General features: G+C 59.6%; 39 protein-coding genes, 1 tRNA gene and 12 pseudogenes (1 of these 52 running past the window's edge). 26 read left to right on the top strand and 26 right to left on the bottom strand.

The features are described 5' to 3' along the window. The coding region annotated (locus B4968_RS04965; RefSeq protein ID WP_083097122.1) for an aldehyde dehydrogenase family protein crosses the window boundary (this coding region is incomplete at its 5' end): on the top strand, window positions 1-634 show 634 of its 1,198 nt. Its footprint begins 564 nt before the window's first position. Window positions 635-813: 179 nt separating this feature from the next. On the opposite strand, the gene pncB is transcribed toward B4968_RS04965, so the two are convergent. The 3 genes from pncB to pncA all read right to left on the bottom strand — a co-directional run bounded on the left by pncB (window position 814) and on the right by pncA (window position 5,128). Next, on the bottom strand, window positions 814-2,103 hold the full coding sequence (pncB, locus tag B4968_RS04960) for a nicotinate phosphoribosyltransferase (protein WP_083097120.1): 1,290 nt from the start codon (window positions 2,101-2,103) through the stop codon (window positions 814-816). A 64-nt stretch (window positions 2,104-2,167) separates the two neighbouring features. Further along, entirely contained in the window at window positions 2,168-4,429 is a 2,262-nt protein-coding gene (locus B4968_RS04955; protein WP_083097118.1) for a hybrid sensor histidine kinase/response regulator, read from the bottom strand. Window positions 4,430-4,522: 93 nt separating this feature from the next. After that, window positions 4,523-5,128 (bottom strand): bifunctional nicotinamidase/pyrazinamidase, encoded by a 606-nt coding sequence (pncA, locus tag B4968_RS04950; RefSeq protein ID WP_083097116.1) that lies wholly within the window; start codon window positions 5,126-5,128, stop codon window positions 4,523-4,525. A gap of 186 nt (window positions 5,129-5,314) precedes the next feature. Here pncA and trhO point away from each other — a divergent pair, with 186 nt between their 5' ends. Together trhO and B4968_RS04940 are read left to right on the top strand one after the other, a co-directional pair. Then, on the top strand, window positions 5,315-6,232 hold the full coding sequence (trhO, locus tag B4968_RS04945; RefSeq protein ID WP_083097114.1) for an oxygen-dependent tRNA uridine(34) hydroxylase TrhO: 918 nt from the start codon (window positions 5,315-5,317) through the stop codon (window positions 6,230-6,232). 285 nt (window positions 6,233-6,517) lie between these two features. After that, window positions 6,518-7,435: a PAS domain S-box protein gene (locus B4968_RS04940; RefSeq protein WP_241525571.1), complete on the top strand. Its 918-nt coding sequence runs from the start codon at window positions 6,518-6,520 to the stop codon at window positions 7,433-7,435. A 151-nt stretch (window positions 7,436-7,586) separates the two neighbouring features. Here the strand turns inward: B4968_RS04940 and B4968_RS04935 are convergent, their stop codons facing one another. From B4968_RS04935 to gcvT, 6 genes and pseudogenes are all read right to left on the bottom strand, one after another. Then, window positions 7,587-8,015: a MerR family transcriptional regulator gene (locus B4968_RS04935; protein ID WP_083097112.1), complete on the bottom strand. Its 429-nt coding sequence runs from the start codon at window positions 8,013-8,015 to the stop codon at window positions 7,587-7,589. Window position 8,016: 1 nt separating this feature from the next. Then, window positions 8,017-9,465, bottom strand: a complete 1,449-nt coding sequence (locus B4968_RS26365; RefSeq protein ID WP_479559040.1) for a heavy metal translocating P-type ATPase — start codon at window positions 9,463-9,465, stop codon at window positions 8,017-8,019. Between the two features lie 6 nt (window positions 9,466-9,471). Next, on the bottom strand, window positions 9,472-10,323 hold the full coding sequence (locus B4968_RS26360) for a hypothetical protein (RefSeq protein ID WP_479559039.1): 852 nt from the start codon (window positions 10,321-10,323) through the stop codon (window positions 9,472-9,474). 193 nt (window positions 10,324-10,516) lie between these two features. Continuing rightward, window positions 10,517-13,378 carry an aminomethyl-transferring glycine dehydrogenase gene (gene gcvP / locus B4968_RS04925; protein ID WP_083097110.1) on the bottom strand — a complete coding sequence of 954 codons (2,862 nt, stop codon included), beginning with the start codon at window positions 13,376-13,378 and terminating at the stop codon, window positions 10,517-10,519. 77 nt (window positions 13,379-13,455) lie between these two features. Continuing rightward, a complete protein-coding gene (gcvH, locus tag B4968_RS04920) occupies window positions 13,456-13,821 on the bottom strand; it encodes a glycine cleavage system protein GcvH (RefSeq protein ID WP_083097108.1) in 366 nt (121 codons plus the stop codon). Window positions 13,822-13,893: 72 nt separating this feature from the next. Continuing rightward, window positions 13,894-14,987: pseudogene (gene gcvT / locus B4968_RS26035) on the bottom strand (glycine cleavage system aminomethyltransferase GcvT). A 282-nt stretch (window positions 14,988-15,269) separates the two neighbouring features. Here gcvT and B4968_RS04910 point away from each other — a divergent pair. Continuing rightward, the gene (locus B4968_RS04910) at window positions 15,270-15,884 is read left to right on the top strand and encodes a helix-turn-helix domain-containing protein (RefSeq protein WP_083097126.1); all 615 of its coding nucleotides are present in this window, start codon (window positions 15,270-15,272) and stop codon (window positions 15,882-15,884) included. 38 nt (window positions 15,885-15,922) lie between these two features. Here the strand turns inward: B4968_RS04910 and B4968_RS04905 are convergent, their stop codons facing one another. After that, the gene (locus tag B4968_RS04905; RefSeq protein WP_083097106.1) at window positions 15,923-16,633 is read right to left on the bottom strand and encodes a GntR family transcriptional regulator; all 711 of its coding nucleotides are present in this window, start codon (window positions 16,631-16,633) and stop codon (window positions 15,923-15,925) included. Between the two features lie 108 nt (window positions 16,634-16,741). Between B4968_RS04905 and B4968_RS04900 the strand changes: the two genes are divergently transcribed. From B4968_RS04900 to B4968_RS04860, 10 genes and pseudogenes are all read left to right on the top strand, one after another. Further along, the gene (locus tag B4968_RS04900) at window positions 16,742-17,344 is read left to right on the top strand and encodes an amino acid synthesis family protein (RefSeq protein WP_083097105.1); all 603 of its coding nucleotides are present in this window, start codon (window positions 16,742-16,744) and stop codon (window positions 17,342-17,344) included. Then, window positions 17,316-18,578 (top strand): alpha/beta fold hydrolase, encoded by a 1,263-nt coding sequence (locus B4968_RS25570; RefSeq protein ID WP_338153207.1) that lies wholly within the window; start codon window positions 17,316-17,318, stop codon window positions 18,576-18,578. The genes B4968_RS04900 and B4968_RS25570 overlap by 29 nt, the downstream gene beginning before the upstream one ends. Then, window positions 18,527-19,120: a flavin reductase family protein gene (locus B4968_RS24065; RefSeq protein WP_241525570.1), complete on the top strand. Its 594-nt coding sequence runs from the start codon at window positions 18,527-18,529 to the stop codon at window positions 19,118-19,120. Before B4968_RS25570 ends, B4968_RS24065 begins: the two co-directional genes overlap by 52 nt. 5 nt (window positions 19,121-19,125) lie before the next feature. Next, window positions 19,126-20,164: pseudogene (locus B4968_RS04890) on the top strand (LLM class flavin-dependent oxidoreductase). A 9-nt stretch (window positions 20,165-20,173) separates the two neighbouring features. Continuing rightward, window positions 20,174-21,640, top strand: a complete 1,467-nt coding sequence (locus tag B4968_RS04885) for an aldehyde dehydrogenase (RefSeq protein WP_083097102.1) — start codon at window positions 20,174-20,176, stop codon at window positions 21,638-21,640. Between the two features lie 167 nt (window positions 21,641-21,807). Further along, entirely contained in the window at window positions 21,808-22,506 is a 699-nt protein-coding gene (locus B4968_RS04880) for a fumarylacetoacetate hydrolase family protein (protein ID WP_083097100.1), read from the top strand. Between the two features lie 529 nt (window positions 22,507-23,035). Continuing rightward, window positions 23,036-24,082, top strand: coding sequence for a TRAP transporter substrate-binding protein (locus B4968_RS04875; RefSeq protein ID WP_083097097.1), 1,047 nt, complete (start codon window positions 23,036-23,038; stop codon window positions 24,080-24,082). 74 nt (window positions 24,083-24,156) lie between these two features. Beyond that, window positions 24,157-24,738, top strand: coding sequence for a TRAP transporter small permease (locus tag B4968_RS04870; RefSeq protein WP_083097095.1), 582 nt, complete (start codon window positions 24,157-24,159; stop codon window positions 24,736-24,738). Continuing rightward, window positions 24,735-26,240: pseudogene (locus B4968_RS04865) on the top strand (TRAP transporter large permease). The gene B4968_RS04870 and the pseudogene B4968_RS04865 overlap by 4 nt, the downstream one beginning before the upstream one ends. 134 nt (window positions 26,241-26,374) lie before the next feature. Next, a pseudogene (locus B4968_RS04860) lies at window positions 26,375-26,825 on the top strand (acyl-CoA thioesterase). A 42-nt stretch (window positions 26,826-26,867) separates the two neighbouring features. Here the strand turns inward: B4968_RS04860 and B4968_RS04855 are convergent. Together B4968_RS04855 and B4968_RS04850 are read right to left on the bottom strand one after the other, a co-directional pair. Beyond that, window positions 26,868-28,082 (bottom strand): winged helix-turn-helix domain-containing protein, encoded by a 1,215-nt coding sequence (locus B4968_RS04855; RefSeq protein ID WP_083097093.1) that lies wholly within the window; start codon window positions 28,080-28,082, stop codon window positions 26,868-26,870. Next, window positions 28,082-29,107 (bottom strand): LacI family DNA-binding transcriptional regulator, encoded by a 1,026-nt coding sequence (locus tag B4968_RS04850; RefSeq protein WP_083097091.1) that lies wholly within the window; start codon window positions 29,105-29,107, stop codon window positions 28,082-28,084. The genes B4968_RS04855 and B4968_RS04850 overlap by 1 nt, the downstream gene beginning before the upstream one ends. A 168-nt stretch (window positions 29,108-29,275) precedes the next feature. On the opposite strand from B4968_RS04850, the gene B4968_RS04845 reads away from it, so the two are divergent. Continuing rightward, window positions 29,276-29,352 (top strand) — tRNA-Arg (locus B4968_RS04845). 385 nt (window positions 29,353-29,737) lie between these two features. Here B4968_RS04845 and B4968_RS26030 read toward each other — a convergent pair. The 9 genes and pseudogenes from B4968_RS26030 to mutM form a co-directional block, all read right to left on the bottom strand. Next, the gene (locus B4968_RS26030) at window positions 29,738-30,478 is read right to left on the bottom strand and encodes a DNA gyrase subunit B family protein (protein WP_420916460.1); all 741 of its coding nucleotides are present in this window, start codon (window positions 30,476-30,478) and stop codon (window positions 29,738-29,740) included. Window positions 30,479-30,493: 15 nt separating this feature from the next. Continuing rightward, a pseudogene (locus B4968_RS26025) lies at window positions 30,494-32,021 on the bottom strand (DNA gyrase subunit B); the annotation flags it as partial. 276 nt (window positions 32,022-32,297) lie between these two features. Next, window positions 32,298-32,917, bottom strand: a pseudogene (locus B4968_RS04835) (LysE family translocator). Then, window positions 32,914-34,012 (bottom strand): annotated as a pseudogene (gene recF, locus B4968_RS04830) (DNA replication/repair protein RecF). Before recF ends, B4968_RS04835 begins: the two co-directional pseudogenes overlap by 4 nt. 91 nt (window positions 34,013-34,103) lie before the next feature. Then, on the bottom strand, window positions 34,104-35,225 hold the full coding sequence (gene dnaN / locus B4968_RS04825) for a DNA polymerase III subunit beta (protein WP_083097089.1): 1,122 nt from the start codon (window positions 35,223-35,225) through the stop codon (window positions 34,104-34,106). 365 nt (window positions 35,226-35,590) lie between these two features. Next, window positions 35,591-37,045 carry a chromosomal replication initiator protein DnaA gene (gene dnaA, locus B4968_RS04820; protein WP_083097124.1) on the bottom strand — a complete coding sequence of 485 codons (1,455 nt, stop codon included), beginning with the start codon at window positions 37,043-37,045 and terminating at the stop codon, window positions 35,591-35,593. Between the two features lie 563 nt (window positions 37,046-37,608). Then, a complete protein-coding gene (rpsT, locus tag B4968_RS04815) occupies window positions 37,609-37,872 on the bottom strand; it encodes a 30S ribosomal protein S20 (RefSeq protein ID WP_083097088.1) in 264 nt (87 codons plus the stop codon). 294 nt (window positions 37,873-38,166) lie between these two features. Continuing rightward, complete coding sequence (gene acuK, locus B4968_RS04810; protein ID WP_083097086.1) at window positions 38,167-38,943, bottom strand: acryloyl-CoA hydratase; 777 nt, start codon at window positions 38,941-38,943, stop codon at window positions 38,167-38,169. 65 nt (window positions 38,944-39,008) lie between these two features. Next, window positions 39,009-39,860 (bottom strand): bifunctional DNA-formamidopyrimidine glycosylase/DNA-(apurinic or apyrimidinic site) lyase, encoded by an 852-nt coding sequence (mutM, locus tag B4968_RS04805; protein ID WP_083097084.1) that lies wholly within the window; start codon window positions 39,858-39,860, stop codon window positions 39,009-39,011. A 107-nt stretch (window positions 39,861-39,967) separates the two neighbouring features. On the opposite strand from mutM, the gene ubiE reads away from it, so the two are divergent. From ubiE to B4968_RS26425, 3 genes and pseudogenes are all read left to right on the top strand, one after another. Then, window positions 39,968-40,720: a bifunctional demethylmenaquinone methyltransferase/2-methoxy-6-polyprenyl-1,4-benzoquinol methylase UbiE gene (gene ubiE / locus B4968_RS04800; protein ID WP_083097082.1), complete on the top strand. Its 753-nt coding sequence runs from the start codon at window positions 39,968-39,970 to the stop codon at window positions 40,718-40,720. A gap of 3 nt (window positions 40,721-40,723) precedes the next feature. Beyond that, window positions 40,724-41,688: pseudogene (locus B4968_RS26430) on the top strand (ABC1 kinase family protein); the annotation flags it as partial. Between the two features lie 144 nt (window positions 41,689-41,832). Beyond that, window positions 41,833-42,246: a hypothetical protein gene (locus tag B4968_RS26425; protein WP_490362823.1), complete on the top strand. Its 414-nt coding sequence runs from the start codon at window positions 41,833-41,835 to the stop codon at window positions 42,244-42,246. A 195-nt stretch (window positions 42,247-42,441) separates the two neighbouring features. Here the strand turns inward: B4968_RS26425 and B4968_RS04790 are convergent, their stop codons facing one another. Then, a complete protein-coding gene (locus B4968_RS04790) occupies window positions 42,442-43,617 on the bottom strand; it encodes an acetyl-CoA C-acyltransferase family protein (protein WP_083097080.1) in 1,176 nt (391 codons plus the stop codon). A gap of 122 nt (window positions 43,618-43,739) precedes the next feature. Here B4968_RS04790 and B4968_RS04785 point away from each other — a divergent pair, with 122 nt between their 5' ends. The 3 genes and pseudogenes from B4968_RS04785 (at window position 43,740) to tdh (ending at window position 46,715) form a co-directional block, all read left to right on the top strand. Further along, window positions 43,740-44,306, top strand: coding sequence for a helix-turn-helix domain-containing protein (locus B4968_RS04785; RefSeq protein WP_083097078.1), 567 nt, complete (start codon window positions 43,740-43,742; stop codon window positions 44,304-44,306). Window positions 44,307-44,473: 167 nt separating this feature from the next. Beyond that, a complete protein-coding gene (locus B4968_RS04780; RefSeq protein WP_083097076.1) occupies window positions 44,474-45,676 on the top strand; it encodes a glycine C-acetyltransferase in 1,203 nt (400 codons plus the stop codon). Next, window positions 45,673-46,715, top strand: a pseudogene (gene tdh, locus B4968_RS04775) (L-threonine 3-dehydrogenase). The gene B4968_RS04780 and the pseudogene tdh overlap by 4 nt, the downstream one beginning before the upstream one ends. A gap of 232 nt (window positions 46,716-46,947) precedes the next feature. Here tdh and B4968_RS04770 read toward each other — a convergent pair. Continuing rightward, the gene (locus B4968_RS04770; protein WP_083097073.1) at window positions 46,948-47,679 is read right to left on the bottom strand and encodes a metallophosphoesterase family protein; all 732 of its coding nucleotides are present in this window, start codon (window positions 47,677-47,679) and stop codon (window positions 46,948-46,950) included. A 161-nt stretch (window positions 47,680-47,840) separates the two neighbouring features. On the opposite strand from B4968_RS04770, the gene B4968_RS04765 reads away from it, so the two are divergent. Next, window positions 47,841-49,589, top strand: coding sequence for a hypothetical protein (locus tag B4968_RS04765; protein WP_083097071.1), 1,749 nt, complete (start codon window positions 47,841-47,843; stop codon window positions 49,587-49,589). A gap of 196 nt (window positions 49,590-49,785) precedes the next feature. Here the strand turns inward: B4968_RS04765 and serA are convergent. Then, a pseudogene (gene serA, locus B4968_RS04760) lies at window positions 49,786-51,381 on the bottom strand (phosphoglycerate dehydrogenase). 100 nt (window positions 51,382-51,481) lie between these two features. Further along, the gene (locus B4968_RS04755; protein WP_083097069.1) at window positions 51,482-52,627 is read right to left on the bottom strand and encodes a phosphoserine transaminase; all 1,146 of its coding nucleotides are present in this window, start codon (window positions 52,625-52,627) and stop codon (window positions 51,482-51,484) included. Window positions 52,628-52,870: 243 nt separating this feature from the next. On the opposite strand from B4968_RS04755, the gene B4968_RS04750 reads away from it, so the two are divergent. The 3 genes and pseudogenes from B4968_RS04750 to B4968_RS04740 all read left to right on the top strand — a co-directional run bounded on the left by B4968_RS04750 (window position 52,871) and on the right by B4968_RS04740 (window position 55,649). Next, on the top strand, window positions 52,871-53,914 hold the full coding sequence (locus B4968_RS04750; protein ID WP_083097067.1) for an AI-2E family transporter: 1,044 nt from the start codon (window positions 52,871-52,873) through the stop codon (window positions 53,912-53,914). 94 nt (window positions 53,915-54,008) lie between these two features. Further along, entirely contained in the window at window positions 54,009-54,884 is an 876-nt protein-coding gene (serB, locus tag B4968_RS04745) for a phosphoserine phosphatase SerB (protein WP_083097065.1), read from the top strand. A 5-nt stretch (window positions 54,885-54,889) separates the two neighbouring features. Beyond that, a pseudogene (locus tag B4968_RS04740) lies at window positions 54,890-55,649 on the top strand (TSUP family transporter). Between the two features lie 196 nt (window positions 55,650-55,845). Here B4968_RS04740 and B4968_RS04735 read toward each other — a convergent pair. Beyond that, window positions 55,846-56,844 carry an asparaginase gene (locus tag B4968_RS04735; RefSeq protein ID WP_083097063.1) on the bottom strand — a complete coding sequence of 333 codons (999 nt, stop codon included), beginning with the start codon at window positions 56,842-56,844 and terminating at the stop codon, window positions 55,846-55,848. Between the two features lie 170 nt (window positions 56,845-57,014). Here B4968_RS04735 and B4968_RS04730 point away from each other — a divergent pair. Next, window positions 57,015-57,547, top strand: a pseudogene (locus tag B4968_RS04730) (invasion associated locus B family protein). Window positions 57,548-57,671 lie beyond the last annotated feature (124 nt).

Here is a 57,671-nt window from a genome sequence, read left to right as displayed (position 1 = left end):
GCCCTTTCTGGTCAACGCGGGCATTCAGAACGCTGGCCAGACCTGCTCGGCCTCCTCGCGCATTTTGGTACAGCGCGGTGTCTATGACGCGGTAAAGGCGCGGATGGCGGCCGCCTACGGCGACCTTAGCGTAGGTCCGGCTGCGGAGGACCTGCGCCTAGGGCCGCTGATTTCCAATCGGCAAAAAGACATTGTCGAAGGGTTCCTGACGAAGGGCGCAGATCTTGAGATTGCCGGACAGGGCCGCATTGTGGAAAGCGCTCCTGCAACCGGGGCCTATGTCTGCCCCACGCTGTTTGCCAATGTGCCAGCAGAGCATCCACTGGCACAGCAGGAGATCTTTGGTCCGGTGCAGGTCTTGATCCCTTTTGACAGCGAAGACGAGGCCCTGGCGATCGCAAATTCCACGGACTACGGGTTGGTCGCCAGTGTCTGGACCCGCGACGGCGCCCGCCAGATGCGACTGGCCAAAAAGCTGCGGGCAGGCCAGGTTTTCCTGAACAACTATGGGGCGGGCGGTGGCGTTGAGCTGCCTTTTGGCGGTGTTGGCAAATCCGGCCATGGTCGTGAAAAAGGCTTTGAAGCGCTCTATGGGTTTTCCCAGCTTAAAACCGTAGCGGCCCATCACGGATAGCTCTTGTCCAGGGCCTGCACCTTGCCTGAGCATAGAGGTTTTGCGTCGCGCGGGGGCTGGCCGCGCCTTACGGCGCGGCCAGCCCGGCCCAAGGGGCGCCCTTGCATTTTAATGCGAGGGCAACGCGCGGGAGCCCCCCCCTTTTTTGGGACAGAGAAATACCTCACCCAGAGGGGTATCTAGACAATCACATCCATGTGCTCTTGATCCCCGACATTGAAGACGCGCTTATAGCGTGCAATCTCAGCCGCTGGCCCCATGGCCTTGTTCGGGTTGTCTGACAGCTTAACTGTGGGTCGCCCATTCGCAGACACCGCCTTGCAGACCAGTGAGAAGGGTGCCAAGCCATCGTCCGGAACCAAGCCGCGAAAATCATTGGTGAGCAAAGTGCCCCAGCCAAAAGAGACCTTGGTCCGCCCGAAAAACTGCCGCTGCAACTCGGCGATCTTGTCGACATCCAGCCCATCCGAGAAAATCACCCGCTTTTCCCGCGGATCCTCTCCACGTTCCTGCCACCACTTGATCGCCACTTCAGCGCCTGCCGCCGGATCACCGCTGTCGATGCGAATTCCGGTCCAGCCGGCCAGCCAGTCGGGTGCATGTTCAAGAAAGCCCTTGGTGCCATAGGTGTCCGGCAGGATGATGCGCAGATTGCCCTCGTGTTCGTCATGCCAGTCCGACAACACGTCATATGGCGCGCGCGCCAGGGCTGCGTCATCCGCGGCCAGGGCCGAATAGATCATTGGCAGCTCATGGGCATTGGTGCCGATCGCCTCAACCTCTCGCCGCATCGCAATGAGACAGTTCGAGGTGCCGGTGAACTTGGACCCCAGACCCTCACGCATCGCCTGCACGCACCAGTCCTGCCACAAAAACCCATGGCGGCGGCGGGTGCCGAAATCGGCAATGCTCAGACCTTCAATGTCCCGCAGGCGCTCGATCTTTTCCCAGACCCGTGTCATGGCGCGGGCATAGAGGATCTGCAGCTCAAAACGGCCCATGTCCTTGAGCACGGCGCGGGATCTCAGCTCCATCAGGACCGCCAGCGCTGAGATTTCCCAGAGCATGACCTCATGCCATTTCCCTTCAAAGGTCAGCTCATACTGATCGCCTTTGCGTTCCAGATGATAGGCGGGCAGGCGCAGGCCTTCGAACCACTCCATAAAATCGGGGCGAAACATCTGGCGTTTGCCGTAAAAGGTATTGCCGCGCAGCCAGGTGCTTTCGCCGCGCGTCAGCGACAGTGAGCGGATATGATCCAGCTGTTCGCGCAGCTCGCCTTCGTCGACCAAATGCGCCAGCGGCACCGATGTGGACCGGTTGATCAGCGAAAACGTGACCTCGGTGTCCGCCTTGTTGCGAAACACTGATTGGCACATCAGCAATTTATAAAAGTCCGTATCAATCAACGAGCGGACGATCGGGTCGATCTTCCATTTGTGATTGTAGACGCGGGTTGCGATATCCACCGGCGGCCTCATGTAAGTTCGGTCAAGACTTGATAGGACAGACGATAAACGCGGGGCAAGGGCGTCACCCGGCCCGTTGCCTGCGCTGCAGATCGCCAAAGGCAGCCAGAACATCCAAAAGCTGGCTCCGGTTGATCGGCTTGGTCAGAAACTCGTCCATACCCGCCGCCAGACAGGCCTCACGATCGGTATCAAAGGCATTCGCCGTCAGCGCGATGATGATAGGCTGGGACTGCCCATTGGACCGGATGATGCGCGTGGCCTCGAGCCCGTCAATCACCGGCATACTGACATCCATCAGGATGATATCCGGCTTGAAGTGCTGCGCCAGTTCCACGGCCTCGGCGCCATCTTTGGCAAACTCCAGCTCCAGCGCGACCTCTTTCAGAAACTTCTGCACCAGCAGCCGGTTGACCCGGTTATCCTCGGCCACCAGCAGTCGCAGCCCCTGCAAGCCCTCACTGCGGATCCGATTATCTCTGGCCGTGTCCTCAGCGACATCAGAAGACCGGGCCACCTCAAAGGGCAATGCGATGGTAAAACAAGATCCGGTGCCAATCTCAGAGCTCACAGTGATCCGGCCGCCCATGGCTTTGGCAAGGCGGCGTGAGATCGCAAGACCCAGCCCAGATCCGCCAAACCGGCGACTGATTGCTGCATCCGCCTGGGAAAACCGCTCAAAAATACCGGTGAGCATGTCTTCTGGAATGCCGATACCAGTGTCGGCAATCGCACAGTGCAACATCACACTGCCATCGGCGCGTTGCTCGGCATCCACCGAGACCCCGACCCGGCCTTTTTCGGTGAACTTGATCGCATTGCCTATCAGATTGATCAGAATTTGGCGCAGCCGGTGATCATCTCCATGCAGATACCTGGGCAAATCCGCCTCACGCTCAAGGCTCAGCTCCAGGCCTTTTATTTCGGCCTGGGGCCGCAAAAGGCGCACCGTCTCGTCACAGCATCGGTGCAGGTCAAAATCGCAGGGGTTCAGCGTGATCTGCTCGGCTTCCAGCTTTGACAGGTCGAGAATATCATTGATCAGGGCCAGCAATGTACTGGCCGAGCTGAGAATCGTATCCGTGTAGAGCTGTTGATCCGAATCTAGCTCTGTGTCTTCCAACAGCTGCGCCATGCCAATGACCCCGTTCATCGGCGTGCGGATCTCATGACTCATTGTGGCAAGGAAATCGGATTTGGCGCGTGCTCCCTCTTCGGCGGCGCGGCGGGCCTCTTCCAGCTGTTGCGCATTTTGTTTGGCAGCCGTCATATCACGCTCTACCGCGATATAAGATATCGCGCGGCCATCGCTATCCAGGATCGGCACTTGGTTGGTCTCTATCCAGATATCATGGCCATCTTTGTGCCGGTTCAGGATTTCAACCCGGAAAGGCTTTGCTTCGCGGCGGCCCTCCTCAATCGCCTTGATCACCGACAGATCGGTTTTTGGGTGATTCAGAAAAGCCCCGGGATTCTGCCCCAGCACCTCGTCAAAGCTATACCCCGTGAGCCGGGTGAAGGCCTCATTCACCCATTGCACCCTGCCGTCTCCGTCGACGACAAGAACGCTGTCATTGGCGTGGCGGGCCACCAGTGCCAGTTTCTTGGCCTCGGTCTGCTGCTCCAGCAGGCTTTGATAGGCGCCTTCCAGCTCTTGCTGCTGCAGCGCCTGGGTCAACAGCAGGCTGCGGGTGCGGGAAAAGCTTCGCATGACAAAGGTCAAAAACCAAATCAGCGAACCGTAGAGGATCATCAAGCCAGTCAACTGCAGCTGGAAATTTGCGTACCCGCCTATGACCAGGCCCGCGGCCAGCAACGAAAGTGAAGCCAGGCCATAGACGCTGAGCCGGGCAACTGTCGCCGGCCAATGATAGGGAAGCAGCAACGCGGCATTTATTGCCGCCCCCACCAAAAGACCAAAGGTAAAGACAGTATCGATTGGTCCCAGCCCGGCAACATCCAACAGCGGTTCAGCCCAATAGGGCGCCATCGCACCAAACGACACGGCACAGGCATGCAACAAAGCCGAAAAGGTACTGATGCGCTGCAACCAAAGAGAAGAAGCCCCAGCCAAGAGATTTTTGCAGGCGAAGCGCAGGAAATACCCATGGATCAGCTCGGCAGTGCCCACCACCAGAAACGCAAGCGCTCCGACACTCGGCGCCACAACAACCGCAAGCAGTATGCCAACCACGGCATCAAAAATCAGGCGGGGCCAGAATAACCTGAGCTGCCCGCGGGCGTACCGCAAGAACAGCCCCTCGACGCTGAAATTGTCATAGTGCTGGGCCAATGGCCCCTTACCAGGCGTGCCGTGGTTGGTCATTCTTGCCTGCTGCCTCCGCGCGATCCCCTTAGGAATAGCCGATCCAGTCTTTCAAATTCCCTAAAACGCAGTGTCAGCAAACCAGCGGTTGTTTTATCCAGAGCCCGTTTTCAGCTGAACCCCAGCCGCCTGCATCTCTGACAGGGACCTGTCCAAAGACCCTTCCAGATCGATGGCCCGGCAGGCGTCCAGATCAACGCTAACGCGAAACCCCAGTCTGGCGGCATCAAGAGCCGTATAGGCGACGCAGAAATCCGTCGCCAGTCCGACCAGTGTCACATCACTGATCCCCCGGTTGCGCAGATAGCCCTCAAGGCCCGTCGGAGTGGTTTGGTCGTTTTCAAAAAAGCCCGAGTAGCTGTCGATCATCGGGCGAAAGCCCTTGCGCAGGATGAGATCGCCTTGGGTGTTCAAATCCGGGTGGAACTGCGCGCCCTCAGTGCCCTGCACGCAGTGGTCGGGCCACAAAACCTGAGGGCCATATGGCATCTCGATCATCTCAAAAGGCGCCTTTTGGCGATGCGATGTGGCAAAAGAAGAATGCCCCGCCGGGTGCCAGTCCTGGGTCAGGATCACCGTCTCAAACTGCCGCATCAGGGCGTTTATCGGCGCCACCACCTCGTCGCCACCGGGCACGGCAAGTGATCCGCCCGGGCAAAAGTCGTTCTGCACGTCGATTACAATCAGAGCCTGTGACATTTCCCACTCCTCGTTGCACTTTTGTTTTGTCTACCCAATCGCGCCCCTCAGGAAAACCAGTTCTTTGATTTGATTGCAGTATCTGTGCCCAAAGAGGCGCGGATCAAACGCGCAATTTGCCGCTTAAATCCACAACAGGTCGGGCTTGCTCTTGATAAACATCTGCCAGAGTTCTAAGGGCGCAGCATGTTTAGAATTGCAGCCCTCTATCACTTTACCCGCTTTGCCGATCCTGCCGCCCTGAAACCGGCGCTGCTGGAGCTGTGTTTGCAACATCAGGTGACTGGCTCTTTGCTGCTGGCGCATGAGGGGATCAATGGCACCATTGCCGGACCCCAGGCCGGTATCGAAGCGGTGCTTGCCCATATCAAATCCCTGCCCGGCTGTGCCGATCTGGACTGGAAAGACGCAACAAGCGATCATCCTCCCTTTGGCAAGATAAAGGTCCGCCTGAAAAAAGAGATCGTCACCATGGGTCAGCCCGATGTCGATCCCATTGCCAGCGTTGGTCACTATGTTGAACCCGAGGACTGGAACGCGCTGATCCGCGCCGAGGATGTCGCCGTCATCGACACCCGCAACGACTATGAGGTGCAGATCGGCACATTCGAGGGCGCGATTGACCCCGAAACCGCAACCTTTCGCGACTTCCCCGCCTGGTGGGAGGCCAACAAGGACCGGTTTCACAACAAGCGTGTCGCAATGTTTTGCACCGGTGGCATTCGCTGCGAGAAATCGACCAACTACCTGCTGAGCCAGGGGGTTGAGGATGTCTACCATCTGAAGGGTGGCATTCTGCGCTATCTGGAAGAGGTGCCGCCCGAGGACAGCAGCTGGCAGGGCGACTGTTTTGTCTTCGACAACCGGGTCTCTGTCGGTCACGGATTGGTCGAAGGCCCGCATGAGCTGTGCCACGGCTGCCGCCGTCCCATCGTGCCCGCAGACAAGGCACGCCCCAGTTTTGAGCTGGGCGTTTCCTGTTACCAATGCATTGATGAGACCTCCGAGGCAGACAAGGCGCGGTTTCGCGAGCGGCAAAAACAGATGTGTCTGGCCCGTGAGCGCGGCGAAGCGCATCATGGCGGCCGCAGCGTTCTGGACTGATGACAATCAGCCGCCTCCGGGTGGCGATCTCTTACTTTTCAACACCCTCTATGCCGCCCCGGCAGCAAAACCTGTGCCTGTTTCGCACGGCACCGTTTGGCCGGGTTCCCTCTCCCCCGGCCACCATCCACAATGAGAGAATTATTTTTAAAGGGGATTTTAGCTAAACAGATTTTTTCGCTATAGGTTTTTCGCCCTAAACGAGAGAGATTCAGGTGTGGAGTGTTTCAACTGAGCGAGCGCTTTGCAGAGGAGAACCAGTGAATACTTATTAGCGAGACCCGAATGAATATGACCCAACGCTTTCAGGAAGCGCCTGCCGTTTCCTCAAATATTTCCTTAGGAGATATCCGCGTTCCCGACCTGTTTCGCGACCTTCCAGATGCGGTGATCATTGCTGATCCAGACCGACGCATCACCTGGGTAAACCCCGCCTTTCAAACACTTTTTGGCTATAGCCAGGACGACTTTCCTGCCCTGACCACCAAGGCCCTCTATGCCGACCCGGATGACTATGAAAAGCAACGTCATCGCTACCAGAGCACGGCAGAGGTGGAAGGCGGGCACAGCTACGAGATGCACTACCGGCGCAAGAACGGCAGACGCTTTCTGTCCCAGACAACGGGTGGCACGATCCGCAACAAAGGCGGCACTGTGTTAGGTTTTTTTGCCATCATAAAAGACATTTCAAAACCCCGCGCATTAGAGGATCTGCTGCACAATCTGTTCCGCATTTCAGCCAGTCAGGAGATCGGGCACACCGCCAAGATACAGGCCATACTAAAGCTGGGCTGCGAACATTTTCAGACCGATTCAGCGTTGGTCAGCTGGGTGCGCAACGAGACCTATACCATCCTCTACAGCCATTCAGATCTGGTAGATGTTCCGCGTGGCACCTCTTTTCCTTTGGGCGACACCTATTGCTCCGAGATGTTGGCACAGAATGCCCCTCTGGCCTGTCACAGCGCCAGAAACTCACGGTTTGCGACCCACCCCTGCTATGATCTCTTTCTGTTGGAGACCTATATCGGTGTGCCCCTGATTGTTGATGGTGAAATTTTTGGCACCCTGAATTTCACCTCGCCCGAAGAGCGCCATCCCTTTGAGCCCGGTGATCTGGAGATGATCAAGATGTTTGCCGCCTGGATCGGGCAGCAATTGAGCTTTGAGAAGGCCGCCAATCAACTGCCAGTCCAGAGCTGATACCTGTCTGCGCCCCCCCCCCCTTCTGACAAACAAGCCCGGCTAAACTGGCCGGGTTAAACTAGCTGGGGCAAACTGGCTGGGGCAAACTGGCTGGGGCAAAAACAGATAACAGCAAAACAGACCGGGAAATGGCCGACCCGAATGCAGCTCAGGCACCGATATTGGCGTGATCCGTCAGGCACTCTGCATGATCCCGAAGCACCTCAAGCACCCGGCATTGTGCAACCGAGTGTTGACCGCAATCGTCGATCATCCGTTTCAACTCTACCTGCAGCGCCTGCAGCCGGGCGATGCGCTCCTCCACCTGCTTCAGCTGCTGGCGCGCAATGGAATCTGCATCGGCACAGGACTGCGCCGGGTTGTCCGCCAGATCCAGCAGGTCGCGGATCGCCTCAAGCGAAAACCCCAGCTGCCGCCCATGGCGCACAAAGGCGAGACGGTCCAGATCCGCCGGGCCATAGCGCCGCTGACCGCCTTCGGTGCGGTCTGGCTCGGGCAGCAGGCCGATGCTTTCATAATAACGCACGGTCTGCACCTTGGTGCCGGTGCGTTTTGCCAGTGTCCCGATGGTCAGCATATCAGTGCTCCTTTGCCTGCAGCAGGCGCAGTGCATTCGCCACCACCAGCAGCGCGACGCCAACATCCGCCGCAATCGCGCCCCACATCGAGGCCATGCCAAAGGCGGTTGCCAGCGCAAAACCCAGTTTGGTCATGAGCGACAGGGTGATGTTCTGGTGGATCACCGCCATGGTACGGCGCGAATGCGAGATCAGCCAGGGCAGTCGGCTGATATCGTCGCTCATCAGGGCAATATCTGCGGTCTCGATCGCGGCATCCGACCCCACGGCCCCCATCGCCACGGCAAAATGCGCCCGCGCCATGGCCGGGGCATCATTGACCCCGTCGCCCATCATCGCAACCATGCCGTAGCGCTGGGTAAGCTCCTCAATCACGGCAACCTTGTCAGCTGGCAGCAGCGCGGCATGGACCTCGTCGATCCCCGTCTGCTGCGCCACCGCCTGCGCTGTGGCAGCATTGTCCCCCGTGAGCATCACCACCTTTTTGACGCCAAGACCATGCAACGCGGCAATCATCTTGCGAGCCTCGGGCCTGACCCTGTCGCGCAGCGCAATCACCCCCATGATCCCGGCCGGGCTGCCCACGACGACCAGCGTCGCGCCAGAGGCCTCGATCTCTGCCATTTTGCTCTGGGGCAATGCGGCCTCAAACCCCTTCTCGATGGCAAAGCGCGGCGAGCCCAGCCAAAACAACTGGCCCTGCAGGCGCCCCTCGATGCCGCGCCCCGGCACAGCCCGGCTGTCACTGGCGGCAACAATCGTCAGGTTCTGAGTGTTGGCTTCCGACAAGAGCGCCAGCGCCAGCGGGTGCGAGGCGCGTGCCTCAAGCGCGGCGGCAGTGCGCAACAGATCTTGCGCGCTTGTTTCGCCCAGCGCAAAAATCTCTGACACCTCAGGCCTGCCCTCGGTCAGGGTGCCGGTTTTGTCCAGCGCGATGGCCTGCAGCTTCCCCGGTGCCTCGATATAGGCGCCGCCCTTGATCAGCACCCCGGCGCGGGCCGAGGCCGCAAGGGCCGCAACAATCGACACCGGCGTCGAGATCACCAGCGCGCAGGGGCAGGCAATCACCAGCAGCACCAGCGCATTATAGACCCAAAAGCCCCAGTCAGCGCCAGTGACCAATGGCGGCAGCAGGGCCAGCGCAATCGCCAGTGCCATCACCACCGGCGTGTAGATGCGGGCAAATTTTGTCACCCATTGTTCAACCGGCGCACGGCGGGCATGGGCGTCGCCCACCATGCGGGTGATCTTGGCCAGAACGGTATCTCCGGCCAGTTTGGTGGCCGCAACTGTCAGGCTGCCATCGCCATTGATTGTTCCGGCATAGACCTCATCGCCGACCCCTTTGGCCACAGGCGCGCTTTCGCCAGTGATCGGCGCCGGATTGACCTCGCCTGTGCCTGCCGTAACCCGGCCATCCAGCGGAATGCGGTCGCCGCCGCGCACCACAAAGAGCTAACCAATCTGTACCTGTTGAGCCGGTATATCTGCCTCGGTACCATCGCTGTGGAGCACCCGCGCGCTGGGCGGCGCCAGATTGAGCAGGGTTGCGACCGCAGTGCGGGCACGTCCAACGCTCCAGGATTCCAGCGTCAGCGACAGGGCAAAGAAAAAGGCAACTGTTGCCGCCTCAAAATACTCACCCAGCGTGATGGCACCAGCGACAGCCACCACCATCAAAAGGTTCATATCCGGCGCCAGATTGCGCAGCGCATACCAGGCCTTTGGCAGTACCAGCCAGACGCCCAGCATCACGGCACTCAGAAACAAGCCCAGCTCAGCCAACGGCACTGGCTGGCTGCCATGTCCGGCAAACAGCTGGCCAAGACCCGCAGCCCCTGAATGGCCGATATGCCAGGCAAGCCCCGCGCCCCAAAATGCGGCACTGGCAGCGGTAAAGCGTTTTTGGCGGCTGAGATGCGCCGCCTGGTCCGCTCCGGCGCTTTTGGCGTCCCATAGTTTGGCGCGCAGGCCGGTGCCCGCGAGGCGTGACAGAACCTCGGCATCGTCGATCTGGCGTGCGGTGGGCAACAGGATCATCCGGCCGTTGAGCACATCAAAACCCAGATGCTCAACCCCGCCAACTGCCTCGCCCAAGGCGCGGTTCAGGATTGCCACCTCTTCGGCACAGTCGAGGCCGTTGACCCGAAAACTGCGCCCAACGCGCAGCTGGTCTTTACTGGCCACGGGAACAGAGACAGCGCCACTGCAGCATCCCGCCCCAATTGCGGCGGGATGCTTAGGTCCATTCTCAGGAATATCAGCCTTGTCAGGATCAATCGGGATGGAACAGCTGTCATGGGGCATTGTCTGGCCTCGTTGTTTTCAAAGACCTCCACTAGATAAATCCTCCAGTGACTAGAGGGGTTCAAGAGGGTTTTTGAAAAACTTTTGGCCCGTTCCTGAGCGTGCCCGGTCTTGGGTGTGCCAAAACCTATCGCAAGGTTTTGCACAGAGTAGCACCGCCCCAAACAGAAGGGGCGGCGCCAAAAGTTTTAACTCAGCTGTCGCTGCTGTCGTCATAGTCCGACATGGGCGGGCAGGTGCAGACCAGATTGCGGTCGCCGTAGGCATTGTCGACCCGGTTCACGGGGGACCAGTATTTGTCGACCCCTAATGATCCGGGAGGGAAGCAGGCCTCTTCGCGGCTGTAGGGACGATCCCAGTCGCCCACCAGATCCCGCACCGTATGCGGCGCGTTCTTCAGCGGGTTGTTCTGCGCGTCGATCTTACCGTCGATAACATCCTGCGCCTCGGCCCGGATCGACAGCATCGCATCACAAAAGCGATCCAGCTCGTCCTTGGGCTCGGATTCCGTGGGCTCGACCATCAGCGTGCCAGCAACCGGCCAGGACATGGTCGGCGCGTGAAAGCCCGAATCGACCAGACGCTTGGCAACATCATCCACCGTGATGCCGCCTGCGTCATTCAGCGGCCGGGTATCGAGGATGCACTCATGCGCCACGCGCCCGGTGGCCGAGGTATAGAGCACACCGTAAGCGTCGTTCAGCCGCGCCGCGATATAGTTGGCGTTCAGGATCGCAACCTTGGTGGCCTGTGTCAGACCAGCACCACCCATCAGGAGGATATAGGCCCAGGACACCGGCAGGATCGAAGGGGAGCCAAAGGGCGCCGCCGAAACAGGCCCCACAGCCGAGCCGTACTCCGGATGACCCGGCAGGTGCTCGGTCAGATGCGCCTTGACGCCAATGGGGCCCATGCCGGGACCGCCGCCGCCATGGGGAATGCAAAAGGTCTTATGCAGGTTCAGGTGACTGACATCGCCGCCAATCTTGCCGGGCTGGGCGAGGCCCACCATGGCGTTCATGTTGGCACCATCAATATAGACCTGCCCGCCGTGATCATGGGTGATCTGGCAGACCTCCTGCACGGTTTCTTCAAACACACCGTGGGTCGAGGGATAGGTGATCATGCAGGCGGCCAGATTGTCTGAGTGCTTTTCTGCCTTGGCACGGAAATCCGCGATATCAATGTTGCCATGGTCATCTGCCACAACCGGAACCACCTTATAGCCCACCATCTGTGCCGAGGCCGGGTTGGTGCCATGCGCCGAGGTCGGGATCAGGCAGACATTGCGGTGCGCATCCCCGCGCGCCGCGTGGTAGCTGCGAATGGTCAAAAGACCAGCATATTCCCCCTTCGCGCCCGAGTTGGGCTGCTGGCTGATCGCATCATAGCCGGTGATCTGACACAGCTTGTCGTTCAGATCCTCGATCATCATGTGATAGCCCTGCGCCTGATCTTTGGGGCAAAAGGGGTGCAGGTTGCCAAACTCGGGCCAGGTGACCGGGATCATCTCAACCGTGGCGTTCAGCTTCATGGTGCAGGAGCCCAGTGGGATCATCGACCGGTCCAGCGCCAGATCGCGGTCGGCAAGGCGGCGCATATAACGCGTGATCTCGGCCTCGGCCCGGTTCTTGTGAAAGATCGGGTGGGTGAGATAGGCACTTTCGCGCAACGCATAATCCGGCAGACGATAGGCACGATTGGCCTGGCTGTCGTCAGTCTTGTTGATGCCAAAGGCGCCCCAGACGGCCTCGATGGTTTCCTTGCGGGTCTGTTCATCCAGGCTGATGCCAACCCTTGTTTCGCCAACCTTGCGCAGGTTGATGCCACGGGCAACGGCGGCCTCCATGACGGTACGCTGCAAGGGGCCAACCTCAACCGTGATGGTGTCAAAGAACACCTCGGGCTCCACCTTGAAACCGTGCTCTTCCAGCCCTGCCGCCAGACGCGAGGTCTTGCGGTGCACCGACTGGGCAATCGCCTTGATGCCATCGGGGCCGTGATAGACGGCATACATCGAGGCCATCACAGCCAGCAGCGCCTGCGCGGTACAGACGTTAGAGTTGGCCTTTTCGCGGCGGATGTGTTGTTCGCGGGTTTGCAGCGCCAGGCGGTAGGCCTTGTTGCCCCGGCTGTCGATCGACACACCAATGATGCGGCCCGGCATGGCGCGCTTTAGCTTATCCGTGGTGGCCATATAGGCCGCGTGCGGGCCACCATAGCCCATGGGCACACCAAACCGCTGGGTCGAGCCAATCGCAATATCAGCGCCCATCTCGCCGGGAGATTTCAGCAGCGCCAGCGACAGAATGTCGGCAGCAACCACGGCAATGCCTTTGTGCTCATGCAGCGCACTGATCTCATTGGTAAAGTCGCGCACATGGCCATGGGTGCCGGGATACTGGAAGATCGCCCCAAAAACCGCACCTGCCTCCAACTCATCCGGATCGGCAACCACGACATCGATGCCCAGTGGCTCGGCCCGGGTCTGGATCACGGCAATGGTCTGCGGATGGCAGTTCCTGTCGACAAAGAACGCCGCATTGTTGGCCTTGGAGCGCGCGCCGCGATGCGCCATCGCCATGGCTTCGGCGGCGGCGGTGGCCTCGTCCAACAAAGAGGCATTGGCGATATCCATACCGGTAAGGTCGCTGACCATGGTCTGAAAGTTCAAAAGCGCCTCAAGGCGTCCCTGCGAGATCTCGGGCTGATAGGGGGTATAGGCCGTGTACCAGGCGGGGTTTTCCAGGATGTTGCGCAGGATCGGCGCCGGGGTCGAGGTGCCATAATAGCCCTGACCGATCAGCGAGGTCAGCACCTTGTTCTTGCCCGCCACCTGCTTCATGTGGCACAGCGCATCGCGCTCGGTCATGGCCGGGCCCCAGTCCAGCGGCTCTTGCTGGCGAATGGCGGCTGGCACCGTGGCGTCGATCAGCTCATCAAGGGTGGTAAAGCCAATCACCTTCAGCATCTCGGCCATCTCTGTCGGTGAGGGGCCGATGTGGCGGCGGTTGGCAAAGTCGTAGGCTTCGTAGTCGGTCAGTTTAAAGGCCATGGTTTTGGTCCTTATGGCAGGGCAGTGGGAGCGCAGAAAAAGGAGATGCCGACCAGAGGCCGACGACAAGAGCGTTTTTATCCAACAAAGGCTTTGTAGCCGTCCAGATCCATCAGATCCTCCAGCTGAGTGGCATCGGAGAGTTTGATCTTGTAGATCCAGGCCTCGCCTTCGGGGCTTTCGTTCAGCGCACCGGGGTTATCTTCCAGAGCGGCATTTGCCTCAACAACTTCGCCGTTCAGCGGCGCATAGATTTCCGAGGCCGCCTTGACGGATTCGATCACGCCGATCTCATCGCCTTTTTCAAAATCGTCGCCGGCTTCTTTTTGCTCGACAAAAACGATCTCGCCCAGCTGATCAGCGGCGTGCTGGGTGATGCCGACAGTGGCCATGTCACCTTCAACGGTGACCCATTCGTGCTCTTCGGAATAATAGGTGGTCATGCGAGACTCTCCTTCGTGTCTTGTCGGGCTGTGTCTTGTCGGGACTGTGCCTTGTCGGCACTCTTAGCGTTTTTAGTTCTGGGTCACAAAGGGCAGCGCCACCACGTCGGCTGGCTGCGCCTTGCCCCGGATGATCAGGTTCACCTTTTCGCCCGGCGTGGCATGGCCTGCCGTGACATAGCCCATGGCGACGGGTGCGCCAACTGTTGGCCCAAAGCCACCCGAGGTGAATGCAGCCGATGGTCTCACCGGCCAGGTTTTGCACCTCAACCCCTTGCCGTGCTGGCGCGCGGCGCCTTCGGGTTTGATGCCAACCAGTTTGCCGCGCGGCACCCTCGCTCAATTCTTTCTGAATGCGTGCAGCGCCCGGAAAGCCACCCTCTTCGCGGCGGCGTTTCTGCATTGCCCAGCTCAGCGAGGCCTCAACGGGCGAGGTGTCATTGTCGATGTCATTGCCATAGAGGCACAGACCCGCCTCAAGGCGCAAGCTGTCGCGCGCACCAAGCCCTGCAGGTTCGCAATCCTCATGGGCCAGAAAGGCCCGGGTGATCTCGACGGCCTTGTCTTCGGGGATCGAGATCTCATAGCCATCCTCACCGGTGTAGCCCAGCCGCGACAGACGACAGGTCACACCCAGGATCTCGGCCTCGATGGTTTCCATGAATTTCATCTCACGCGCCGCCGGGCAACAGATCACCCACGACATTTTCCGCCGCCGGTCCCTGCACTGCCACCAGCGCGCGATCAAAGATCTCGGTGACTTCAACACCTGCCAGATGCTTGGCCATATGCGGGATATCCTGATGCCGCATCGAGGCATTGACCACGACAAAAAAGTGATCGCCCGCATTCGAGACGATCAGATCGTCCATGATGCCGCCAGTCTCATTGGTGAAAAACGTATAGCGCGCCTTGCCCTCTTTCAGGGTGGTAAAGGCCGAGGGCGCAATGGCTTCCAGCTTTTGCGCGACACCCTCACCCCTGAGGATCACCTGCCCCATATGAGAGACGTCAAACAGCCCGGCCTTTTCGCGGCATTGCTTGTGCTCCCCCATGATGCCCATGGGATATTGCACCGGCATTTCCCAGCCAGCAAAATCAACCATCTTGCCGCCCAGTTCCACGTGCAGATCATAAAGCGGGGTACGTTTGGGTGCGTCAGTCATCATAGGGGCCCTTTTGTCAAAGATCGGTTGCGATGAACCATAACCATGCCGTGTGCATCTTAGACGACCAGGACCAGACTGAAGGCCAACCCGCTGCAGGTTTCGACATCGTCCACCAGCCGCTGATCTTTGCACTCCAGCAGGCAAAAGCCCGCATGCACGCCGCAATGTTCCTTTAGGAAACTTTTACCCCTTAGGCAACAAAAAGAAGTTGTGTGGAAATTTTTGACGGATGCGGTCATCAAAGCTAAGGTTCATCTGCAACAGGAGAAATCACCCCATATGGAACCGGTTCAGCCAGAAGAAACAGGTCTCGCGGCAGAGGCGAGCGAGGCTCCGGATGGCGAAGTGCTGGGGAAAATGATTCGCGATGCCCGCAAAGTAAAGGGTCTGACACTGGAAGAAGCCGCCAGGGCCGCCGCCATTGGGCGCTCAACCCTGTCAAAGATTGAAAACAACCAGACCCGTCCCAGTTTTGAAATCATCCGCCGCCTGATGCAGACGCTTGAGCTGGAAACACCGCAGCTGTTTGTGCAATCCGCCCAGACCAGTATCTCGGGGCGGCGCGACTACACTCTGTCCGGGCAGGGCGAGCATCAGGAAACCACCACCTACGATCATGAGCTGCTGTGCACCGAGCTGACGAGCAAACGTATGCTGCCCTATATCAGCACCATCAAGGCCCGCGATGTCACTGAATATGACAGCTGGGTCCGCCATCGCGGCGAAGAGTTCATGTATGTGATCAGTGGCGATCTGGTGCTTTACACCGAGCATTATCGCCCGCTTGCCATGACGGCCGGTGACTCGGTCTATTACGACAGCGGCATGGGCCATGGCTGTGTGTCGACCAGCACGCAGGACGCAAAGGTGCTTTGGGTCTCACTGGAGATCTGAAACGCCGGCGGCGGCAATAGGTCTCTGCCGCCCCTCCCCTATTCTGGCACGTCCGCTGACAGCAGGCGCTTGGCCACCGCTGCGGCATCATCCAGATGCGCCGCAACAGCCCGGCGCGCCGCTTCGGGGTCGGCGGCGACGATGGCGTCACAGATAGTCTGCATATGGTGTAATCCGGGTTTTTCGCGCTCTGCTGCCGAAAGCGTCATGGCCCGCAACCGGCTGATCCGGCCATTCAGGCGGTTGACCACCTCCCAGGCAATATGATGCCCGGCGGCCTCAAACATCACCTGATAAAACCGGGTCGACGCCCTGAACAGCGCGCCGGGCACCTCGGGCACCACATCCGGCCCGGTTTGGCCAAAGGCCTGTTTCAGCGCCTCAAGGGCGGCCTGCAGGTCTGCATGCAACGCCTTTGAGCCCGCGCTGGCGCATTCCATGGCCGCGGCGGTTTCCAGCATCCGGCGGATCTCGTAGATCTGGCGCGCATCCTCCCAGCTCAGCGGCGCCACGATGGGCCCCCGGTTGGGCAGGATTTCCACCAGCCCCTCGGCTTCAAGATAGCGAATCGTCTCGCGAATGACCGTCCGGCTGACTCCCAGCTGGTCGCACAGGGGCCGCTCCACCAGCCGCTCTCCCGGAGAGAACAGCCCCGAAATGATGGCGTCGCGCATCTTCTCCTGCACGATTTCACGAAGCGTTGCAGGAGGTTGTTCGATTTTCAGCTGATCCAGCGCAGGGTTTTTCATGTCTTCTACCTAGCAGTGCACCCGCGGCAAGACAACCAAGCCTTGACTGATGGTCTTATGGTATACCACAAGATAGGGTATCGATTTCTTTCCAATTCAGGTGCCCCCATGCCCGCAGTTATTCGCAAAACCCTGCTTCACGTCGAAGAAACCCTGATCGAGGGCGGCAAAGAGGCCGCAACGCCGCTCAAGCTGATTGCCGCCATTGCCGTGATCAAAAACCCCTGGGCCGGGCGCGGCTTTGTCGAGGATCTGAAGCCCGAAATCTTTGACTGCGCGCCGGGCCTTGGCGAGATGCTGACCCGGATGGTGCTGGAGGCGGCCGGCGGCGGCGACAGGGTCGAGGGCTATGGAAAATCCGCAATTGTGGGTCTGGACGGCGAGGTTGAGCATGCCTCGGCGCTGATCCACACCCTGCGCTTTGGCAACCACTACCGCGAGGCGGTTGGCGCCAAAAGCTATCTGGCCTTTTGCAACACCCGTGGCCCCGGCAACGCGCCTTTGATGATCCCGCTGATGGACAAGAACGATGGCGGGCGGCGCTCGCACTACCTGACGATCCAGACCTCGGTGGCGGATGCGCCGACGGCGGATGAGATTGTCGTGGCGCTGGGCGCCTCAATCGGAGGCCGGCCACATCACCGCATTGGCGACGGTTATCAGGACCTGAAGGATCTGGGCCATGACCTCGACAATCCCGCCGCTGTCTAAGCTGCAGCTGCCTGCCCCCTACGGCCAGCTTAGCTATCGCGGGGCGGGCCATGGCGCGCCTTTGGTGCTGATCCACGGGGTTGGCATGCAAAGCGCCGCCTGGGCGCCACAGATCAAAGAGCTGTGCAAAACGCACCGGGTGCTGGCGCTGGATCTCCCCGGTCATGGGCACAGCGCTCCCCTGACTGAACGTTCAGACCTCACCGGTTATGTCGCCTGGCTCCATGCCGCCCTCAGCGCGCTTGAACCCGGTCCGGTTAATCGGGTCGGCCACTCCATGGGGGCGCTGATTGCCGCAGGCCTCGCCGCAGAACACCCGGAGATGCTGCGGCGGCTGGCGGTGCTGAATGGCGTCTATCGTCGCGCCCCGCAGGCCCGCGGGGCCGTTGAGGCCCGCGCCGCCGAAATCCGCCAGGGCCAGGTAGATCTGGACTCGCCGCTGGCCCGCTGGTTTGGCAACACGGCGATCGACCTGCAGGCCCGAGCTGATGTTGCCACCTGGCTGTCGCAGGTCGATATCGGCGGCTACGCAACAGCCTATGGCGCCTTTTCCAGCGGCGACAGCACCTATAGCGATGCCTGGCCGCAGATCTTCTGCCCGGTGCTGGCCCTGACCGGCGATGCCGATCTCAACTCCACCCCCGCCATGGCCCGCGCTATGGCAGAGGCTGCGCCAGATGGGACAGTGGAAATCATTCCCGGTCGCCATATGGTGAACCTGACGGCGCCTGAGGCCGTGACCAACAGCCTTGCACAGTTGCTGCAGCGCCCAGAGCACCCTGCTCGCAAATCCACCGATCATAAAGACCACAAAAAGGAGAGCTCAATGGCCCCCGCCGCCTCTGCCCCCCTTGATCCACGTGCGCTACGCGACGCCTTTCGCACCTTCATGACCGGCGTTACGGTGGTGACAAGCCATGACAGCGACGGGCAGCCCATTGGCTTTACCGCCAATTCCTTCTCCTCGGTCTCGTTGGAGCCACCTTTGGTGCTGGTCTGCATGGCCAACAGCTCAAGCAATTTCAAAGCCCTGACACAGGCCACGGGGTTCGCGGTGAATGTGCTTGCAGCGGACCAAAAGGAGGTCTCGAACACCTTTGCCCGGCCCGTGGAAGACCGCTTTGCTACGGTCGACTGGCATCCGGGGCCCAATGGGGCGCCCATCCTTGCGGGTGTCTCTGCGTGGTTTTTGACTGCGCCATATTCAAAACCGTCGAGGCCGGCGACCATGTGATCCTGATTGGTGAGGTCAAAGGCTTTGAGGCCGCAACCGCCCCCGGTCTGGGCTATGCCCGTGGCGCCTATTTCACCCCGGCAGTTGAGGCTGAGGCCCTGTCGCAGGGCGCCCATCTGGTGGTCTCGGCCCTGATTGAGCGCGCCGGTGAGGTGCTGCTGGTAGATGATGGCAATGGCGGGCTAACCCTGCCGCAACGCCCGGTGGGGCGCGAAGGGGCGTCACAGGCGCTTTTGCAACTGCTCGAAACCTCGGGGCTGAATGCCGATCCCGGCTTTATCTATTCGGTCTTTGAGGACAGCGGTCACCTCCATCAGCATATCTCGTTTCTGTGTCAGGCCGCCGATGGCGCGCCAAAACAGGGCTGTTTCACGCCCCTGACAGAATCAACCCTGATGGAGGTGACCGACCCGGCCCTGCGCATCATGCTTGAGCGCTTTGCCCGGGAAAGCCGCCTGGGCAACTACGGGGTGTTTTACGGCACCCAGGTCAGCGGTGATGTCCGCAAAATCGTGCCAGACAAAATCGTGTCAGAGAGGTGAGCCGCATGAAATTTTCCTTGTTTGCGCATATGGAGCGGATCTCGCCCGATCAGGATCAAAAACAGCTTTATGACGAATTCGTCGCGCTGTGCAAAATCGCCGATCGCGGTGGCATGCATGCGGTCTGGACTGGCGAGCACCACGGGATGAATTTCACCATCTCACCCAATCCGTTCCTGAACCTCGTCGATCTGGCGCGTCAGACCGAAAACCTGCGCCTGGGCACCGGCACTGTGATCGCACCGTTCTGGCACCCGATGCGCCTGGCTGGGGAGGCGGCAATGACCGATATCATCACCGATGGGCGGCTTGATCTTGGCATCGCGCGCGGGGCCTACTCCTATGAATATGAGCGCCTGATGCCGGGCATGGATGCCTGGGAAGCAGGTCAGCGCATGCGCGAGCTGATCCCGGCGCTGCAGGGCCTGTGGCAAGGCGACTATGCCCAGGAGGGAGAGTTTCATTCCTTCCCCAAGACCACCTCCTCTCCTAAACCGCTGCAGGAAAATGGCCCGCCCATCTGGGTCGCCGCCCGCGATCCCAACAGCTTTGAGTTTGCCGTCGCCCAGGGCTGCAATATTCAGGTGACGCCGCTGTGGCAGGGCGAGGCTGAGATCGAAAGCCTGATGTCGGCGCTTTAACGAGGCCTGCGGCAAGACCCCCGGGACGCCGCGCCCCAAAATCATGCTGTTACAACACAGCTATGTGGCCGACAGCCCGGAAGATGTGCAGCGCGCAGCCGAAGAGCTGAACCGGTTCTACTGCTACTTTGGCGCCTGGTTCAAAAACGAGCGCCCGGTTGATCAGGGCCTGATCGCACCGCTCACGGAGGATGAAATCAAGGCGCACCCGTTTTATTCGCCCGAGGCAATGCAGCGCGATCTGGTGATTGCCCAAGCCCCTGGCGTTATTGAGCGGCTGAAAAAATATCAGGATCTGGGCTATGATGAATATGCCTTTTGGATAGACTCCAGCATGAGTTTCGAGCGCAAGAAAGCCTCACTGGAACGTTTCATCACCGAAGTAATGCCCGCCTTCGCATAAGGACAGATCATGCAGCAGTTTCAGCAATATATTGGCGGCCGGTTTGATGCGGGCACGGCGCAGTTCGACAGTCTGGACCCCGCCACCGGCCAGGTCTGGGCCCGCATGCCCGAGGCCCGCGAGGCTGATGTCACCCGCGCAGTTCAGGCGGCTGAGGACGCCTTTTTCGCCCCCGACTGGGCCGATATGACAGCCACCCAGCGCGGCAAGCTGCTGATGCGGCTGGCTGATCTGGTGGCTGAAAACGCGCAGCGGCTGGCGGCGCTTGAGACCCGTGATACCGGAAAGATCATCCGCGAGACCTCGGCCCAGATCGCCTATGTGGCGGATTACTACCGTTATTATGCCGGCCTCGCGGACAAGATCGAGGGCGCGCATCTGCCGATTGATAAGCCCGACATGGAGGTCTGGCTGCGTCGTGAACCACTGGGTGTGGTGGCGGCCGTGGTGCCGTGGAATTCGCAGCTGTTTCTGTCGGCGGTCAAAATCGGCCCAGCGCTGGCGGCGGGCTGTACCGTGGTGCTGAAGGCCTCTGAGGAGGCACCGGCCCCGATGCTGGAGTTTGCCCGCATATTTGACCAGGCCGGATTTCCTCCCGGCGTGCTGAACGTGATCACCGGGTTTGGCGCCAGCTGCGGCTCGGTGCTGACCGCGCACCCCAGGGTGGCGCATGTGGCCTTTACCGGCGGGCCAGCAACCGCCCGTCACATTGTGCGCAACTCGGCGGAAAACCTGGCCTCGACATCGCTGGAGCTGGGCGGAAAATCCCCGTTCATCGTCTTTGAAGACGCCGATCTGGAAAGTGCCGTGAATGCACAAATCTCGGGGATCTTTGCCGCCACCGGCCAAAGCTGCGTCGCCGGGTCGCGCCTGATTATTGCAAATAAGATCAAGGATGAATTCCTTGCGCGTCTTAAGGAAAAGGCCGAAGCGGTGGTGATTGGTGCGCCGGATGATATGGCAACCGAGGTCGGACCGCTCTGCACCGAGGCACAGCGCAGCCATGCCCTGTCACTGATTGCCAGCTCTGTCGAGCAGGGCGCCAAACTCATCACTGGCGGCACTGCGCTCCCGGGAGAAGGCTACTATTTTCCGCCCACCATTCTCGACTGCACGGCTGCGCCAGAGGCCGCCTGCCTGCGGCAGGAGTTCTTTGGTCCGGTGCTCTCGGTACTGAGCTTTGACAGCGAAGAAGAGGCGCTGGCGCTGGCCAATGATACCGCCTTTGGGCTGGCCTCGGGGGTGTTCACCCAGAACCTGACACGGGCGCACCGGATGATCCGGCGGCTTCGGGCCGGGATCGTCTGGGTCAACACCTATCGCGCCGTCTCGCCCATTGCGCCCTTTGGCGGCCATGGGCTCAGCGGGCATGGGCGGGAAGGCGGGCTGCAGGCAGCGCTGGACTATACAAAGGTCAAGGCGGTCTGGCTGCGCACCTCGGATGACCCAATCCCCGACCCCTTTGTGATGCGCTGAATGATGCGCTGATGTGATGCGCCAATGTAAGGCGCGAGACCCTGCGGCGCAGGTCAGGCCGCTCTTTGTCATGGGCATTGCCGAATTTCTGCCTATGGTAGCCCGCAAAGACCATGGGCAGGCAGGGGAGATCTCCCGGCGCTCTGCCCCGCAAAGGAGCGCATGTTATGAGCAAGACCCTGTTTTCCCTGCCAGAGCCCCTGGTGATCCCCGTTCAGGGCGAAGAGGCGGGCTACCCGGTTGGCCGCATTTTCTGCGTCGGGCGCAATTATGCCGCCCATGCCGCCGAGATGGGGGTCGAAGTCGACCGCGAAGCGCCGTTTTACTTCACAAAGTCCAGTGTCAACGCCGTGCTGAGCGGTGCCAGCAGCCCCTACCCGCCCGGCACCGAGAACTTTCACTATGAGATGGAACTGGCGCTGGCCATCGGCAGTCCCGTCTTTCGCGCCAACCCTGAAGAAGCGCGCGCCGCGATCTATGGCTATGGCTGCGCCCTCGACATGACCCGGCGCGATCTGCAGATCCGCGAGCGCAAGAAACAGCGCCCCTGGGATCTGGGCAAGGATCTGGAACAGGGCACCGTCTTTGCGCCGCTGACCAAGGCCGCCGACTGGGGCGAGGTGGCAGATCAACGCATCTGGCTGACACTTGACGACGAAATTCAGCAGGACGCCACGCTGGCCGAGCTGATCTGGTCCACCGAAGAAATCATCTGCCATCTCTCGGGCTACTACCACCTGCGCCCCGGTGACCTTATCCTGACCGGCACCCCGGCCGGTGTGGGCCCTGCTGTTGCCGGGCAAAAGATGACGGGTACAATCACCGGACTGGCTCCGGTCTCTCTCAGCCTGACGGCAGCCGAGTAGCCTGGCTTGAAACTTGGCCGCAATCCAGGCTGCAATCTGGGCCGCAAACAAAGATATCAGGTACGAAAGAAACAAGCCCATGTGCGCTCGGTCCATTCGCAAAGGGAGCTTTGCTTTGCATATTGGAGCCGAGACAGCAAAGGCTATGCCTGCATCAGTGCCGCAACCACGGGGGAGAGGCTCTGAAATGGCCTGCGCGTTCGTGTCGCCACATCCGGCTGCAATGAAGGATTGATATTCACAAGGTATAATGCTGATATGTATCAGGTCGACGCAAGTACCTATAATCTTGTAACACAACCTATTGCCGGAGCAGGCTGATCTTCGGGCCGGCGATTTCATGAGTGAAAAATGCATAATCCAGCATTGATAGTTACGAATGCACCTAATAGCAGGGGATCAACCGGTTCGTTTAGCGAACTGCGCATGATCATCTGAGATCAAAATGAATAGAATCGAGCCGCCCGTCGCAACATTGTTATGTGAACGCGACAGGGTGGTAAAAATGAAGGTCAAAGGGAGGAACCATATGACCACTCGCAGAAAGCTTCTTGGAGCCGCTGGCGCCGCCGCCATCGCGACACTCTGTGCTACCCAGGCATTTGCCGATAATGTAACGCTGAAAATGCACCAGTTCCTGCCAGCTCAGGCCAATGTGCCAAAGCTGATTCTGGACGTCTGGGCCGACAAAGTCGAAGCGGCCTCCGGTGGCGAGATCACCATTGACCACTATCCGTCGATGCAGCTGGGTGGCAAGCCGCCAGAGCTGATGGACCAGGCCATTGATGGCGTCGCCGACATCGTCTGGACCGTTGTTGGCTATACACCCGGCCGCTATCCTTCGACCGAAGTCTTTGAGCTGCCCTTTATGATGACCAATGCCCGTGCCACCTCGCATGCGCTTTGGGAAATGTTCGACAGGCATATGAAAGACACCGAGTTCAAGGATGTCAAAATCCTTGGAACCTGGGTCCATGGCCCCGGCCTGATCCACACCTCTGATCCGGTTGAAACCCCCGGTGACCTGCAGGGCATGAAGATCCGTGGCGGTGGACGTTTGGCCAACTCTTTGTTGACACAGCTGGGCGCAACCCCCGTTGGCATGCCGGTTCCTGCGATCCCCGAAGGCCTGTCCAAAGGCGTGATCGACGGCACCACCATCCCATGGGAAGTGACCACCGCGCTGAAGGTGCCTGAGCTGGTCGAAAACCACACCGAGTTCACCGGCAAGGCGCTGTACTCTTTGACCTTTGTTCTGGCGATGAACAAAGAGAAATACGAGAGCCTCTCGGACGCGCAGAAAAAGGCCATTGATGACAATTCCGGTCTGGAATTCTCTGTCTTTGCCGGCGGTGTTCAGGAAGATTCGGACGGCCCGGCACGTGAATTCGCGCTGGACAATGGCAACAATGTCATCACTCTTGATCAAGACCAAACCACCGAATGGCGCAACCTGTCGCAGCCCGTCTATGACACCTGGCTCGCGGATATGGCCGAAAAAGGCATCGATGGTCAGGGTCTTCTGGAAGAGGCCACCTACCTGATCGAAAAATACACGCCACAATACGTGAAATAAGCTAGTAATACTGTCTAAGGGCCGCAGCAGCATTTGGTGCCGCGGCCCTTTGCGTATAAAAAAGGGTATTCACCATGCACAAGCTCATGATGGGGCTGGCCAGGTTCATGGCCATTTTAGGCGGTATGGTCCTCTCTCTCCTGATCTTTCTGACCTGCCTGTCGATTATCGGTCGCTTGCTCAACGGCGTCTTGCACGGCGATGTGATGCAATCGATTGCGCCGGGCTTCTCGAACTGGATGATCACCTGGGTGGGGCCAATCAACGGCGATTTTGAACTGGTCGAGGCAGGCGTTGCCTTTGCGATCTTTGCCTTTCTTCCCCTCTGCCAGATCTCTGCCGGTCATGCCGCCGTGGATGTAGTCGCCAATGCCTTTCCGCGTCGCGTCAACCGCTTCCTGCGCATGATAACCGAGCTGCTGTTTGCCGCGGTCCTGGTGCTGATCGCCTGGCGTCTCGCTGCGGGCACCATCAGCAAATTTGACAATGGCGAAACCTCATTCCTGCTTGAGTTCCCAGTCTGGTGGGCCCTGGCAGCCAGTCTTTTTTGCGCCGTGGTTGCGGCCATTGTGGGCATCTACATGGGTGCCGTGCGCACCATCGAATTTTTTACCGGCCGTATCCAGATCTGGGACGGCGTGGAGGGTGAACAGTGACTGCACTTGAAATTGGTATCGCCTCCTTTCCCGTCCTGATGATCCTGATCTTTTTGCGGGTGCCCATCGGGTTGTCGATGTTCCTGGTCGGCCTTGGTGGTCTGATCATGGTCACCGACGGCACACAGGTGGCCTTTGGACGGCTCAAAAGCGAAACTTACTCGACCTTTTCCTCCTATTCGCTGACCATCGTGCCGATGTTCCTGCTGATGGGGCATTTTGCAACGCTGGGCGGCATGTCCTCGGCCCTGTTCAAGGCCGCTGAGGGCTTTTTGGGCCATCGCAAGGGCGGTGTGGCCATGGCGGCCATTGGCGCCTGCGCTGGCTTTGGCGCCATATGTGGCTCGTCTTTGGCAACAGCTGCCACCATGGGCCGCGTTGCGCTGCCCGAACTCAAACAATACGGATAGGCCGGTGGGTTCTCAACAGCCACGCTGGCCGCAGGCGGCACGCTGGGCATTCTGATCCCGCCCTCGGTGGTGCTGGTGATCTATGCCATCCTCACCGAGCAAAACATCGCCAAGCTGTTCCTCGCCGCCTTTATCCCCGGCCTGCTGGCCGCCATTGGCTATGTCATCGTGATCTCGATCTATGTGCGCCTCTACCCTGAATCTGCCGGCACGCGGCCTGCGATCGCCTGGTCTGAACGCCTTGCCAATCTCGTCAAAGTCTGGCCGGTGCTGCTGGTCTTTGGTCTGGTGGTCGGCGGCATCTATGGCGGGTTGTTCACCCCAACCGAGGGCGCGGCTGTTGGCGCCTTTGGCACCGGGTTCATCGCCTGGATGAACGGTGGCCTGGATCGCGCCAATCTGGTCGACAGCTTTATGGTGGCAGCACGCTCAACCGCGATGATCTTTTTCATCGTGCTGGGCGCGGGCTTTTACAATGGCTTCCTCGCCCTGACCAAGGTGCCACAGGAGCTGGCGGATTTTGTTGTCAGCCAGGGCTACAGCCCCTGGATGGTGCTGGCGCTGATCCTGGCCTTCTATCTGATCTTTGGCTGCCTGATGGATTCCCTGTCAATGATCCTGCTGACCATTCCAATCTTCTTCCCGGTGATTTCGGTGATGGATTTTGGCCTGCTGTCCCTGATCGACATGCAGGCGGATGCGGCGATGGAGGTGCTGCGCAACGGGGTGCCTGAAGGCATGGGAGCCGAGATGCTCGCCTCGATACAAGAGGCCATCGCCACGGGCACCGAACTCACCCGTGATCAGATGAAGGAGCTGGGCATTCGGGTCACCGAGGGGCGCGTCAACCGGATCGAGACAGAGTATGTCGCCATCTGGTTCGGCATTCTGGTGCTCATCGTGGTCGAAGTCGGCCTGATCACACCGCCGGTTGGCATGAACCTGTTCATCATCAACGCGATGGATCGCAAGACCAAAATGATCGACACCTACAAGGCGGTGATGTTCTTTGTCGCCTCCGACATCATCCGGGTGATCCTTCTTGTGGCCTTCCCCTTTATCACCCTGCTGCCGCTGCTGCTGTTGTACTAGGAGCCCAGCCACAGGAACTAAAATCTGACCCTTCTCCAGCCCCGCTGGGGAAGGGTTTTTTGTGCAAAGCTGTTTGAAAGATCCCTGTGCCAAAGCTAGGGTGCCTCAGCCAAAGTGCAGGCAAAGGAGTTGAGATGTCACAACAGGTTAGCGAGACCGCCAACAGCAGCGGCTTTGTGCATGAAATCCGCGTCGGCTGGGGGCACTGCGACCCGGCCCAGATCGCCTATACCGGCCATTTGCCCGGCTTTGCACTCGAGGCAATTGACGCCTGGTGGGAACACCACCTGAATGGCGATGGCTGGTATCAGATGGAGTTGGACCGCGGCACCGGCACGCCCTTTGTCAGCATGAACTTAGAGTTCCGCTCGCCCGTCACCCCGCGCCACAGGCTGCACTGTGAGGTCTGGCCCGCAGCGATTGGCACCAAATCCGTGACCTTTCGGGTCGATGGCCGCCAAAACGGCACACTGTGCTTTGAGGGCCGGTTTTACCGGCGTCTTTATCGACCCGCCTGAGTTCAAAGCCCGCCCCGCCCCAGCCGACTACCGCGCCGTGATCGAGGCCAATCTGCGCCCCGAATAGGAGCCGGAATAGCCGCTGCAATAGCAGCCGGATACTCAGGGCTTACAGCGCCTCGCGCAGCCAGCCCGCGCCGAACTCTAGCCGCGCCAAACCGGCAAATCGGGCAACACGCTCCAGCTCAGCCTCAAACCGTTTGATCCGCGCGGGCGAGAATTTCACGCCCCGCTCGGGCCAGAGCGCCGTCACCCGCAGGCAATCTGCTGCCCGGTCGGCCTTTATGTCGACACGTCCCACCAGACGCGCACCTTCCAGCAGCGGGAAAACGTAGTAGCCATAAATGCGCTTTGGCGCCGGGGTGAAAACCTCGATCCGGTAGTGAAAGCCAAACAGCCGTTCCGCGCGTTTGCGGTCCCGCAGCATGGGATCAAACGGGCTGAGCAGGCGCATGCGGCCAGGTGGCGGCCCCAGCTCTGCCGCAGCGGCGATGGTATCGGGCCGGGCAAAATGTTTACGCAGCGAGCCATCTGCCGCCTCGACCTCGATCTCTTCAAGCTCACCGCGCGCCTTTGCCGCCTGACACCAGCCACGCGCCTCAGAGGCAGAGGCGGTATCCCAAAAGGCAGCAAGTTCCCCAGAGGTGGCAAAGCCAAGCCGGTCCAGCGCCGCATTGCACAGCCAAGCGACCGTCGGCGCGGCCTCTACCGGATCTGTTGGCGCATGCAGGTCTTCGTCAATCACCCGCTCGGTCAGGTCATAGCGTTTCTGAAACCCGCTCCGGCCAACAACGGTCAGCGCGCCGCTGCGCCACAGATACTCCAGCGCGGTCTTTGACGGATGCCAGTCCCACCAGCCCCCAGAGCTCTTTTTCTCATCCTTGCCCAGATCAGACGAGCTGACCGGCCCATGGTCACGGATATGGCGCAGCACCGTGTCAAACTGCTGCTCAAACCCGTCACGACGCCAGTTGCGCCAGCGTTTGCGCAGCAGGTCCTCGTCGCGCTGAAACCGCAGGTGCCACTGCGGGTAAAACGCCAGCGGGATCATCGCGGCGTCATGGGTCCAGTGCTCAAACAGTGCGCCGCCGCCATGATAGAGATCGGTCAGGTGTTTCGCGCGGTAACTGGCGCGGCGCGAGTACAGAATCACGTCATGCGCCCGCGCCACAGTGTTGATGCTGTCGAGCTGCACAAATCCCAGCCGCGATATCAGCTGCAACAGATCCGCGCCTTTTGCGCCACCGCGAGGCTGCTCCAACAGCGCGTGACGATCCATAAACAGACGCCGTGCTGCCGCATTATCCAGCCGCGCCAGTGCCATCAGCGCCGCTTGAGCGTATCACCATAAGAGATGGTGGGGGTCAGGGTCACATGCCGTTCCATTTCTGCCTCGGGATCATCCAGCTGGGCGGCAATGATTTCAGCCGCCTTGCGACCAATCTCCAGTCGGCAGGCATCCATTGTGGCCAGCTGACGCGGCAAGCCCTGCAGCAATTCAACCCCGTTAAAGCCGGCCAGACCAATCTGTCCCGGCACATCAATGCCCTGATCCAATAAATAGAGCAGCCCACCGGCACCAATCATATCATTGGAATAATATAGAAAATCGATCTCAGGTGAGCGTTCCAGCATCTCCTGTGTCATCTCGCGCCCCTTCGCCAGGGCCGAGCCTCCAGAGTAAAAGGCGCGATCTTCGATCTCGACGCCTTCCTTGGCCAGCGCCTCGGTGAAGCCCTCAAAGCGTTTGCGCGCGCGGTGATCCAGCGGCATCTTGGTGCCCATAAAGCCGATGTGGCGATAGCCCGCCTTGAGGATCGCCTTGGCCATTTCTCGCCCGGCGCGCCGATGCGAAATCCCCACCATGGCATCCACCGGCTTACCATCGGTATCCATGATCTCAACCACTGGAATACCAGCCGCGTTGAGCATGGCGCGCGCCGCTTCGGTATGTTCAAGCCCGGCAATAATGACGCCAGAAGGCCGCCAGGAGAGCATCTCGTAGAGGACTTTTTCTTCCTTCTCGGGCTGGTAGTCGGTGACACCCACAACAGGCTGCAATTTGGTATTTTCCAACACCTGATTGACCCCGGTCAGCACCTCGGGAAACACCATATTAGAGAGTGAGGGGATAATCACCGCCACCAGATTGACCCGGTTCGACGCCAGCGCCCCTGCTATCTTGTTGGGCACATAGCCCAATTCCTTGGCGGCACTCAGAACCTTGATGCGGGTTTTTTCCGAGACATCGCCACGATTGCGCAACACGCGGCTCACCGTCATCTCTGACACGCCGGTGGCTTCTGATACATCACGAAGGGTGAGGGGGCGCTTGTTTTCCGTGGTCACGTTCTACGGCCTCTTATTTTTTGCTGTTTCGACGTTAGCCAGAGAGCGCACCCAGCACAATGGGGCGCGGCACAATGGAGCATGGCAAAGCTCCGCAATAAACTCCAGCCTGAGGCCCTGCTGCCCATTGTGATGACAGAAATGATTTGCTATCGCGTAAACGGGTCTGGCCCCGTGGCTCAACTGGATAGAGCAGCCCCCTCCTAAGGGGCAGGTTATTGGTTCGAATCCAATCGGGGTCACCACAAAATCAACTGCTTACCTGAATGACAGAGTTTTCTTCCTCGTTCACTGAACCAGGCTTGGCAAAGCTTAACGCCCCACGGTTATGATGCCTCTCGTGAATCCAACGCCGTTTTCGCCATAGCATCCACCTTTGTTCAGTCGTTTTATTGGCGCCAGAGGGGCCGAACATGCGCCAGTTACAGATCACATAAAGCTTAGGCAGGTCAAAAACTGAGCGTTTCGCGCCGCTGCGCTGCAGCATCGGTGCCAGATAGCTGGTGGCCTGCTCGCCTGAAATGTCTGGTCATTAGGAGAGCCTTAGGGGAAGTTTACGCATTCAAAAACGCAACGGCGGCGCGCAAGGGTATACGCGCCGCGCACTTTTATGTGCGTTCTTACAATGGTTTAGAAATCCAGGTTCTCAACGCTCAAGGCGTTTTTCTGGATAAACTCACGGCGCGGCTCAACCACGTCTCCCATCAGTTTGGTAAAGAGATCATCGGCTTCGACCATATCGTTTACGCGCACTTGCAACAGCGTCCGGGCGTCCGGGTCCAGTGTGGTTTCCCACAGCTGATCCGGGTTCATTTCACCCAGACCTTTATAGCGCTGTAGCGACAGACCCTTTTCGCCTTCGTCCATGATGGCCTTCAGCAGATCCAGCGGTCCATGAATGGCCTGCACGCGATCCCGGCGCACCAACTGTCCGGAGGTGGCGTAGATCTCTTGCAGGCTTTTGGTAAAGCTGCCGGTCTTGCGGGCCTCGCCAGAGCGCAGCATTGGGCCATCCAGAGTGCGCACCTCTTCGACACCGCGCAAAATACGCGCCAAACGCATACCGTGAGCCTGGGTAATACGGCCCTGCCAACCTTTTTCATATTCCAGCGCAATGAGATCAAGACGGGCGGCAACCTTATCCGCCACGCCCTGCAGGTCGGTATCGACCGCGCCGGGGACAAAGGCGCCGGCGATGGCGGCCTGTTCCAGGATATGACGCGGATAGTGGGTGGGGAAGGCATCAAGCACGCGCTTCAACTGCCGCGCCTCGTCCACCACGCGGGTCAGATCGCGGCCCACAAGCTCTTCTCCTGAGCCAAGCTTCAGTGTCGCGCCCTCGACCCCCTGCTGCACCAGGTAGCTTTCCATTTCGGCCTGATCCTTAAGGTAGACCTCGGATTTGCCACGCGCCACTTTGTACAGCGGCGGCTGCGCGATATAGAGGTAGCCGCCCTCGATCAGCTCGGGCATCTGGCGGTAGAAGAAGGTCAAAAGCAATGTCCGGATATGGGCACCATCGACGTCCGCATCGGTCATGATGACAATCTTGTGGTAGCGCAGTTTTTTGATATCAAATTCGTCGCGCCCAATGCCGGTGCCAAGCGCCATCACCATATTGCCGATTTCCTGGCTGCCCAGCATACGGTCAAAGCGGGCGCGCTCGACGTTCAGGATCTTACCTTTCAGCGGCAAAATCGCCTGTGTCTTGCGGTCACGGCCCGTCTGGGCTGAGCCCCCGGCGCTGTCACCCTCCACCAGGAAGATTTCAGTGTTGACCGGATCTTTGTCAGAGCAGTCTTTCAACTTGGAGCTGAGAAAGTTGAGGTCCATCGGGTTCTTGCGGCGTGTCAGATCGCGAGCCTTGCGGGCCGCCTCACGCGCCAGCGCGGCCTCGACAACCTTGCCGACAATCTGCTTGGCCTGGGTCGGGTTTTCTTCAAACCATTCCGCCAGCTTCTCGTTCACCAGACCCTCAACAACCGGGCGCACCTCAGAGGAAACCAGCTTGTCCTTGGTCTGGCTGGAGAACTTGGGGTCAGGGACTTTTACCGACAGAACACAGGTCAGCCCTTCACGGGCATCATCGCGTAAAGGTGACCTTCTCTTTTTTGGCAATGCCACTGGACTGCGCGTAGTTGTTGATGGTCCGGGTCAGAGCGCCGCGAAAGCCCGCCAGGTGGGTGCCGCCATCGCGCTGAGGAATGTTGTTGGTAAAGGGCAGCACCGACTCGTGATAGCTGTCGTTCCACCACATGGCCACTTCGACCACGATGTCGTCTTTCTCGCCGATGATATAGACCGGCGTCTCCATCACGGGTGTTTTGGAGCGGTCGAGATATTTCACAAATTCTTTGACGCCGCCCTCGTAGCACAGCTCAGTCATAAGCCGCTCTGCCGGGCGTTCGTCAATCAGGATGATCTTGACGCCCGAATTCAGAAAGGCGAGCTCGCGCAGGCGTTTTTCCAGCGTCTCGAACGAGTACTCCAGATTGGAGAAGGTATCGGTCGAGGCCATAAAGCGCACTTCGGTGCCGGTGCGCTCACCGCAGTCTCCAACCACCTTCAGATGCTCTGCGGTATCGCCATGTTCAAAGCGGGCAACATGTTCCTTGCCATCGCGCCAGATCCGCAGCTCGAGCCAGACGCTCAGCGCGTTTACCACCGAAACACCAACCCCGTGCAGACCACCGGAGACCTTGTAAGAGTTGCTGTCGAATTTGCCGCCCGCATGCAGCTGGGTCATGATGACCTCGGCCGCCGAGACGCCCTCTTCTTCGTGGATTCCAACGGGGATGCCGCGACCATTGTCGCTGACTGAAACGCTGGAGTCGGCGTGAATTTTCACGGTGACCGCATCGGCGTGACCCGCCAGGGCTTCGTCGATACCGTTGTCCACCACCTCATAGACCATGTGGTGCAAACCAGAGCCGTCATCGGTATCACCGATATACATGCCAGGACGTTTGCGAACGGCTTCCAACCCTCTGAGAACCTTGATGGAATCGGCACCATATTCTGCTGGGGCTTGTTCGTTGTCAGACATTCGCGACTTCCTGTTTAACCTTTGGGATTTTATACGCAATTCCGGTCTGATTGTCACCCACAGAGCCCGGTTTTTCTTGCCGTTAGAGCGGATTATCCCCCTATGATCCAAGCCGCGTTTTCACGCCTGAAAACCCTGTGCAGATCAGGTAAAGGGCAGCAGCATGCCCACGCCAACCAGCAGGGCTCCCGAGGTGAGATTGAGCCGCCGCATGGCCTGCGGCGACGAGATCACGGCCCGCAAATGATGCACCATCCCCGCCATGGCAAGATTGCCCAACAGCGGCACCGCAAAAGAGAGGCAAAGGATCACCACAACATCAATCCAGGTGATCGCGCCAAGATCAAAAAAGCCGGGCAGCAACCCCATGTAAAACAAAATGGCTTTGGGATTGCCCAGGATCACCGCCAGCCCGGCAACAAATCCGGCCCAGGCTCCGGGGCGGGTCAGGGCCCGGTTTTCCTCAAGCCTGCGGTCAGCGCCCCGGATCACCAGAACGCCCATGGTGATGAACATCAGACACGCACCCAACGCAGCACCAGCATCACCTCGCCCAAACTTACCGCCAGCCAGGACATGCCGCCAATCGCCACCAGCGGCCACAGAATATCGCCGCAGGCCACCCCCAGCGCCAGCGGCCAGGCTGCGTGAAACCCACCCGAGACCGCCCGCGCCATCAGCGCCAGCCAGACAGGGCCAGGCGTCAGGAACAGCACAAACAAGGCGCCGGCATATAACAGCAGATCCCAAACCGAGAGCGTCATGCGGTCATGATCTCCGACGTACCAGCCGCGTCATGCACCTCCAGAAGCTGCGCCCGGCGGCCAAGCTCAGCAAACAGTTCAGGCCCGGTTCCGGTCATCCAGGCCTGCGCCCCAAGCGCGCAGATCTCATCATAAAGCGCGGCCCGCCGTCCCGCATCGAGATGGGCCGCGACTTCGTCCAGCAGCAAAATTGGCGGCGCTCCTTCTGAGGCGGCCAAAGCCCGGGCATTGGCCAGGATCAGCGACACCAAAAGCGCCTTTTGCTCACCTGTTGAGCACTCTTTGGCGGCAATGCCCTTGGAGGCATAGGTGCCAATGAGATCGCTGCGATGCGGCCCGATCAGGGTCCGCCCCACGGCCATATCCCGGCCGCGCCCCTCTGCCAGAGCCGTGACAAACTCTGCCTCATTCAGGGGCATGTCGCCCTCGGATTGGATCAGCTGCAGATCGGCGGTGGGAAAGGCGGTCTCGGCACTCTGCTGCGCCGTGGCCAGGTGCTGCACGGCGGCTTGTCGTGCGGTATGAATGCGGTGTCCGGCTGCCGCCATCTGCGCCTCAAGCACCCGGTACCAGGCCGCGTCACGGATTTGCTCCTTCAGCAGTTTGTTGCGCTCACGCATGGCTTTTTCATAGGCCAGCGTCGCCGCGGCATGGCTGGGCTCAAAGCTGAGAGCGATGCGGTCCAGAAAGCGGCGGCGACCCTCGGCGGCCTCAACCCACAAGCGGTCCATCACCGGCCACCAGCCAGACCACCCGGCAGATCTGCCCCAGCGCGATCTGGTTGGAGGCTTTGTTGTCGATGCGCACCTGGCGCGCGGCGCCTTCCTCGGACCAGGTCTCAATCTCATAGGACTGATCCGGGGTCTGCAACACGCCTTTCAGCTTCCAGCCCAGGTTTTCGGGACGCCGCGCCATCCCAGCGGCACGGGCGCGGCGCAAGCCACGCCCCGGCGAAAACAGCGAAACCGCCTCAAGGATATTGGTTTTGCCTGCACCATTGTTGCCGTGGATGGCAACGGGACGCCCATCCAAATGCAGTTCCGCCCGCAGATGCGAGCGGAAGTGAGACACTGTAAGTTCAGTCAGAGCCAGCACGAAGGGCGCGCCTTTCTCTGGGCCATTCTCTGTGCGGCGCGTTGGGCAGCCCTCGATACGGCTGTCAGGGCGGCACAGCGCGGATCAAAGATCAAACGCGCATTGGCATCACAACATAGACGGCGCTTTCGTCACTGCCTTCGCGCATCAATGTCGGATCTCCAGAAGAGTTGAACAGGAAGACGGCATTTTCGCGGTCCACCTGATTGGCGATCTCCAGCAGATATTTGGCGTTAAAGCCGATCTCCAGACGCTCGTCACCATAGGCCACGGCCAGCTCTTCTTCGGCGGCACCGCTGTCGGGCGCATTGACCGAAAGGATCAGGCGGTCTTCTTCCAGCTGCAGCTTGACCGCGCGCGACCGCTCGGACGAAACCGTTGCAACCCGGTCCACCGCACGGGCAAATTCAGACGCGTCCACCTCAAGCCGGCGGGTGTTTCCAACCGGAATAACCCGGGTGTAGTCGGGGAAGGTGCCGTCGATCACCTTGGAAGTCAGGGTGATATTTGGCGTCGCAAACCGCACCTTGGTTTCCGACACCGAAACCGCGATATCCATCTCGTCGTCGTCCAGCAGCTTGCGCATCTCACCGACAGTTTTGCGGGGCACGATGACGCCTGGCATATCCTCGGCGCCCATGGGCAGAGGGGCATCAATCCGTGCCAGACGGTGGCCATCGGTGGCGACACAGCGCAGCACCTTGCCGCCCTCGGCCGCGTCCGACACATGCATATACACCCCGTTGAGGTAATAGCGGGTCTCTTCGGTAGAGATGGCAAATTTCGATTTATCAAAGAGGCGGCGCAGCATGGCCGCATTGGCGGTGAAATTAGAATGATACTCTGAGGAGGCCATAACCGGGAAATCTTCGCGCGGCAGCGTTGCCAGCGAGAAGTTTGAGCGGCCAGCCTCAACCGTCAGACGGCCCGTGGCCGCATCTGCGGTCAGCGTCACCAAAGCGCCATCCGGCAGTTTGCGCACGATCTCATGCAGAGTGGTGGCCGCCACCGTGGTCGCGCCTGCGCGCTCAACCTGAGCCGGGGCTTTGTCGACCACTTCGATATCAAGATCGGTGGCGCGGAACTGGGCCACATCGCCCTCAGCTTCGATCAGAACATTGGCCAGGATCGGTATGGTATTGCGACGCTCCACCACCGATTGGGCCTGCGCAACGGCCTTTAGGAGTGTGCCGCGTTCAATGCTGATCTTCATGTCGCTTATCCTCTTCGTCGCGCCAGTGCGCGCGTCCCTGCGCGGCCACCAGGCCATGGCAAAGCAATGGTCGGGACAGGCAAAGTACCGGTTTGCCCCTCATGTACAAGGCTTTTTATTGAGTTTTCCAAGGGAATCTCTGCAGCGTCAAGGGGCTAGAGCCCGTTAGCGCCTGAAACCCGGGTTTTCGTTGCCGCCGCGCCCTTTCTCCGCTCCTTTCTCCGCTCCTTTCTCCGCTCCTGGCAGCGTGTATTCAGGCCAGAATTTCTCCCCCTTTGGCAGCCTGCTGGACAGCAAAAACCGGCAATGAAAAACGGCCCCGGAAAATCCGGAGCCGTTGGAGACTGAGGACGGCGCCGCGCCCTTCAGGATTCGAGCGAGCGGCGCAGCATTTCCACATCTTCGGCGATCTGGCCATCGGTGGACTTCAGCTCTTCGATGCGGCGCACACCGTGCATGACGGTGGTGTGATCGCGTCCACCAAAGCGTCGGCCGATTTCCGGCAGGCTGCGGCTGGTGAGCTTTTTGCACAGATACATCGCCACCTGACGCGGCCGCGCATAAGACCGCAGCCGTTTGGGGCCGACGATATCGGACATGCGGATGTTGTAATACTCTGACACCTTGCGCTGGATTTCCTCAACGGTGATCTTGCGCTCGGAGGCGCGCAACACATCCGCCAGACAATCCTGGGTCAGATCCATGTCGATCTCACGCCCAACAAGGGACGCAAAGGCAAACAGCCGGGTCAGCGCCCCTTCGAGCACCCGCACATTGGTCGAGATCCGGTGCGCCAGGAATTCCAGCACGCCATTGGCGATCTCAAGGCCCGGATAGGTCAGTTGCTGTTGCTGCACCTTGGTCTGCAGAATGCCCAGACGCAGCTCATAGTCGGTGGGGTGCAGATCCACCACCAGACCACATTGCAGGCGTGATTTCACGCGGTCCTCAAGATCCTTGATCTCGCCGGGGGCACGGTCCGCAGAAATGATGATCTGCTTGTTCTGATCCACCAGCGCGTTGAAGGTATGAAAGAATTCTTCCTGCGTTGAATCCTTGCCGGCAATGAACTGCACATCATCCACCATCAGCACGTCAACCGAGCGGAACAGGTGTTTGAAATCCATCATCTTGCGCTCGCGCAGGGCCTGTACAAAGCGATACATGAACTGCTCAGCCGACAGGTAAAGCACGTTCAGAGAGGGGTTTTGCGCTTTGATCTCCCAGGCGATGGCATGCATCAGGTGGGTCTTACCCAGCCCCACGCCGCCATAGAGCACCAGAGGATTAAAGGTCACCGGGCCGCCTTCAGTCACGCGGCGTGCGGCGGCATGTGCCAGCTCGTTTGGCTTACCGACAACAAAGTTGTCAAAGGTGAACCGCGGATCCAGCGGCGCGGCCTGCAGGCTGTCCATCGGCGCTGCGGCCGAAGGCTTGTTCGACAAGGATTGAGCAGAGGCGGCGCGGCGCACAGGAGACTCGTCCCATTTGCCATCGCTGTCGCGGCCCTGGCCGTCCTGCATCTCCGCAAAAGGCTCGTTTGGTTGCTCCACCTGACGCACAGGACGTGCAGGTGAATTGGCAGCAACCCGAAAGGCAAGCCGCTGAACCGGCTCACCAGAGAGATTAAATTCATGCAAGATCAGATCCGCAAAGTTCTGACTGACATAGTTGCCCATGAAGTTGGTCGGCACGTGAAACACGGCGACGCCATCATCAACTGAACTGAACTCAAGCGGTTCAATCCAGGTCGTAAAGTTGTTTTGCCCAACAGTCTTCAGAAGTCTCGTTCTGAGCTGTCCCCATTTTTCTTCCGTCATGCTGCGCTTCATGCGTCCCCAAAAGCACGGCCCGATCTTCCCTGGCCTATCGTTTCATCATACTCCGTTTCCGGAGCAGTCCTTCACCCACATCTTCTGCGCGTGCGGACAGGGGATTCCTGACCGCACTCCCTTTCGGGACAACGAACCGTCCAACAAAAAAGTACCACATAAACGTGGTACTAAACTTTGTTACCGAAGAACCGTTTCTGCACACAAATGAGACACGACTACTGGCTGGAAATCCCAACACAGCAGAGCAACCATCCAATGAAAACCAAACTGGCATTCATTAAACGACTACGCATTCAGTGACCTTATTGCCCGTCAAGGTCACCGCGAGCAGCCTGTCCCCCCAGCGAGTGAATCGCTGTACATGTGGTAGCAAGTTGCGAGGGGCAGCGGCAATCAAACTCTGATGTTGACTCACTCTTTGCGGCCAAAGAATCTGTCGCTGCTGTTTCAGGGGACGGAGAGATAAGGACAAAATGAAAAGGCGCCGCAAAAATGCGACGCCTTCGAATTTTTCAATTTCTTGCAAGCAAGAAAATTGCGGCAGGGAATCAAGCCAGCGACTTGACCCGTGCGGACAGACGGGAAACTTTCCGCGATGCTGTGTTCTTGTGGTAGACGCCTTTGGTCACGCCACGCATCAGTTCGGGCTCAGCAGCGCGCAGAGCGGCGGTGGCCACGGCCTTGTCGCCGGACTCGATGGCTTCTTCAACTTTACGCAGGAAGGTGCGGATGCGCGAACGGCGGGCTTTGTTGACGACGAAACGCTTTTCGTTCTGACGTGCGCGTTTTTTCGCCTGAGGGGTATTTGCCATGTCTCTGTGACCTTTTATTCGGGTTCATATATCGATTTAGGCGCAAGCCAGTCAAACCCGGATCAGATCACGGAGTGATTCTAGCCAAGCGGGCTGCACGCGCATGTATGGCAGCGGTCTTTAAAGCGAATTCCCCAGATAGGCAAGGGATTTGCCACAAGACCTTTTTCGACCCTTACCGGGACTGCCGCATCACTGATTAGTCGCCAGGCTGGTTGCCAGCTATGTCACCAGGTAGATCACCGGGGCCAATCCTGTAGAAGGGCCCCGGCTTTTGAGGAAAACCTCAGGAATTTATTTATCGCGGAACTGGGCTTCGCGTTTTTCCAGGAAGGCGGCCATGCCCTCTTTCTGATCCTCGGTGGCAAACATCGAGTGGAACGCACGCCGTTCAAACAACATGCCCTCGCTCAGCGTGAGCTCATAGCTGCGGTTCACCGCCTCTTTGACCGCCACGGCCGTCAGCTGGGATTTCTCGGCAATCTTATGGGCGGCTGCCATGGCCTCATCGACCAGCTTCTTGGCCGGGACAACCCGCGACACCAAACCGGCGCGCTCGGCTTCTTCGGCGCCCATGAAACGACCCGTCAGGTTCATATCCATGGATTTCGACTTACCGACAAACCGTGTCAGACGCTGGGTGCCGCCAATGCCGGCCACCACGCCAAGATTGATTTCCGGCTGGCCGAACTTGGCGGTTTCAGCGGCAATGATGAAATCGCACAGCATTGCCAGCTCACAGCCGCCGCCCAGCGCATAGCCAGCAACAGCCGCGATGATCGGCTTGCGGATCGCGATGATGCGGTCATTGACCTGAGCAAAGAGATTGCTGGAATAGACATCCGTAAAGCTCATCTCGGACATCTCTTTGATGTCGGCACCGGCGGCAAAAGCCTTTTCAGAGCCGGTCAGCACGATGCAGCGCACCTTGTCGCTGGCGTCGGCTTCTTCCAGGGCGGTGCAAAGCTCACTCACGAGCGCTGCATTGAGCGCGTTCAACGCCTCGGGGCGATGCAGTTTGATAAGGCAAACGTGGTCCTGCACATCGACGTTGATCGTCTCATAGGCCATGATTTTTTTGCTTTCATTGTTCCGTTCAGAAACGAGTCATTACCACGGGAAACATCGCATTCAAGCTATCTTTGACACTTGCCACAGTAGAAGGAGGATCGCCCCGCTTGGGTGATTCTAGCAATAGTGCCCGTACAGCCCTCCCTGCGGCAGGGCTCTCCCTCGCGGCCATAGACATCAAAGCAGTGTTGAAAATATCCAAGTTCTCCATTGGCTTGGCGGAAATCTTTCAACGAGGATCCCCCCGCCCTGATTGCATCCTCAAGTACCCGCCGGATGATCGGAACCAGGGCTGCAACCTGCCTGGACGTCAGGTGTCCTGCTTTTTGTTTTGGTGAAATTGCGGCACGAAAAAGGGCTTCGCAGACATAAATGTTTCCCAGACCGGCGATGATTCCCTGATCCAGCAGCGCCGATTTCACCGGCGTGTTCTTATTTGCGAAGGCCGCCATCAGGTAGTCGTCATGGAAATCATTGCCCAGCGGTTCCGGCCCCAGCACCTTGAGCAGCTTGTGCTCCGCCAGCCCTGCTGTGGGGATCAGATCCATCGCGCCAAAGCGCCTTGGGTCATTAAAGGTGATGCGGGCGCCATTCTCCATGTCAAACACCACATGATCGTGCTTTGCCGCCTGCGGGTGGTCATGCGCAAACTGTCCCAGCGGGTCCCCCGAGACCGTCATACGGCCCGACATGCCCAGATGCACCAGCAGGGTCTCGCCGCGATCCAGCTCTGCCAGAATGTATTTTGAGCGCCGCCTCAGCGCCGTGACCCGCGCGCCGGTCAGCCGGTCTGCCATCCGGTCAGGAAACGGCCAGCGCAGATCGGGGCGGTTCACCTGCGCCTGCGCAATCACGACCCCCTCCATCGAAGGCAACAGCCCCCGCATCACGGTCTCGACCTCGGGCAATTCAGGCATTACATCATTCCTCACGGAGTATTACATAGAGCATTACACAAGGGCCGCATTGTGCCTGCCCTCCAGCCTCCTATAAGTGGGGCGATCCTTAGAAAACGGCAAGCCACATGAGCGACAGATCAGACAGTACCACCCATTTTGGCTTTGAAACCGTGCCCGAGCATGAAAAAGCAGGCCGGGTGCAGGGCGTATTCAATTCGGTGGCCTCGAAATATGACATCATGAATGATGTGATGAGCATGGGTATCCACCGGGTCTGGAAAGACGCGATGATGGACTGGCTGGCGCCACGTCCCGGCCAGCGCCTGCTGGATGTGGCCGGCGGCACCGGCGATATCTCGTTCCGGTTTTTGAAACGCGCAGGTCAGGGCCACTCCACCGTGCTGGACCTCACAGCCCCCATGCTGATCGAGGGACGCAAACGCGCCGAGGCCGAACAGATGGCCGATAGCCTAGATTGGGTCACTGGTGACGCGATGGCGCTACCGTTCAAGGACAATACATTCGACGTCTACACCATCTCCTTTGGCATCCGGAACGTCACCCGCCCGCAGGAGGCCCTGAACGAGGCTTACCGCGTGCTCAAACCCGGTGGCCGCCTGATGGTGCTGGAATTCAGCCAGCTGCCCAATGACGGCATGCAAAAACTCTATGATCTCTATAGTTTCAACGTGATTCCCCGCATGGGAAAACTCATCGCGGGCGACTACGACAGCTACCAGTACCTGGTGGAATCCATCCGCAACTTCCCCGATCAGGAGACCTTTCTGCAGATGGTAAAGACGGCGGGCTTTGCCAATGCAAAATACCGCAACCTGTCGCTGGGCATCGCAGCCCTGCACTCTGGCTGGAAAATCTAGACGATGCGCGGCCCACATAATATTATCCGTCTGATCCGTACCGGCGCCACCATGGTGCGCACCGGCGCCATGAAGGTGGTGCTGGACGCCTTTGACGCGCCGGCCCCTTTGCGGGTGCTGGCCTATACGCTGGGCTGGCCCTTTCAATGGCTGGGCTACAAAGGGGATCCAAACATGCCGCCCGCCACCCGGGCGCTGACGGCGCTGGGTCCGGCCTATATCAAATTCGGCCAGGTGCTTTCGACCCGTCCCGATGTGGTTGGCGAGGAAATGGCGCTGCAGTTGCGCGTGTTGCAGGACCAGCTGCCGCCTTTTTCGCGCGCCTCGGCCATGGCCGAGGTGGAACGCGAGCTGGGCCGTCCCCTGGCAGAGGTGTTTTCTGAGTTCAGCGAGCCGATTGCCGCCGCCTCAATCGCCCAGGTGCATCGGGCCCGTCTGACGGAAACCGGCGAGGATGTGGCGGTAAAGGTGCTTCGTCCGGGCCTTGAGCGCGCCTTTAACAAGGATGTAGATGCCTTCTATTTTGCCGCCCGCATCGTCGACCTCTTTGCTCCCGGGGCGCGCCGCCTGCGTCCGCTTGAGGTGATCGAGCATTTTGATGGGGTGGTACAGGGAGAGCTGGACCTGCGACTGGAAAGCTCGGCCGCCTCGGAATTTGCCGCCAAAACTGTTGGGACACCGGCTTTCAGCTGCCCCGCATCCGCTGGGATGCCTCAGCGCGCCGGGTGATGACCCTGGATTGGGCCGATGGCGTCGCTCTGGGCGACAATGCAGCCCTGGACGCGGCTGGCCATGATAGGCGTGTTCTGGGCGAACGGGTGTTGTCATTGTTCCTGCGCCATGCCCTGCGCGACGGCTATTTCCACGCCGATATGCATCAGGGCAATCTCAAGGTCGCCGCCAATGGCGATATCATCGCCTTTGACTTTGGCATCATGGGTCACATTGATGAATACACCCGCCGGGTCTACGCCGAGATCCTCTTTGGCTTTATCAAACGCGACTACAAACGCGTGGCCGAGGTGCATTTGGAGGCGGGCTATGTGCCAGCCGACCGCGACGTGGATGAATTCGCCCGCGCCATTCGTGCCGTTGGTGAGCCGATCTTTGGCATGGATGCCAGCCATATCTCCATGGGCAACCTGCTGAACTACCTCTTCGAGGTCACTGAACGCTTTGGCATGGAGACCCGCACCGAGCTGATCCTGCTGCAGCGCACCATGGTGGTTGTTGAAGGCGTCGCACGCTCGCTGGACCCCAAAATCAATATCTGGGAAGTGGCCCATCCCGTGGTCGAGGACTACATCAAAAAGAGCATTGGCCCCCGCGCCATCGCCTCGGACCTGATGAAAACAGCCAAGATCATGTCCCGCTTTGGCCCTCGCCTGCCTGCGCTGATGGAAAAGATCCTGATCGCCCAGGCGCAAGAGCCAACATCAGATCAAAAAAGACAGCCCTGGGCAGGCATCGCGCTCGGCCTGAGCGCAGGAATCCTTCTCACCCTGCTCACCACACACCTGTTCTGACAGTTAGCATGGCAGATAACAGAAAGGGCGCAGCCATAGCCCGCCGCGCCCTTTCCTTTATTCATCTTGCAATAAATACCTTGGGGTGAATGGCCCAACGGGCCAGAGGGGCAAAGCCCCTCCAACAAAACTCACACGCACTCCAGCTCACACTCCCGCCAGATCACTGGCCTGTCAGATCACTGGCCTGTCAGATCAAAGGCGTTCAATCGCCAGGGCAATCCCCTGACCGCCACCGATGCACATGGTGATCAAAGCTTTTGTGCCACCAGTCCGCTCCACCTCATACAGAGCTTTCAGCGTGATGATGGCGCCAGTGGCTCCAACCGGGTGGCCCAGAGCGATAGCACCGCCATTTGGGTTGACCTTGGCGGGATCCAGACCCAGCTCCTTGTTGACCGCCAGCGCCTGCGAAGCAAAGGCCTCGTTGCTTTCGATCACGTCAAAATCGCTCGCCTTCAGACCGGTTTTGGCCAGCTGGTTCTGCACCGCGGGCACCGGACCAATGCCCATGACTTCGGGGCGCACACCGGCATGGGCGTAGCCCAGGATGCGTGCTTTCGGTTTCAGGCCCGCCTTCTCAGCCGCGTCACCACGCGCCAGCACCAGAGCGGCGGCACCATCATTGATGCCCGACGCATTGCCGGCTGTGACGCGACCATCTTTCTTGAATACGGCCCGAAGTCCCGCCAGCGCCTCGATCGAGGTGCCTTTGGGATGCTCGTCGACCTCAAAGGCAACCATGTCGCGCTTCACTTTGACCTCAACCGGAGTGATTTGGCTGCTGAAATACCCGGCCGCAATGGCCGCCGCTGCGCGCTGCTGGCTGGCGAGGGCAAATTCATCCATCTGCTCGCGGTTGATCTCGTGCTCATCCGCGACGTTTTCCGCTGTCACACCCATATGGCCGGTGCCAAAGGGGCAGTTCAACGCGCCCAGCATCATGTCGAGCGAGGCCGCATCCCCCATCTTCTGACCCCAGCGGGCCGAGGGCATGATGAAGGGGCTGCGCGACATGTTCTCGGCCCCACCTGTCAGCGCATAATCCGCATCGCCCAGCATCAGGGCCTGGATGCCCGAGACCAGCGCCTGCGCGCCCGATCCACAAAGCCGGTTCACATTCATAGCGGGCGTCCCATGGGGCACACCGGCCTGCATCGCTGCCACGCGGGACAGGTACATGTCGCGCGGCTCTGTGTTGATGACATGGCCAAAGACCACATGACCAATCAGTGCCGGGTCAACGCCGGAACGTTCCATCGCCGCCTTTGAGGCCACCGTGGCCAGATCAATAGGGGCAGTATTGGCAAGCGCGCCACCAAAAGTACCAATGGCGGTGCGCGCGCCATCCAGAATGACGATATCGGTCATGATCTCTCTCCTCACGAGTCAGTTGCGCGCATTATGCAGATGCAGCATGGCGCTGTCTGCCCCCGGCTGCTGAGGACGTCCCGTCATTGACAATTTGCCTCAGGAGCCGCAGGACGTCTGTTATGACGGAAGATACAGACGATATCCTGACACTGCTGCCCGCCCGCCTGAAAGAGGCACGGCGCGCCCAGGGGCTTTCCCTTGAGGCGGTCTCCAATCTGTCGGGGGTGTCGCGCTCAATGGTCAGCCAGATCGAGCGCGGCGAGAGCTCGCCGACCATTGCCACCCTGTGGAACCTCACCCGCGCGCTGCAGGTGGATTTTGCCGGCCTTCTCGAGGCTGGTGACAGCCAGGACCGCATCGAAGTCCTGCGCGCTGTGGATGTCCCCAAGATCGAAAACATCGGCGAAGGCTGCCGCATCCGCATCCTGTCACCCCCCGAAGAGGCCGGCGGCCATGAGGTCTATGACATCCGGTTTGACCAGGGCGGCGCCCTGACCAGCCAGCCTCATACCCGCGGGGCTGTGGAACAGCTGACTGTGCTTGAGGGCGTGATCAAGGTGACATCCGGCAGTGCCACAGATGAGCTGAGTGCAGGCGACACCGCCCGCTATGCCGCTGATGTAAGCCACGCGATCAGCGCACCAAACGGGGCTGCTCGGGTGTTTTTGATTGTGAAAAATGCCTGACGAATTGCCCGACAGGACGGGCTGATGCCCTGAATTGCCTTTCTTCCCACCGAACTCCTTATCAAAAATCCACCTTCACGGATACTTGTCCGCAATAATGAATTCTCCTATTTGGGAATCTTATCCGTTATGGTAGATGCGATTCCACGGACAAGGAGTTTCCCGCTATGAGCACCGCATTTCTGAACGACATCTCTGAAACGCTGACCCAGATTGAGGCTGATGGCCTCTATAAGCGGGAACGAATGATCACCTCGCCACAAGGCGGCGAAATCGCGGTAACGGATTCTGCTGGCGCGACGCATCAGGGCATCAACCTTTGCGCCAATAACTACCTGGGCCTTGCCGACCACCCCGATCTGATTGCAGCGGCGCGGGGCGTGATGGACGATAAGGGATTTGGCATGGCCTCGGTCCGCTTTATCTGCGGCACGCAGGACATCCACCGCCAGCTGGAGCAGCGTCTGGCCAGCTTCCTGAACAAGGACGATGCCATCCTTTTTGCCGCCTGTTTTGACGCCAATGGCGGGTTGTTCGAGCCGCTTTTGGGGCCTGAGGATGCCATTATCTCGGACAGCCTGAATCATGCGTCCATTATCGATGGCGTACGTCTGTGCAAGGCAAAGCGCTACCGCTACCTCAACAGCGATATGAACGATCTTGAGGCCTGGCTGAAACAGGCCCGCGCGGACGGAGCGCGCCATATCATGATCGCCACCGACGGGGTGTTCTCGATGGATGGCTATCTGGCAAAGCTGCCAGAAATCCGCGCGCTGGCCGACAAATATGACGCCGTGGTCATGGTCGATGATTGCCACGCCACCGGGTTCATGGGGCCAAATGGCGCGGGCACGCCGGATCATTTTGGCGTCGATGTGGATATTCTCACCGGGACATTGGGCAAAGCACTGGTAGGGGCCATTGGCGGCTATATCGCCGGGCCGCAGCCAGTGATCGACCTGCTGCGGCAGCGGGCGCGGCCCTATTTGTTCTCCAATTCGCTGCCGCCCTCCATCGTGGCTGCCGGGCTTGAGGCCATCTCACTGGTAGAAGAAGGCGCTGAGCTGCGCGCACAGCTGTTTGAAAACACCAGGTTTTGGCGCGCTGGCCTGACGGAGCTGGGGTTTGATTTGCTGCCCGGCGAGCACCCCATCGTGCCCGTGATGCTGGGCGAGGCCCAACTGGCGCAGGATATGGCGGCGCGGCTGTTTGACGAGGGCGTCTCTGGCTCGGGGTTTTTCTTTCCGGTGGTGCCACGGGGTCAGGCCCGCATCCGTACCCAGATGAATGCCGCCCTCACCCGCGCCGAGCTGACCCGCGCCTTGCAGGCCTTTGGCAAAGTGGGCCGCGATTTGGGGATCATCACATGACCCGCACAAACACCATGAAGGCGCTAGAGAAATCGCGCCCCACAGAAGGGCTTTGGATGGTGCAGGCACCGGTGCCAGAGATCGGCCCAGACGATGTGCTGATCAAGGTGAACAAGACCGGCATCTGCGGCACTGATGTGCATATCTGGAACTGGGATGCCTGGGCGCAAAAAACCGTGCCTGTGCCTCTGATCACCGGGCATGAATTCGCCGGTGAGATTGTCGAGCTGGGGCGCAATGTCACCGACCTCACACTTGGGCAACGGTGCTCGGGCGAGGGTCACCTGATCGGGCATCAGTCCCGGCAAAGCCGCGCCGGAAAGTTCCATCTGGACCCCGAAACCCGTGGCATTGGCGTCAACGAGCAGGGTGCCTTTGCGCAGTATCTCCGCCTGCCCGCCTTTAATGTGGTGCCGCTGCCGGACGATATTTCTGACGACATCGGCGCCATCCTCGACCCGCTTGGCAACGCGGTGCATACCGCGCTCAGCTTTGATTTGGTGGGCGAAGACGTGCTGATCACCGGTGCTGGGCTATTGGCATCATGGCGGCTGCCGTGGCCCGCCATGCCGGGGCGCGCCATGTGGCCATCACCGATGTAAACCCCGGCCGGCTAGAGCTGGCCGCCAGGGTCGCCAACGTGCGGCCTGTCAACGTCGCACACGAAGACCTGAACGATGTGATCCATGAGCTGGGCATGCGTCAGGGATTTGATGTCGGGCTTGAGATGTCGGGCAACCAGCTTGCGCTGGACCAGATGGTCGAGGCGCTGGTGATGGGCGGGCGCATTGCGCTGCTGGGCATCCCGCCGGGCAAATCCCCGGTAGACTGGAGCCGCATCGTGTTCAAGGCTCTGACCCTCAAGGGCGTCTATGGGCGCGAGATCTTTGAGACCTGGTACAAGATGATTGCCATGTTGCAAAACGGCCTGGATGTGAGCGCGGTCATCACCCATCGTTTTGGCGTCGATGAGTTTGAAGCAGGCTTTGCCGCGATGAGGTCAGGCAACAGCGGCAAGGTGGTGCTGGACTGGACCTAAGGGTCGCAGCTTTGCACCTTCGCCCAGACTCTCAAACGTACTGGCCCTCAGAAGAAGCGGACCGGGAAATGGATGGGGAAACGGACCGGCGACAACACGAGGAGCCGAGGACTCCTGCTACACAAACACTCATTACCGAGTCGCCGGCCACAGCTCTACCATAGGGGGAATTCTTCACCACCGAACACTAAACACGTCAGACGAAAAGGTTTTCTGGAACTTTAACGCAGGCTCATTCGCAGATCAGGGCCTTGCGCCCTTCAGGCGTCAGGACCCAGCATTGCTGCCCCTCAAAGACCGCCGCTGTCAGAGGCCGCCCAAATCCGGCTCCGGAATCAAGATTCACCCGGTTGCCGCGATGCTCGGGTGCGGGGATTTGCGTATGGCCATGCACCACCAGCCAGGGGTGCTCTGTCTGATCGTTCAAAAACTCCTGACGGATCCAGATCTTGTCTTCCTGGCTCTGATCCTGCAGCGCAACGCCGGGGCGAATGCCTGCATGCACAAACAACAGCTCCCCCTCCTGATGGTAGTCTGGCAGCGCGTCCAGAAAGCTGCGGTGGTGATCGGGAACCGCTTGCAGCACCTCGGCATGCAGCTCGTATATCCGGGTGCTATCAGTCAGCTGCAGCCCGTAGGATTGCAACGTCTCGACCCCACCGATGTGATCATGCAGCCAGTGGTATCCCACCAGAAGGCGGGCGTCATTACGCGGATACTCCTCGATGAACATCGAAAACATCCGGTCGTGATTGCCCAAAAGGCAAACCCAGTTGCGCCCGGCCTCCAGCCCCTGCGACAAGAGCTCAATCACGCCTTTTGAGTCCGGCCCGCGATCGGTGTAATCCCCCAGAAAAACCACCCGCGCGTCCGGGCCGCCATCTGCCTCAATCCGCGCCAATGCGTCCTGTAGCATCCCGAGTTGTCCGTGAATGTCACCGATGGCATAGATGGGCTGGGTCATGGGGCATCTCCTTGAGGTGACTGGTTGGCGAAACTGGCCAATTGATGGCGCAAGCCGCCCGGCATCACAAGGGGGGCCACAGCCCGATCACGCCTCAAACCGCAATCTTGCATCAACGCGATCCCCGCCTTAGGTTTGCAACCCTTGGGTCAGGGGGCGTCATGCGTAGCATTCGAACATGGGACGATATTGAAGAGGCCCGCAAAGCCGGCGATCTGACCCCTGCAGAGGAACAGCTGATTGACTGTTGCAAGCTTGGGCAGCCATGCACCCTTGGTGACGGCACGCGACCCGCAACGCCCAGCGCTGCGCGTACAATCGGCGCCGACCTGCTGCGCTATCTGATCACCGGCGGCTGCGACGATTGCGTGGTACATGACCGGGGCGTAAAGCTGGCTGGTGCCTACGTGGCAAATTCCCTGGATTTGGATTCTGCCACGGCCAAGGGCGCAACAACCCTAATCCATTGTCATTTTGAGCAAGTGATCACCGCAAGAAACGCGCGCTTTGAACAGCTCGGCCTGAGGGGAAGTCATCTGAGCCAGGGCCTTTTGGCCCAGCGCGTAAAAGTTACAGGCAGCGTGCTTCTGAACCAAGACCTCGCGGCAACCGGGCGCGTCCATTTCGCCGGTGCAGACATCGGCGGGCAGCTCGACTGTACAGGTAGCCGTTTCACCGTGACCGAGGGGGATGCTATTAATGCGCAGAGCGCAACTATCGCAGGGGATGTTTTTCTCTGCGACGGGTTTGCTGCCACGGGAGCCGTAGATATTTCAGGCGCCGACATCGGCGGCCAGATCGCCTGCGAAAAGTGTATACTTCTGGGAGAAGAGGGCCTTGCGTTACATCTGCAAGGCACCCATGCTAACGCCTTTTTTTGGCGAAATGTCACAGAGTTCAGCGGCGAACTGGATCTGAACAGCGCCCATTTCGCCACCCTCGCCGATGATCCGGGCAGTTGGGAAAAGGTTGAAAAATTGGCCCTGACCGGACTCACCTATGATCACATCACCAACCCCGGCGACACAGGGACACGGCTGCAGTGGTTGGGTAAGGGCGACCGGGTGAACGGTGAATTCTCGCCGCAACCCTATACGCAACTGGCCAAGGTGCTGCGCGGTATGGGGCATGACCGTGACGCGCGCACCGTTTTGATAGAAGGAGAGGTTCGACACCGGCGCAGCGAATGGGCTGAGGTTGAAACCCTACGTGCAAACCGCAGCGCACTGCGGCGCGTTGTGAAGCAAAATGGTACTGAATTTTTGGAAAGTCACCGCGACGAGAAGTTCGAGTCACACTTTCAAAAACACTTCGACCGAAGTCTGCGCATTTGCATGGATGCCGCCAAGGACCACCCCAACCGGCCCTCTGACGCACAACTGGCATTGGCACGGAGAGGGCTGCGATATGATTTGCAGTGGTTCAATGCCAAGGACAAGCTGCGCATTTGGTGGTGGAAAACAAAAAGCCTTGGGCTGCGCTGGCTGGTTGGGTATGGCTACCAACCCTTTAACAGCCTGTGGACATTGCTCATTCTGGTGGCACTTGCCGCAGGTATGTCCCAGATGGCCTGGCGCGCCGGGGATTTTGCGCCCAATTCCGATGTGATCCTTGCAACCACCGATTGGCAGGTATTGGCCGAGGATAAGGCTATCGCAAACCCGGCGCGGATCTGGTCTGATAAACACGGCAAGGGGCGCGATTATGAGAGCTTTAATGCCCTCGCCTATGGATTTGATCTGGTGGTTCCCATCGTCAATATCGGGCAGGAGGTCGCCTGGGCGCCCTCGACCACGCGCGGGCGATGGGGCTGGAATCTTTGGTGGATGCGCTGGGGGTTCACTGTGGTTGGCTGGATCGTCACCGCCCTGGGCGCTGCCGCCATTGCCGGGGTCATTCGGCGGGATTAGTCAGCAAATGACCCCAGTTGAAACCCGCTCTTTATCCGTCGCGCCAGCGGCGGGTACGCGTCCGCCCGCCCCACGGCGGGCGCGTTCCGCTCCCACCCGGGCAGACCCTCAGCACGCATACTGACAGGTCCGGCTGAGTGGCTTTTCTTGGGAAGGCACCGCCCGACCTATTGGTCGCGCGGTGCCCCTAAACGATTTAGGCGACGTCGAACTGCAGCGGTTTGATCTGGTTGAACAGATCGGTCTCGGCCAGTTTGGCGCGGGCGTCGGCTGGAACGGCTGCATCTACATAAAGCAGCGCAATCGCCTCACCGCCAGCTGCGGCACGGCCCAGGGTAAAGTTGGCGATGTTGACGCCGTGCTCACCCATTGTTTGACCCAGGGTGCCGATGATGCCAGGCACATCGTTGTTGGTGGTGTAGAGCATATGCGCGCCGACTTCGGCGTCGATGTTGATGCCTTTGATCTGGATAAACCGGGGCTTGCCATCCGAGAACACCGTGCCCGCAACCGAGCGCTCGCGCTTTTCCGTCACGGCCGTGACCTTGATGTAGCCATCAAAGGCGCCGGTTTTGTCCTGGTTGGTGGCGGAGATCTGAATGCCGCGCTCTTTGGCCACAACCGGGGCCGAGACCATGTTCACATCCGGGTTCACCTTTTTCATGATGCCGGCAACCACAGCGCAGTTCAGCGCATCCAGGTTCATTTCGGCGGCAACACCGTCATAGAGGATGTTGATCGCCTTGATCGGCTCGTCCGTCATCTGACCAACAAAGGCACCCAGATGCTCGGCCAGTTTGATCCAGGGGCCCATGACCTTGGCTTCTTCGCTGTTACGGATGGCATGTTCAGCGCGTTTTCAACAGCGCCGGTCAGCAGGTAGTTCGACATCTGCTCGGCCACCTGCAGGGCGACGTTTTCCTGTGCCTCGGTGGTGGCGGCGCCCAGATGCGGGGTGCAGACCACGTTGGGCAGGTTGAACAGGGCGTTTTCCTTGGCGGGCTCTTCCGAGAACACGTCAAAGGCGGCACCCGCGACATGGCCAGATTGCAGCGCCTCAGCCAGGGCGACCTCATCCACCAGACCACCACGGGCACAGTTGATGATGCGCACGCCCTTTTTGGTCTTGGCGAGGTTTTCGCGGGACAGGATATTGCGGGTCTGGTCGGTCAGCGGCACATGCAGAGTGATGAAATCGGCGCGGGCCAGCAGGTCTTCCAGCTCTACCTTTTCCACGCCCATTTTGGCGGCGCGCTCTTCGCTGAGGAAGGGGTCATAGGCGACCACTTTCATCTTGAGACCACGGGCACGGTCACAAACGATGCCACCGATATTGCCGGCACCAATGACGCCCAGCGTCTTGTTGGTCAGCTCGGTGCCCATGAATTTGGACTTTTCCCATTTACCGGCATGGGTCGAGGCAGAGGCCTCAGGAACCTGACGCGCCACGGCGAACATCATCGCAATGGCATGTTCAGCGGTGGTGATCATATTGCCAAAGGGCGTGTTCATCACGATCACACCTTTTTTCGACGCCGCCTCTTTGTCGATATTGTCGGTGCCAATGCCGGCGCGGGCAATGACCTTGAGGTTCGTCGCATTGGCGAGGATCTTTTCCGTCACCTTGGTGGCCGAGCGAATGGCAAGACCGTCATACTGACCGATCACTTCGGCGAGCTTGTCTTTATCTTTGCCGAGGTCAGGCTGGAAATCCACGTCGATGCCGCGATCGCGGAAAGATCTGTACGGCGGCTTCGGAGAGTTTGTCGGAGATGAGTACCTTGGGAGCCATGGGTGTGGTCCTTTTTTATACGGGGGCCAACGAGGTGGCCGGAATACAGGGATAGCGCTGCCCGGCGTTGCCGCCGGGCAAGAATGGATCAGCTTTGGGATTAAGCCTGTGCTTTGATCTCGGCCTCAAAGGCCCAGGCGAGCCAGGGCAGCATGGCCTCGATGTCGGCGGTTTCCACCGTGCCACCACACCAGATCCGCAGACCGGCAGGCGCGTCGCGGTAGGCACCGATGTCCAGCGCGATATTTTCTGCTTCCAGACGTTTGGCCACGGCCTTGGCAAAGGCAGCACCATCCTGAATGCGCGCATCGGTGAACTTGAGGCAGACCGAGGTGTTGGAGCGCGTGGCGTCATCCTCGGCCAGATTGCTGATCCAGTCGTTGGCATCGCAGAAATCAAACACCGCTTGTGCATTGGCATCAGCACGGGCGATCATGCCCTTAAGACCACCAACCGAGCGGGCCCAGTCGAGCGCAAACAGGTAGTCTTCAACCGCCAGCATGGAGGGTGTGTTGATGGTGGCACCGGTAAAGATGCCCTCGATCAGCTTGCCGCCTTTGGTCATGCGGAAGATCTTTGGCAGCGGCCAGGCCGGGGTGTAGCTCTCAAGGCGCGCAACAGCACGCGGCGACAGCACGATCACGCCATGGGCCGCTTCGCCGCCCAGAACTTTTTGCCAGCTAAACGTGGTGACATCCAGCTTGTCCCAGGGCAGGTCCATCGCGAATGCCGCCGAGGTGGCGTCGCAAATGGTGAGACCTTCGCGATCGTCGGCGATCCAGTCGGCATTTGGCACGCGCACGCCAGCGGTGGTGCCGTTCCAGGTGAAAACAACGTCGTTGTTGCAGTCAACCGAAGCAAGATCAACAATCTGGCCGTAGTCGGCGGTTTTCACCTCAGCGTCGATTTTCAGCTGTTTGACAACATCGCTCACCCAGCCGGCGCCAAAGCTTTCCCAGGCCAGCATCTCGACCTTGCGCTCACCCAAAAGCGACCAGAGGGCCATCTCAACCGCGCCAGTGTCGGACGCAGGAACAATGCCAATACGATAGTCAGCGGGGATGCCCAGAATCTCGCGGGTGCCCTCAATGGCATCCTTCAGCTTGGCCTTGCCAATGGCTGCGCGGTGGCTGCGACCCAATGGGGCGTCGGCCAGTTTGGACAATTCAAATGTAGGGGGTTTGGCACAGGGGCCAGAAGAAAAACGCGGGTTGGCCGGCCGCGTTGCCGGTTGCTGAGTAGCCATAAATGCTATCCTTACAGATAAGTGCCCTTCGTTGGGGAAGGGTGTCCCGCCGCTAGAGCTAGGGGCAGCCGCAGGGCAACGCAAGCGTCAAATTAGACAACAAGCGCCGCTTTGGCATATTTTTGCGACAGGCTTTGACGCCTTTCGGAAACTTCCTTACCAAAGTCATAACAGCGCTGATGGCCTCCCTCTGGCGGCCCCCTGTATTCAGGGCTGGTACACAGAGATGATTCGAGGCGATCCATGACAAGCAGACTTGCGCTGGTAACATACTCCCTTGCCTTGATACTGATGCTGGGCTGGCTGCTGGTGGCCGGGCAATCCATCCTGCTGCCGGTGCTGGTTGCGGTTATTGCCGTCTATATCCTCACCACTGCGGCCGACTCTCTTGTTTCGGTGCCGCTGATTGGTCGCCTGCCGCGACACTGGCGCCGCCTGCTGGCTCTGGTGCTGTTCACGCTGGGCTTTTTGATCCTGGCCGCCTTTATCACCTCAAGTGCGACTTCTCTGTCAGCGGCTCTGCCGCAATACGCCGAGAATTTTGACGCCTTGCAGAGCAAATTCCTGACCGCGGCTGGCATCAAACAAGAGCCAAACTGGGGCAACCTGGGAGAGCGGCTGCTCGAGATGATGGATGCCACCACCCTGATGCCCACCGCGCTGGCGACCATCAGCAATGGCGGCTCTGTCATCGTTGCCGCAGCTCTCTATGCCGTCTTTATTCTTGCTGAACTGGACAACCTCCCCGACAAGACACGCCGCGCCCTGGGAGATCATGCCCAATCTGAACACACGATGGAGCTCACACGGAAAATCAACGAAAAGATCGGCAGCTATCTGGCCGCCAAGACGCTGGTCAATGTGATTCTGGCGCTGGTTTCCTATGCCATTCTGAAACTGCTTGGCATTGCCCACCCGGCGTTTTGGTCCATCATCATCGGCTTGCTGAACTACATTCCCTATATCGGCTCGGTCGTGGCCGTGGTCTTTCCCGTCACCATGAGCCTGATCCAGTTCACCTCCTTTAGCCATGCGGGCCTCGCCCTGGTGCTGCTGATGATCCCACAGCTGCTTGTCGGCTATTATATCGAGCCGAAATTTCTGGGCCGCTCCGTCAACCTCAGCCCCTTTACAGTACTGCTGGCACTGGCCGTCTGGAGCACGCTTTGGGGCATGACCGGTGCAATCCTTGCGGTGCCCCTGACAGCCATGGTGATGATCATCCTGGCCGAAATTCCCCACACGCGCTGGATTGCTGTGATGATGTCAGAAGGTGGCGACCTCTAGCCGCAGACCTGGGCTTCGGGATCTATCGGGGCTGGCCCCTCGGGGCAGCGGCCGCTATGAGGGCGCAACTCACGCGCCAGATGGACCTGTCCCAATGTATATTGCCACGCTTCTTTGCAGCCCCGCCAACCCCTGTCTGGACCCTGCACTGGTCGACTCTTTGCGCAATGCATGGGGGGGTGGAGAGGCTGTCTGGCTGGCGCCGGACGAGGCCGCAGAGTTCCCGCTCAATGACGTGCCTGCGAACCAGTGGACCGTCTGGGACGATCTGCAGGCCATGGGCGTTGATCTGGTGCTGCAACCAGCCGCCGGACGCCGTAAGCAGATGCTGCTGGCCGATATGGACTCGACCATGATTGAGCAGGAATGCATTGATGAGCTGGCCGAAGAGGCCGGTGTCGGCGCCCGCGTAAAAGACATCACCGCCCGCGCCATGAACGGAGAGCTGGATTTCGACGGTGCCCTTACAGAACGGGTGGCGCTGCTGAAAGACCTGCCCGAGGCGGTGATTGCCCAGGTGCTCGACAACCGCATCACCCTGATGCCCGGCGCGCGCCAACTGCTGGCGACAATGAAGGGTGATGGCGCCTATGCCGCCCTGGTCTCTGGCGGCTTTACCGCCTTCACCAGCCGCATCGCGACCGAGCTCGGCTTTGACGAGAACCGCGCCAATACGCTCATGGTCTCGGATGGCAAGCTCACCGGCGCAGCAGGCCGCCCGATTTTGGGCCGGGAGGCCAAGGTCACAGCACTGGAACAGATCACCGCAAAGCTGGGGATCACCGAAGAGGATGTGCTTGCGGTTGGCGATGGCGCCAATGATCTGGGCATGCTGCAGCGGGCAGGTGCAGGCGTGGCTCTACATGCCAAACCTGCGGTTGCTGCCCAGTGTGAGATCCGCATCAACCATGGTGATCTGACCGCACTGCTGTACCTGCAGGGCTACGGCCGGGACGCATTCAAAGGATAGAACACATGCTGGAAGTGGGCATCGAGACCCTGCTGCTACTGATGGCAGCGGGGTTTGTCGCGGGCTTCATTGATGCCGTCGCAGGCGGCGGTGGATTGATCACTGTCCCCGGTCTGCTGCTAGCAGGGGCCAACCCGGTCACGGCTCTTGCCACTAATAAAATCCAGGGATTGTTTGGCGCGGCCACAGCTGCCCGCGCCTACGCCAGGGGCGGCCACGTGAACCTGCGTGATCAGGCCAAACCCTGCGCTCATTGCCTTTGCAGCCTCCATTGTCGGCGCGCTGTTGATCACGGTGCTGCCTACGGACTGGATTCGCCTGATCCTGCCGGTGCTGCTGATTGGCGTTGCGCTGTTTTTTGCCTTCAAAAAGGGGCTGGATGATCAGGAGCGCGCCCGCCGTATGGAGCCCGCTGTCTTTGCCGCAACCATGGTGCCGCTCTGCGGCGCCTATGACGGGCTCTTGGGTCCCGGTGCGGGCAGCTTTTATATGATCGCCTTTGTCTCTCTTGCGGGCTACGGCGTGCTGAAGGCGACCGCCCATACCAAACTGCTGAACTTTGCCTCCAACGCGGGCGCGCTCTGCGCCTTTGCGCTGGTTGCCACGCCGTGGTGGATTACCGGGCTTTGCATGGGGGTGGCCCAGATCGCAGGCGCCCAGACCGGAGCAAATCTTGCCCAGAGCAAGGGCGCGCGGCTGATCAAACCGCTTTTGGTTCTGACCTCCCTGACGCTGGCCGCCAAACTTATCTGGGACATGCTCTGAAAACCGTCTGACTCGGGCCGCCTGTCTCTCTGGCCGCTGCGATCAGCCCCGCCGCTCCACAGCGCGGCGCCGGGCCCAACGGGAGGAGGTTTTTTCAAAAACCAGACGACGGGCGGGAGCCCCCCGTTCATCCATAACAAAGCGCCCGTCTCTTCACGGCGAGCGGGCGCCTTATTCCCTCTTGAAAAAGAACCGCTCAGAAGCGCATCTCAGCACTGGGTCGCAATGCGCCGCAATCAATACCGCGCCGGTTAATCAGCGGCGCATTCATGTATTTGCGGGTTTCCGGGTGATCCGCCTCAAGCACTCCAAGCCCCACCAGAATTGCGGCAATGGCGCATTCGCTGGCACGGGTTGCCCCATCAACGATTTTGACCGCAACACCCAGCTTTTTCTCAGGGATGATCGCGATAAACACCGCCTCGGCCCCGGTTTTTACCGCCACCTTGCCGCCCATGGCGCGCATCAGATTGGTACAGGCGCGGGTTTCACCAGCCACCAGATCAGGGTGCATCGTCATAGCCGAAACCAGCTGCACCGCCGCCTCAGAGGCCCGGTCCGAACGGTCCGCAGCCGAGGCAAACCAGGCCATGGCACGGGCCAGCACGTGCATTGAGGTTGCAAAGTTTGGCGCTGAACAGCCGTCGATACCATAGGTCGGGCTCTCCATGCCGGTCACCTCTTCAAAGGCGTCAAGGCAGGCTTGCTGCACCGGGTGATCCATATCGATATACTCTGACCCGGCGCCCAGATGCTGCGACAGCGTCAGGAATCCCGCGTGTTTGCCAGAGCAATTGTTGTGCACCTGGCAGGGGCTGCTATCTGTCTTGATCAGCTCATTGCGGGCAGGCCGGTCGGCTGGCTCCTGGGTGCCACAGCGAAAATCATCGTCACCAAGGCCCAGTTGCGCCAGCCAGTCATTGACCCGGTCGGTGTGAATATGCGCGCCATTGTGCGAGGCACAGGACAGCGCCAGTTGTTCCGTTGAAAGACCGTATTTGGTGGCCGCACCTGACGTAAGAAGCGGCAACGCCTGGATCATCTTGGCTGAGCTGCGCGGATAGATCACCGCGTCAGGGTCGCCCCAGCTGCGCACGATCTGGCCGCTGTCATCGCATATCACCGCATGACCATGATGCAGGCTCTCCAAAAGGGAGCCACGCCAAATTTCTGCCATTGGAACTGGTTTTGTCATTGCTTCAGCCTCTTTTCTTGGCGATTTCCTGCCAAACGCACTTTCGCCCGTAGCGCTTGTTACGTTAGTGTGCTTGTGTATGGCAAGCGAGAGCATCTGGCACAGACGGCGGTCTAAACGCCGCCCGCTCTCTGATAATTGAGGTAGTGACAGTCTTGGAGTCGGGACAAATGACATCGAAACTTGCTCGTATAATCGCGGGCCTATGTCTGGCTGTTATGGCCACATCTGCAACCGCACAGCAGACAACATCCGACAACCGCGTCGGCGCCAATGTCGACTGGAGCGTCTTTCAGGGTGAAAGCCCAAAAGAGTGCTGGGGCGTTTCTGCCCCAAAGGAAAGCGTCAACACCCGGGATGGGCGCGTGGTCGCGGTCCGGCGCAGCGAGATCCAGTTTTTTGTATTTTACCGCCCCGACAATGGTGGCAAAGGTCAGGTAACGTTCACTGGCGGCTATCCCTTTGCCCCGGCTCGACCGTGAACATGACCATTGGCGAGACGGAGTTCGAACTTTTCACCGAAGGCGAATGGGCCTGGCCCGCCACTGCGGCGGATGACAGCAAGATCATCACCGCGATGAAGCGTGGCGCAGGCGCAGTGCTGACAGCCCGTTCGGCGCGGGGCACCCAGACCAAAGATGCTTTCTCGCTGCTCGGCTTTACCGCCGCCATCGAGGATGCGGAAAAGCGCTGCAGCAACTGATCTTTTGATGACGCGGTGGCGCATCTTCGCCTTTGAAATCCACCTTTCGACCCCGGCCCACTGGTCGGGGTTTTGCTTTTTTAGCGCGCTTTTACAGGCGTCCCCGCCCCGCCACAGGCCAGCT

The organism is Pseudophaeobacter leonis (assembly GCF_002087335.1).
GTDB classification, from domain to species: Bacteria; Pseudomonadota; Alphaproteobacteria; order Rhodobacterales; family Rhodobacteraceae; genus Pseudophaeobacter; species Pseudophaeobacter leonis.
Note: the sequence above shows the minus strand (reverse complement) of the source record. Positions and strands in the feature narration are given on the sequence as shown.

What these genes read in the sequence shown, in the direction of transcription:
- B4968_RS04880 (WP_083097100.1), top strand. Translation starts at nt 21,808, where the DNA reads ATGAGCAAGACCCTGTTTTCCCTGCCAGAGCCCCTGGTGATCCCCGTT.
- mutM (WP_083097084.1), bottom strand. Translation starts at nt 39,860, where the DNA reads ATGCCTGAATTGCCCGAGGTCGAGACCGTGATGCGGGGGCTGTTGCCT.
- B4968_RS04910 (WP_083097126.1), top strand. Translation starts at nt 15,270, where the DNA reads ATGGAACCGGTTCAGCCAGAAGAAACAGGTCTCGCGGCAGAGGCGAGC.
- dnaN (WP_083097089.1), bottom strand. Translation starts at nt 35,225, where the DNA reads ATGAAGATCAGCATTGAACGCGGCACACTCCTAAAGGCCGTTGCGCAG.
- B4968_RS04900 (WP_083097105.1), top strand. Translation starts at nt 16,742, where the DNA reads ATGCCCGCAGTTATTCGCAAAACCCTGCTTCACGTCGAAGAAACCCTG.
- serB (WP_083097065.1), top strand. Translation starts at nt 54,009, where the DNA reads ATGTATATTGCCACGCTTCTTTGCAGCCCCGCCAACCCCTGTCTGGAC.
- dnaA (WP_083097124.1), bottom strand. Translation starts at nt 37,045, where the DNA reads ATGACGGAAGAAAAATGGGGACAGCTCAGAACGAGACTTCTGAAGACT.
- B4968_RS26425 (WP_490362823.1), top strand. Translation starts at nt 41,833, where the DNA reads ATGGATGCCAGCCATATCTCCATGGGCAACCTGCTGAACTACCTCTTC.
- B4968_RS04785 (WP_083097078.1), top strand. Translation starts at nt 43,740, where the DNA reads ATGACGGAAGATACAGACGATATCCTGACACTGCTGCCCGCCCGCCTG.
- rpsT (WP_083097088.1), bottom strand. Translation starts at nt 37,872, where the DNA reads ATGGCAAATACCCCTCAGGCGAAAAAACGCGCACGTCAGAACGAAAAG.
- B4968_RS04735 (WP_083097063.1), bottom strand. Translation starts at nt 56,844, where the DNA reads ATGACAAAACCAGTTCCAATGGCAGAAATTTGGCGTGGCTCCCTTTTG.
- B4968_RS04955 (WP_083097118.1), bottom strand. Translation starts at nt 4,429, where the DNA reads ATGACCAACCACGGCACGCCTGGTAAGGGGCCATTGGCCCAGCACTAT.
- gcvP (WP_083097110.1), bottom strand. Translation starts at nt 13,378, where the DNA reads ATGGCCTTTAAACTGACCGACTACGAAGCCTACGACTTTGCCAACCGC.
- gcvH (WP_083097108.1), bottom strand. Translation starts at nt 13,821, where the DNA reads ATGACCACCTATTATTCCGAAGAGCACGAATGGGTCACCGTTGAAGGT.
- B4968_RS04905 (WP_083097106.1), bottom strand. Translation starts at nt 16,633, where the DNA reads ATGAAAAACCCTGCGCTGGATCAGCTGAAAATCGAACAACCTCCTGCA.
- B4968_RS04780 (WP_083097076.1), top strand. Translation starts at nt 44,474, where the DNA reads ATGAGCACCGCATTTCTGAACGACATCTCTGAAACGCTGACCCAGATT.
- B4968_RS26360 (WP_479559039.1), bottom strand. Translation starts at nt 10,323, where the DNA reads ATGCCCCATGACAGCTGTTCCATCCCGATTGATCCTGACAAGGCTGAT.
- ubiE (WP_083097082.1), top strand. Translation starts at nt 39,968, where the DNA reads ATGAGCGACAGATCAGACAGTACCACCCATTTTGGCTTTGAAACCGTG.
- B4968_RS26030 (WP_420916460.1), bottom strand. Translation starts at nt 30,478, where the DNA reads ATGGAAAGCTACCTGGTGCAGCAGGGGGTCGAGGGCGCGACACTGAAG.
- B4968_RS04870 (WP_083097095.1), top strand. Translation starts at nt 24,157, where the DNA reads ATGCACAAGCTCATGATGGGGCTGGCCAGGTTCATGGCCATTTTAGGC.
- acuK (WP_083097086.1), bottom strand. Translation starts at nt 38,943, where the DNA reads ATGGCCTATGAGACGATCAACGTCGATGTGCAGGACCACGTTTGCCTT.
- pncA (WP_083097116.1), bottom strand. Translation starts at nt 5,128, where the DNA reads ATGTCACAGGCTCTGATTGTAATCGACGTGCAGAACGACTTTTGCCCG.
- trhO (WP_083097114.1), top strand. Translation starts at nt 5,315, where the DNA reads ATGTTTAGAATTGCAGCCCTCTATCACTTTACCCGCTTTGCCGATCCT.
- B4968_RS04940 (WP_241525571.1), top strand. Translation starts at nt 6,518, where the DNA reads ATGAATATGACCCAACGCTTTCAGGAAGCGCCTGCCGTTTCCTCAAAT.
- B4968_RS04750 (WP_083097067.1), top strand. Translation starts at nt 52,871, where the DNA reads ATGACAAGCAGACTTGCGCTGGTAACATACTCCCTTGCCTTGATACTG.
- B4968_RS04770 (WP_083097073.1), bottom strand. Translation starts at nt 47,679, where the DNA reads ATGACCCAGCCCATCTATGCCATCGGTGACATTCACGGACAACTCGGG.
- B4968_RS04885 (WP_083097102.1), top strand. Translation starts at nt 20,174, where the DNA reads ATGCAGCAGTTTCAGCAATATATTGGCGGCCGGTTTGATGCGGGCACG.
- B4968_RS04755 (WP_083097069.1), bottom strand. Translation starts at nt 52,627, where the DNA reads ATGGCTACTCAGCAACCGGCAACGCGGCCGGCCAACCCGCGTTTTTCT.
- B4968_RS25570 (WP_338153207.1), top strand. Translation starts at nt 17,316, where the DNA reads ATGACCTCGACAATCCCGCCGCTGTCTAAGCTGCAGCTGCCTGCCCCC.
- B4968_RS04935 (WP_083097112.1), bottom strand. Translation starts at nt 8,015, where the DNA reads ATGCTGACCATCGGGACACTGGCAAAACGCACCGGCACCAAGGTGCAG.
- B4968_RS04790 (WP_083097080.1), bottom strand. Translation starts at nt 43,617, where the DNA reads ATGACCGATATCGTCATTCTGGATGGCGCGCGCACCGCCATTGGTACT.
- B4968_RS04875 (WP_083097097.1), top strand. Translation starts at nt 23,036, where the DNA reads ATGACCACTCGCAGAAAGCTTCTTGGAGCCGCTGGCGCCGCCGCCATC.
- B4968_RS04765 (WP_083097071.1), top strand. Translation starts at nt 47,841, where the DNA reads ATGCGTAGCATTCGAACATGGGACGATATTGAAGAGGCCCGCAAAGCC.
- B4968_RS04855 (WP_083097093.1), bottom strand. Translation starts at nt 28,082, where the DNA reads ATGGCACTGGCGCGGCTGGATAATGCGGCAGCACGGCGTCTGTTTATG.